General features: G+C 63.0%; 49 protein-coding genes and 1 tRNA gene (2 of these 50 only partly in view). 16 read left to right on the forward strand and 34 right to left on the reverse strand.

The genetic code is table 11. The features are described 5' to 3' along the window. From QO034_RS00770 to QO034_RS00800, 7 genes are all read right to left on the reverse strand, one after another. On the reverse strand, positions 1 to 1,287 hold the 5' portion of the coding sequence (locus tag QO034_RS00770) for a lytic murein transglycosylase (RefSeq protein ID WP_284483584.1). It extends 48 nt beyond the left edge of the window; the window shows 1,287 of its 1,335 coding nt (coding positions 1–1,287); it begins with the start codon at positions 1,285 to 1,287; its stop codon lies off the left edge, out of view. A 149-nt stretch (positions 1,288 to 1,436) separates the two neighbouring features. Next, positions 1,437 to 3,701 carry a ribonuclease R gene (rnr, locus tag QO034_RS00775; RefSeq protein WP_284483585.1) on the reverse strand — a complete coding sequence of 755 codons (2,265 nt, stop codon included), beginning with the start codon at positions 3,699 to 3,701 and terminating at the stop codon, positions 1,437 to 1,439. After that, the gene (locus tag QO034_RS00780; protein WP_284483586.1) at positions 3,698 to 4,333 is read right to left on the reverse strand and encodes a TIGR04282 family arsenosugar biosynthesis glycosyltransferase; all 636 of its coding nucleotides are present in this window, start codon (positions 4,331 to 4,333) and stop codon (positions 3,698 to 3,700) included. Before QO034_RS00780 ends, rnr begins: the two co-directional genes overlap by 4 nt. A gap of 8 nt (positions 4,334 to 4,341) precedes the next feature. After that, positions 4,342 to 5,487 carry a succinyl-diaminopimelate desuccinylase gene (gene dapE, locus QO034_RS00785; protein WP_284483587.1) on the reverse strand — a complete coding sequence of 382 codons (1,146 nt, stop codon included), beginning with the start codon at positions 5,485 to 5,487 and terminating at the stop codon, positions 4,342 to 4,344. 89 nt (positions 5,488 to 5,576) lie between these two features. Continuing rightward, the gene (locus tag QO034_RS00790; RefSeq protein WP_284483588.1) at positions 5,577 to 5,921 is read right to left on the reverse strand and encodes a hypothetical protein; all 345 of its coding nucleotides are present in this window, start codon (positions 5,919 to 5,921) and stop codon (positions 5,577 to 5,579) included. Between the two features lie 174 nt (positions 5,922 to 6,095). After that, positions 6,096 to 6,923, reverse strand: a complete 828-nt coding sequence (gene dapD / locus QO034_RS00795) for a 2,3,4,5-tetrahydropyridine-2,6-dicarboxylate N-succinyltransferase (protein WP_284483589.1) — start codon at positions 6,921 to 6,923, stop codon at positions 6,096 to 6,098. 136 nt (positions 6,924 to 7,059) lie between these two features. After that, on the reverse strand, positions 7,060 to 7,986 hold the full coding sequence (locus tag QO034_RS00800) for a threonine/serine dehydratase (protein ID WP_284483590.1): 927 nt from the start codon (positions 7,984 to 7,986) through the stop codon (positions 7,060 to 7,062). An 80-nt stretch (positions 7,987 to 8,066) separates the two neighbouring features. On the opposite strand from QO034_RS00800, the gene QO034_RS00805 reads away from it, so the two are divergent. Further along, a complete protein-coding gene (locus QO034_RS00805) occupies positions 8,067 to 8,909 on the forward strand; it encodes an LOG family protein (protein ID WP_284483591.1) in 843 nt (280 codons plus the stop codon). A gap of 19 nt (positions 8,910 to 8,928) precedes the next feature. Here QO034_RS00805 and QO034_RS00810 read toward each other — a convergent pair whose 3' ends face one another. Then, positions 8,929 to 9,681: a DsbA family protein gene (locus tag QO034_RS00810; protein WP_284483592.1), complete on the reverse strand. Its 753-nt coding sequence runs from the start codon at positions 9,679 to 9,681 to the stop codon at positions 8,929 to 8,931. Between the two features lie 329 nt (positions 9,682 to 10,010). Here QO034_RS00810 and QO034_RS00815 point away from each other — a divergent pair, with 329 nt between their 5' ends. Continuing rightward, positions 10,011 to 11,420, forward strand: a complete 1,410-nt coding sequence (locus tag QO034_RS00815; RefSeq protein WP_284483593.1) for a M10 family metallopeptidase C-terminal domain-containing protein — start codon at positions 10,011 to 10,013, stop codon at positions 11,418 to 11,420. A gap of 12 nt (positions 11,421 to 11,432) precedes the next feature. On the opposite strand, the gene rlmN is transcribed toward QO034_RS00815, so the two are convergent. Continuing rightward, positions 11,433 to 12,608: a 23S rRNA (adenine(2503)-C(2))-methyltransferase RlmN gene (gene rlmN, locus QO034_RS00820; RefSeq protein ID WP_284483594.1), complete on the reverse strand. Its 1,176-nt coding sequence runs from the start codon at positions 12,606 to 12,608 to the stop codon at positions 11,433 to 11,435. Positions 12,609 to 12,712: 104 nt separating this feature from the next. After that, positions 12,713 to 13,243 carry an invasion associated locus B family protein gene (locus QO034_RS00825; protein WP_284483595.1) on the reverse strand — a complete coding sequence of 177 codons (531 nt, stop codon included), beginning with the start codon at positions 13,241 to 13,243 and terminating at the stop codon, positions 12,713 to 12,715. Positions 13,244 to 13,430: 187 nt separating this feature from the next. Here QO034_RS00825 and QO034_RS00830 point away from each other — a divergent pair, with 187 nt between their 5' ends. After that, on the forward strand, positions 13,431 to 14,414 hold the full coding sequence (locus QO034_RS00830; protein WP_407696708.1) for an asparaginase: 984 nt from the start codon (positions 13,431 to 13,433) through the stop codon (positions 14,412 to 14,414). Here the strand turns inward: QO034_RS00830 and serB are convergent, their stop codons facing one another. Then, a complete protein-coding gene (serB, locus tag QO034_RS00835) occupies positions 14,415 to 15,290 on the reverse strand; it encodes a phosphoserine phosphatase SerB (RefSeq protein ID WP_284483597.1) in 876 nt (291 codons plus the stop codon). Positions 15,291 to 15,446: 156 nt separating this feature from the next. On the opposite strand from serB, the gene QO034_RS00840 reads away from it, so the two are divergent. The 3 genes from QO034_RS00840 (at position 15,447) to QO034_RS00850 (ending at position 19,079) form a co-directional block, all read left to right on the forward strand. Next, positions 15,447 to 16,601: a phosphoserine transaminase gene (locus QO034_RS00840; RefSeq protein WP_284483598.1), complete on the forward strand. Its 1,155-nt coding sequence runs from the start codon at positions 15,447 to 15,449 to the stop codon at positions 16,599 to 16,601. A gap of 68 nt (positions 16,602 to 16,669) precedes the next feature. Continuing rightward, the gene (gene serA / locus QO034_RS00845; RefSeq protein ID WP_284483599.1) at positions 16,670 to 18,265 is read left to right on the forward strand and encodes a phosphoglycerate dehydrogenase; all 1,596 of its coding nucleotides are present in this window, start codon (positions 16,670 to 16,672) and stop codon (positions 18,263 to 18,265) included. A gap of 85 nt (positions 18,266 to 18,350) precedes the next feature. Next, positions 18,351 to 19,079, forward strand: coding sequence for a metallophosphoesterase (locus tag QO034_RS00850; RefSeq protein WP_284483600.1), 729 nt, complete (start codon positions 18,351 to 18,353; stop codon positions 19,077 to 19,079). On the opposite strand, the gene QO034_RS00855 is transcribed toward QO034_RS00850, so the two are convergent. The 4 genes from QO034_RS00855 to QO034_RS00870 form a co-directional block, all read right to left on the reverse strand. Next, complete coding sequence (locus QO034_RS00855; RefSeq protein ID WP_284483601.1) at positions 19,076 to 20,032, reverse strand: PLP-dependent cysteine synthase family protein; 957 nt, start codon at positions 20,030 to 20,032, stop codon at positions 19,076 to 19,078. The two genes, QO034_RS00850 and QO034_RS00855, sit on opposite strands and share 4 nt — an antisense overlap. An 86-nt stretch (positions 20,033 to 20,118) precedes the next feature. Next, entirely contained in the window at positions 20,119 to 21,156 is a 1,038-nt protein-coding gene (tdh, locus tag QO034_RS00860; protein ID WP_284483602.1) for an L-threonine 3-dehydrogenase, read from the reverse strand. Then, positions 21,153 to 22,340 (reverse strand): glycine C-acetyltransferase, encoded by a 1,188-nt coding sequence (locus QO034_RS00865; protein WP_284483603.1) that lies wholly within the window; start codon positions 22,338 to 22,340, stop codon positions 21,153 to 21,155. The genes tdh and QO034_RS00865 overlap by 4 nt, the downstream gene beginning before the upstream one ends. Positions 22,341 to 22,434: 94 nt before the next feature. Further along, a complete protein-coding gene (locus QO034_RS00870; protein WP_284483796.1) occupies positions 22,435 to 23,007 on the reverse strand; it encodes a helix-turn-helix domain-containing protein in 573 nt (190 codons plus the stop codon). Positions 23,008 to 23,230: 223 nt separating this feature from the next. Between QO034_RS00870 and QO034_RS00875 the strand changes: the two genes are divergently transcribed. Then, positions 23,231 to 24,406, forward strand: coding sequence for an acetyl-CoA C-acyltransferase family protein (locus QO034_RS00875; protein WP_284483604.1), 1,176 nt, complete (start codon positions 23,231 to 23,233; stop codon positions 24,404 to 24,406). A gap of 99 nt (positions 24,407 to 24,505) precedes the next feature. Here QO034_RS00875 and ubiB read toward each other — a convergent pair whose 3' ends face one another. Both ubiB and ubiE read right to left on the reverse strand, forming a co-directional pair. Continuing rightward, complete coding sequence (gene ubiB, locus QO034_RS00880) at positions 24,506 to 26,038, reverse strand: 2-polyprenylphenol 6-hydroxylase (RefSeq protein WP_284483605.1); 1,533 nt, start codon at positions 26,036 to 26,038, stop codon at positions 24,506 to 24,508. Between the two features lies 1 nt (position 26,039). After that, positions 26,040 to 26,792, reverse strand: a complete 753-nt coding sequence (ubiE, locus tag QO034_RS00885; protein WP_284483606.1) for a bifunctional demethylmenaquinone methyltransferase/2-methoxy-6-polyprenyl-1,4-benzoquinol methylase UbiE — start codon at positions 26,790 to 26,792, stop codon at positions 26,040 to 26,042. 85 nt (positions 26,793 to 26,877) lie between these two features. Between ubiE and mutM the strand changes: the two genes are divergently transcribed. The 7 genes from mutM (at position 26,878) to gyrB (ending at position 35,993) form a co-directional block, all read left to right on the forward strand. Next, the gene (gene mutM, locus QO034_RS00890; RefSeq protein ID WP_284483607.1) at positions 26,878 to 27,729 is read left to right on the forward strand and encodes a bifunctional DNA-formamidopyrimidine glycosylase/DNA-(apurinic or apyrimidinic site) lyase; all 852 of its coding nucleotides are present in this window, start codon (positions 26,878 to 26,880) and stop codon (positions 27,727 to 27,729) included. A gap of 65 nt (positions 27,730 to 27,794) precedes the next feature. After that, positions 27,795 to 28,571 carry an enoyl-CoA hydratase gene (locus QO034_RS00895; protein ID WP_284483608.1) on the forward strand — a complete coding sequence of 259 codons (777 nt, stop codon included), beginning with the start codon at positions 27,795 to 27,797 and terminating at the stop codon, positions 28,569 to 28,571. Between the two features lie 179 nt (positions 28,572 to 28,750). After that, positions 28,751 to 29,014, forward strand: a complete 264-nt coding sequence (gene rpsT, locus QO034_RS00900) for a 30S ribosomal protein S20 (RefSeq protein WP_284483609.1) — start codon at positions 28,751 to 28,753, stop codon at positions 29,012 to 29,014. Between the two features lie 548 nt (positions 29,015 to 29,562). Next, a complete protein-coding gene (gene dnaA, locus QO034_RS00905; RefSeq protein WP_284483610.1) occupies positions 29,563 to 30,921 on the forward strand; it encodes a chromosomal replication initiator protein DnaA in 1,359 nt (452 codons plus the stop codon). 222 nt (positions 30,922 to 31,143) lie between these two features. Beyond that, entirely contained in the window at positions 31,144 to 32,262 is a 1,119-nt protein-coding gene (gene dnaN, locus QO034_RS00910; protein WP_284483611.1) for a DNA polymerase III subunit beta, read from the forward strand. Between the two features lie 57 nt (positions 32,263 to 32,319). Next, positions 32,320 to 33,414 carry a DNA replication/repair protein RecF gene (gene recF, locus QO034_RS00915; protein ID WP_284483612.1) on the forward strand — a complete coding sequence of 365 codons (1,095 nt, stop codon included), beginning with the start codon at positions 32,320 to 32,322 and terminating at the stop codon, positions 33,412 to 33,414. A 161-nt stretch (positions 33,415 to 33,575) separates the two neighbouring features. Then, positions 33,576 to 35,993 carry a DNA topoisomerase (ATP-hydrolyzing) subunit B gene (gene gyrB, locus QO034_RS00920; protein WP_284483613.1) on the forward strand — a complete coding sequence of 806 codons (2,418 nt, stop codon included), beginning with the start codon at positions 33,576 to 33,578 and terminating at the stop codon, positions 35,991 to 35,993. Positions 35,994 to 36,106: 113 nt separating this feature from the next. Here the strand turns inward: gyrB and QO034_RS00925 are convergent, their stop codons facing one another. The 3 genes from QO034_RS00925 to QO034_RS00935 all read right to left on the reverse strand — a co-directional run bounded on the left by QO034_RS00925 (position 36,107) and on the right by QO034_RS00935 (position 40,652). After that, a complete protein-coding gene (locus QO034_RS00925; protein WP_284483614.1) occupies positions 36,107 to 39,208 on the reverse strand; it encodes an efflux RND transporter permease subunit in 3,102 nt (1,033 codons plus the stop codon). Between the two features lie 13 nt (positions 39,209 to 39,221). Beyond that, a complete protein-coding gene (locus QO034_RS00930; protein ID WP_284483615.1) occupies positions 39,222 to 40,385 on the reverse strand; it encodes an efflux RND transporter periplasmic adaptor subunit in 1,164 nt (387 codons plus the stop codon). Positions 40,386 to 40,575: 190 nt separating this feature from the next. Beyond that, positions 40,576 to 40,652: transfer RNA gene (locus tag QO034_RS00935), tRNA-Arg, on the reverse strand. Positions 40,653 to 40,936: 284 nt separating this feature from the next. On the opposite strand from QO034_RS00935, the gene QO034_RS00940 reads away from it, so the two are divergent. Next, complete coding sequence (locus QO034_RS00940) at positions 40,937 to 41,962, forward strand: LacI family DNA-binding transcriptional regulator (RefSeq protein ID WP_284483616.1); 1,026 nt, start codon at positions 40,937 to 40,939, stop codon at positions 41,960 to 41,962. After that, a complete protein-coding gene (locus tag QO034_RS00945) occupies positions 41,959 to 43,164 on the forward strand; it encodes a winged helix-turn-helix domain-containing protein (RefSeq protein WP_284483617.1) in 1,206 nt (401 codons plus the stop codon). Before QO034_RS00940 ends, QO034_RS00945 begins: the two co-directional genes overlap by 4 nt. Here QO034_RS00945 and QO034_RS00950 read toward each other — a convergent pair. From QO034_RS00950 to QO034_RS01015, 14 genes are all read right to left on the reverse strand, one after another. After that, positions 43,161 to 43,478 carry a hypothetical protein gene (locus QO034_RS00950; protein ID WP_284483618.1) on the reverse strand — a complete coding sequence of 106 codons (318 nt, stop codon included), beginning with the start codon at positions 43,476 to 43,478 and terminating at the stop codon, positions 43,161 to 43,163. The genes QO034_RS00945 and QO034_RS00950 overlap by 4 nt on opposite strands. A 1-nt stretch (position 43,479) precedes the next feature. Continuing rightward, on the reverse strand, positions 43,480 to 44,364 hold the full coding sequence (locus tag QO034_RS00955; RefSeq protein ID WP_284483619.1) for a helix-turn-helix transcriptional regulator: 885 nt from the start codon (positions 44,362 to 44,364) through the stop codon (positions 43,480 to 43,482). Positions 44,365 to 44,509: 145 nt separating this feature from the next. After that, positions 44,510 to 45,706 carry a benzoyl-CoA 2,3-epoxidase subunit BoxA gene (gene boxA / locus QO034_RS00960; RefSeq protein WP_284483620.1) on the reverse strand — a complete coding sequence of 399 codons (1,197 nt, stop codon included), beginning with the start codon at positions 45,704 to 45,706 and terminating at the stop codon, positions 44,510 to 44,512. Further along, entirely contained in the window at positions 45,706 to 45,879 is a 174-nt protein-coding gene (locus QO034_RS00965; RefSeq protein ID WP_284483621.1) for a hypothetical protein, read from the reverse strand. The genes boxA and QO034_RS00965 overlap by 1 nt, the downstream gene beginning before the upstream one ends. A 176-nt stretch (positions 45,880 to 46,055) precedes the next feature. Beyond that, positions 46,056 to 47,507: a benzoyl-CoA 2,3-epoxidase subunit BoxB gene (gene boxB / locus QO034_RS00970; RefSeq protein ID WP_284483622.1), complete on the reverse strand. Its 1,452-nt coding sequence runs from the start codon at positions 47,505 to 47,507 to the stop codon at positions 46,056 to 46,058. Between the two features lie 36 nt (positions 47,508 to 47,543). Further along, the gene (gene boxC / locus QO034_RS00975) at positions 47,544 to 49,205 is read right to left on the reverse strand and encodes a 2,3-epoxybenzoyl-CoA dihydrolase (RefSeq protein ID WP_284483623.1); all 1,662 of its coding nucleotides are present in this window, start codon (positions 49,203 to 49,205) and stop codon (positions 47,544 to 47,546) included. A 121-nt stretch (positions 49,206 to 49,326) separates the two neighbouring features. Beyond that, on the reverse strand, positions 49,327 to 49,752 hold the full coding sequence (locus QO034_RS00980) for a DUF309 domain-containing protein (protein WP_284483624.1): 426 nt from the start codon (positions 49,750 to 49,752) through the stop codon (positions 49,327 to 49,329). Then, positions 49,749 to 50,579: an alpha/beta fold hydrolase gene (locus tag QO034_RS00985; RefSeq protein ID WP_284483625.1), complete on the reverse strand. Its 831-nt coding sequence runs from the start codon at positions 50,577 to 50,579 to the stop codon at positions 49,749 to 49,751. Before QO034_RS00985 ends, QO034_RS00980 begins: the two co-directional genes overlap by 4 nt. A gap of 2 nt (positions 50,580 to 50,581) precedes the next feature. Further along, positions 50,582 to 52,123: a benzoate-CoA ligase family protein gene (locus QO034_RS00990; protein WP_284483626.1), complete on the reverse strand. Its 1,542-nt coding sequence runs from the start codon at positions 52,121 to 52,123 to the stop codon at positions 50,582 to 50,584. Positions 52,124 to 52,262: 139 nt separating this feature from the next. Next, a complete protein-coding gene (locus QO034_RS00995) occupies positions 52,263 to 54,071 on the reverse strand; it encodes a feruloyl-CoA synthase (protein WP_284483627.1) in 1,809 nt (602 codons plus the stop codon). A gap of 18 nt (positions 54,072 to 54,089) precedes the next feature. Further along, positions 54,090 to 55,406: a TRAP transporter large permease gene (locus QO034_RS01000; protein ID WP_284483628.1), complete on the reverse strand. Its 1,317-nt coding sequence runs from the start codon at positions 55,404 to 55,406 to the stop codon at positions 54,090 to 54,092. Then, entirely contained in the window at positions 55,403 to 55,987 is a 585-nt protein-coding gene (locus tag QO034_RS01005) for a TRAP transporter small permease (protein ID WP_284483629.1), read from the reverse strand. The genes QO034_RS01000 and QO034_RS01005 overlap by 4 nt, the downstream gene beginning before the upstream one ends. Before the next feature lie 78 nt (positions 55,988 to 56,065). Beyond that, a complete protein-coding gene (locus QO034_RS01010; protein WP_284483630.1) occupies positions 56,066 to 57,112 on the reverse strand; it encodes a TRAP transporter substrate-binding protein in 1,047 nt (348 codons plus the stop codon). 342 nt (positions 57,113 to 57,454) lie between these two features. Then, on the reverse strand, positions 57,455 to 57,671 hold the final stretch of the coding sequence (locus QO034_RS01015; RefSeq protein ID WP_284483631.1) for a fumarylacetoacetate hydrolase family protein. Its footprint extends 482 nt past the window's final position; 217 of the gene's 699 nt are visible here — the last part of the coding sequence; the start codon falls outside the window, past its right edge; its stop codon occupies positions 57,455 to 57,457.

A 57,671-nucleotide genomic window follows, 5' to 3' on the forward strand; every position in this document is an offset into this window, starting at 1 on the left:
CAGCCCCGAAGCCACCTGGAACGCCCGAACAGCCGAAATCGTCAGCGGACCGATCCGGCCATCGACCCCCTGCGTATCAAACCCCCTGGCGGTCAGCCGTTCCTGCATCTCCTTGCGTTCCTTCAGTGTCAGCGCCCGGTCGTCCCGTGGCCATGCCGCCTGGATCGCCGGCCCGCCCTTGATCCGGTCGGACAGATGACCGACCCCGATCACATAGGCATCCGCCGCATTGTAGCGCTCGATGACACTGAAATTCCTGAAGATCAGAAAGGCCGCGCCCTTGCCGCCCGCGGGCAGCAGGACCGAGGCGGCGCCATGGTCCGCGACCGGCTGCCCGGCCATGGAAACGACCCCGAGCCGCGCCCAGTCCGACGGAAGTCTTTCGATCTTGCGGTCCGCGAGCCGGTAGTCAAATCCCTTCGGCAGCCGCACTTCGACTCCCCAGGGCTTTCCCGTCTCCCAGCCGAACCTGGCCAGGTAGGCGGCAGTCGATGCAAGCGCGTCGGTCGGATCGTCGGACCAGATGTCGCGTTTCCCGTCGCCGGTGAAATCGACCGCATAGTCGAGGTAGGAGGTCGGGATGAACTGCGTGTGGCCCATGGCCCCGGCCCAGCTTCCGGTCATTTTGCGCGGGGTGGTGTCGCCATTCTGAAGGATCTTCAGCGCCGCAATCAGTTGCTGCTCGAAAAACTGGCTGCGGCGGGCGTCAAAGGACAGGGTCGCCAGCGCCCGGATGATATCGGTCTTGCCGCGGTAGGTTCCGTACGCGCTTTCAAGTCCCCAGACCGCAACCACGACTTCCTTCTCGACACCATAGCGTTGCTCGATAGCGTCCAGCGTCCGCCCATGTTGCGCGAGCGACGCCTTTCCGTTCGCGATCCGCGTCTCCGACGCGGCGCTGTCCAGATAGTCCCAGATCGTCTTGGTGAATTCGGACTGGTTCCTGTCCCGCTTGATGATATCGGCGTCGTAGGTCACGCCATCGAAGGCCTGCTCCAGCACCGTCTCGCTGATCCCTTGCGACCGGGCGCGATCCTTGAATGCGCCGATCCAGTTCTGGAACCTCTGGTTGGAGTCTCCCGATTGCACGGCTGGCTCTCCCTGTCCCGTTGCCGAAGGCCGCAGGGCCGGCCGCAAGGATTTCTCGACACCGACCGATGCCAATTGAACCGCACCCGGTTCAGATGCCGCTCGGCTGGAAGGATGGGGGGGTTCACCCAGGGGATCGGCCTGTGCCCCGCCTGAAAGGGCCACCGTCAGAACGGCTACGCTTGTCCATGCACGCATTTTTCGTGTCCTGATTTTTCTGCTCTGCCCCCAGCCTAACCCCGAACCCGCTTTTGAAAAAGAGAACAATCCGGACAGGCGCGATCTTTCGCCGCGCGCCGGTTTCGCGGGCCATCGGGCAAAGCGTCGGATCGTCCGGCGCAGACCTGTCACCGCTGGCGGCGTTTGCGCGCGACCTTGCGCTTGACCTTGTCCGCTTTCTTCTTGCCGCGGACCGCCTTTCGACGCGGGCTGCGCCCCGCCGGACCCTGACCCTGACCCTTGGGCAGGTTCCGACCCTCGACCGACAACAGTTCGAGTTCCAGCCCCCCCGTGACCGGCGTCGCCTGAGCCAGCCGCACCGTCACCCGTTGCCCGATCCCGATGGTAAAGCCGGTGTCGGCGCCCATCAGAGTGCCGGCATCGCTGTCGAAATGGAAAAACTCCCGCCCGAGCGAGCGCACCGGGACCAGCCCGTCCGCCCCGGTTTCGTCAAGCTTGACGAAGGCGCCGAACCGGGCGATCCCGCTGATCCGGCCGGTGAATTCATTTCCGACCCGTTCGCTGAGATAGGCGGCGAGATACCGGTCGGTCGTATCGCGTTCGGCCATCATGGACCGCCGTTCGGTATCCGAAATATGGACCGCCGTGTCCTCCAGCCCGTCGATATCCTGCGGCGACAGGCCGTCCTTTCCCCAGCCATGCGCCGAAATCAGCGCGCGGTGCACGATCAGGTCGGCATAGCGCCGGATCGGCGAGGTGAAATGTGCATAGTGCTGCAAGGCAAGGCCGAAATGGCCAAAATTCTGCGGCGAATAATAGGCCTGCGTCATCGAACGCAGGGTCGACATGTTGATCAGTTCGTCATTGTCGCTGCCTTCAGCGGCACGCAGAAGCTGGTTCAGGTGGCGCGTCTGAAGCACCTGCCCCTTGGCCAGGTTGAACCCGGCGGCCTGGGCGATCTCTCGCAGGCTGTCCAGTTTCTCGGGCGCGGGTTCCTCGTGCACCCGGAACAACAGAGGCGACCGTTTGGCGATCAGCGTTTCGGCTGCCGACACATTGGCGAGGATCATGAACTCCTCGATGAGGCGATGCGCGTCCAGCCGTTCCCGAAAACTGACCGACGTGACCTCGCCGTCTTCGGACAGTTCGATCTTGCGCTCGGGCAGATCCAGATCGAGCGGCTGACGCGCCTCGCGGGCGCGGGCCAGTGCGGCATAGGCGGCATAGAGCGGACGCAACACCGGTTCGAGCAGCGGCCCGGTCTTGTCATTGGGCGCCCCGTCGACCGCCGCCTGCACTTCGGCATAGTTCAGCGACGCCACGGATCGCATGAGCCCCCGGACGAAACGATGCGCGATCTTCCTGCCGTCCTTGTCTAGCTGCATTCGAACGGCGACGCAGGCGCGGGGCACGTTTTCATGCAGGCTGCACAGATCCGCCGACAGCCGGTCCGGCAGCATCGGAACCACGCGATCCGGGAAATAGCTGGAATTGCCCCGGTTGCGCGCTTCCCGGTCCAGGGCACTGCCCGGATGCACATAGCCAGCCACATCGGCGATGGCGACCCAGACCACATGGCCGTCCGGGTTCTTCGGGTCATCGTCGGGCAGGGCAAGGCAGGCATCGTCGCGGTCGCGCGCATCGACGGGATCGATGGTGATCAGCGGCAGGTCTCGCAGGTCTTCGCGCCCTTTCAGGCCCAGCGGCTTGCAGGCATCGGCTTCGGCAATGACATCGTCGGGAAACTGATCCGGTATGCCATGCTGGTGGATCGCGATCAGGGACACCGCGCGCGGGGCGCTGGGATCACCCAACCGTGAGATGATACGGGCGCGCTGCAGACCCAACCGCGTCCTGGGACCGGCCTGTTCCGCCTCGACCAGTTCGCCGTCTTTCGCGCCGAAGCGGTTGGCGTCCGGAACCGTCCATTCGGCGCCCTGCGCCTTGTCGATCGGCACGATCCGCCCGCCTTCCGAGCCCTTGCGGAACACACCGAGGATCTTCCTGGGGTTGGTCCCGATGCGCCGGATCAGGCGCGCTTCGTAGTTGTGATCTTCCGCCTTGACCACGGTCAGCCGGGCCAGGATGCGGTCGCCTTCGCCAAGCGCCGGATCGCTGGCCCTGGGCACCACGAGGACGATGGGCTCAACGCCTTCGCCATGCCATTCCAACGGGCGGGCGAACAGATCTCCATCCTTGTCCGGCGCCTTGACCTGTAGAACGCTGACCGGCGGCAGGCGGTCGGGATCGCCGTAAGACCGCTTGCGGCGTTCCAGGTGGCCTTCGGATTCCAGTTCCTTCAGCACCCGTTTCAGATCAATCCGCGCCGCCCCCTTGATGCCGAAAGCCTTCGCGATATCGCGTTTGGAACTCAGGGTCGGATTGGCGGAAATCCAGTCGAGAATTTCGGCCTTCGTGGGAATATGAGTCATGGTTTCGCCCTAACATGGCGGTGCTGACGCGTCATGGTCAAAAGCGACAGGTCGCGTATGCGTTCAAGATCGGCGGCGGTATCGACATCCTGCAATTCATCCACCAGTGCAACGGACAGGTCGGGCACCGTCGCACGGCTGTCCGCAAGGGCATGTTCGCATGACCAGCGGACGTTGTGAAACAACCTTGCGGGCATATGCCGGGGATGTTTCAGGCCGACCAGCCAGAAACCGCCGTCCCTGGCCGGGCCGAATACCGCCTGATGCCGGCCGAGGGCGGCAAAGGCCCGCGCCAGTTCCGGTTTGCCGACACCCGGAATATCCGTCCCGATCAGGCAGACCGGGCCGACGCCCACCCCGCGGATCGCCCGCGCCATCCGCTGCCCGAGATCGCCGCGCCCCTGCGGAATGCGGGCGAAACAGGAGGGCCAGATCCGGCTGACCAAACCGTCCCGGTCCGGCGACACGGCCAGGACCACGCGCCATCGCGGATCGCGGATGCGCCGCAACAGGGCCAGCGACTGGTGACGGAACCACCATGCGGCCGCAACCGGTCCGATGCCACGGGCCAGGCGGGTCTTCACCCGCCCCGGACGCGGTTCCTTCAGCATGACGATGACGGTGCGCCGCATGAGCCGGCTCAGCGAAAATAGTCCCGCAGGATCCGCGTGTAGATGTCTTTCAACTGGTGGATCTGCGCGACTTCGACCCGTTCGTCGACCTGGTGCATGGTCTTGCCGACCAACCCGAATTCGACCACCGGGCAGTGATCCCGCACGAACCGCGCATCCGACGTTCCCCCCGTCGTGGACAGGACAGGGCGCAGCCCGGTCACGGCTTCGACCGAGCCGGAGACCAGATCGGACAGCGGCCCCGGCGGCGTCAGAAAGCTTTCGCCCGAAATCTGGACCTGCATGTCGATCTGGACGCCGAACTCTGCGGCGACGGACTCTGCCTGCGACCGCAGCCAATCCGTCAGGCTGGCGCCGCTGTGACTGTCGTTGAAGCGGATATTGACGGTGCCGCGGCTCTGGGCCGGGATGACATTGGTCGCGGGATTCCCGGTGTCCATGGTGACGACCGCCAGCGTCGAGGCGTCGAAATGTTCGGTGCCCGTGTCCAGCGTATGCGACGCCAACCGGTCCATCAGCCGCGCCATCGCGGGAAGCGGGTTCCTGGCACGATGCGGATAGGCGGAATGGCCCTGTTGCCCCGTGACCGTGAACCAGGCGGTCATCGACCCGCGCCGCCCGATCTTGATCATCTCGCCCATGCGGTCCGGGCAGGTCGGCTCTCCCACCAGGCACACCGACATCGCTTCGCCCCGCTTGCGCATGTAGTCCAGCAATGCCGTGGTTCCGTCCACGGCGTCGCCTTCCTCGTCCCCGGTGATGGTCAGGACGATGGCCCCGTCAGGCGGCGTGTCGCGCACGAAATCGATCGCCGCGGCGACAAAGGCCGCAACGCCGGATTTCATGTCCGTGGCGCCGCGCCCGTAAAGGAACCCGTCCTTTTCCTCGGCTCCGAACGGCGGCATCGTCCAGGCGGTTTCATCGCCCAGAGGCACCACATCGGTATGGCCGTTGAAGCCGAATGTGCGGGCGTGCCCCTTGTCGCCCCAGCGGGCGAAGAGGTTGCTGACCGCGCCGCGGTCCACGCGGACGCAATCAAATCCCGCGGCGCTCAATTCCCGTTCCAGAAGGCGGAGCGCGCCGCCCTCTTCCGGCGTAATCGAAGGACAACGGATCAACCGGGCGGTCAGAGCGGCGGCATCGGTAGGCGGCATTCTGGATTTCCTTGCGTTCCGGGATCGGCCTTCCGGTCCCTGTCAGCGGCAACTTGGGCCGATCAGGGGGAAAATCCAAGCCGATCCGATCAGAATTCGGCGTCCTCATCCCCAAAGAGCGGAGTCATCTGGGCGACGATCACGGCATTTTCATCCAGCGCCCGCTGCATCAGGGCGCGTTCCTCTGTATCGATCTCGTGCCCACCGGCCTCGCGTTCCTGCAAGGTTCCGTATCCGGTCACGTCCAGCGGGGCGGTGTCGGCCTGTTTCAGGATGGCGACGGTTTCGCGCACGGCTTCCGCCTCGTCCACGCCACTGGCAAAACAGATCAGCGCCGCGCCGGTGGCCTTTGCAGGTAAACCGTCACCGGCCTTGCGGCCGATCTGGACAACCAGGGTATAGACCTGCTGGCGGGCGCGTTTCTTGTCTGTCATGCAACGTCCTCTACGCCATCGATCCCGAAGTGCAAACACATTCCAGACGATCCACGGCCTTTCGGTGTCACCGGGAAACCTGGTCGGAGGCGTTTTCCGCTTCACCCCGGCAGGCAGTCCCTGAACCGCGCCCGTTCAGGGACCGATGCCGATCTCGTCGCGCGGCGCGCCCGATCAGTCGCGCAGCAATTCGTTGATGCCGGTCTTTGACCGTGTCTTGGCATCCACGCGCTTCACGATCACCGCGCAGTAGAGGCTGATATTGTTCTTGGTCGGCATCGAGCCGGCGACGACGACGGAATAGGGCGGCACTTCGCCATACATCACTTCGCCGGTTTCGCGGTCGACGATCTTGGTGGACTGGCCAATGAACACGCCCATTCCCAGCACCGAGCCTTCGCGCACGATGCAGCCTTCGACAACTTCCGACCGCGCCCCGATAAAGCAGTTGTCTTCGATGATGGTGGGACCGGCCTGCATCGGTTCGAGCACGCCGCCGATGCCGACACCGCCGGACAGGTGGACGTTCTTGCCGATCTGCGCGCAGCTTCCGACGGTCGCCCAGGTATCGACCATGGTGCCTTCATCGACATAGGCGCCAAGGTTGACGAAGGACGGCATCAGCACCACGCCGGGCGCGATGAAGGCCGATTTGCGCACCACGCAGTTGGGCACCGCGCGAAAACCGGCCTGTTTCCAGTCCTTTTTCTTCCAGCCGGCGAACTTGCTGTCCACCTTGTCCCACCAGCCGCCATCCTGCGGGCCGCCGGGCTGCTTTTCCATGTCCTTGATCCGGAAACCCAGCAGCACCGCCTTCTTGGCCCACTGGTTCACGTGCCAGCTGTTGTCCGCCTGCTTTTCCGCAACCCGCAGCTTGCCGCTGTCCAGCGCCTCCAGCGTCGCTTCGATGGCGTCGCGGGTTTCGCCCTTGGTCTTGGGCGTGATCTTGTCGCGCGCCTCCCAGGCGGCTTCGATGGCGGCTTCCAGCTGGGTATTCGACATGGGGGGCGTCCTTTGGATCAGGGTTCCGAGAATTGGCGGCAGCTATAGAGCGGAACATCCGGTTCGGCAATCCGTACCGTGATCGCAGGCATGCGACTCGAAACGGGACTGAATCGGACGGCGCACCGCCGGACTCTCAATCTTCGGGAAACGGATCGGGCGCGATATTGCCGCCGCAGACGAGAACCGCGACCTTTTCGTCCGGTTCGGGACGGTAGGCGCCCGACAACAGCGCCGCCAGGGCTGTCGCTCCTGCCGGTTCCACCAGCTGGCGCAGTTCGCGCCACAATGACTTCTGCGCCGCAGAGATCGCTTCGTCGGTGACCAGCACCGAACGGAGCCCCTGGGCCTGTGCCAGATCGAAACAGATCCGGCCGATCCGGCGCGCGCCCAGCGCATTCGCGGCGACGCCGGACACGTCCACGTCCACCGGTTCACCTGCCTTCAGCGCGGCATGTAGGGCGCAGGACGTTTCCGGTTCCACCGCCACCACTTTGCGCGCGCCGTCCAGCCAGGCCAGCGCCCCGGCAATGAGCCCGCCGCCGCCCACGGCAATCAGCACCGTGTCGGCCTTCAGCCCCTGGCTTTCCCATTCGCGCAGGCACGTCCCCTGCCCGGCGACCGTGGGCACCGCATCATAGGCGTGGATCTGCATCGCCCCGGTGCCGGCTTCGTAATCCTGCGCCATCTGCATCGCATTGGCATATTCGCCGGGCACGACGGTCAACTCCGCCCCGATACCGCGGATCAGGGCGATCTTCGACGGGCCGGCGATTTCCGGAACGAAGATATGTGCCTTGTGACCCAGCTTCCGCGCGGCGAATGCCACCGCCGCGCCATGGTTGCCGCCGCTGGCGGCCACGAGACCCGCCGGGGGCACCGGTTGACCAAGCAGGGTGTTGAAGGCGCCGCGCGCCTTGAAGCTGCCGGTGTGCTGCATCTGTTCCAGCTTGATCTCGATCGGGAAGCCCAGACCGAACCCTGTGACATTCAGCACCGGCGTTTCGAACACCTGGCCGGATATGCGGTCCGCTGCGGCATCTATCGCGGATTTCCAATCCATCCCTGTGCTCCCGTTGCTGGTCTTGTCGGCGCGAACCCTATAGGTCTGAAGCAGACACGCAAGCAGGGGAACACCCAGCGATGAAAGAAGACCGCCAGAGTCCGTTTCGGGACGCCCATTCGGATCGGGACACCGCCCGCCATGTGCCGGACACGCCGCAGTCGCGATCGCCCGCCTACCGGCTGGCCTTCGCGGACAACGATTTCCTGTGCCGCGACGAACTGCGGCCGGTTCGCCTCCAACTCGAACTGCTGAAACCGGAACTGTTTCTCAACGAACGCGGGATCGAAAGCACGGTCGTTCTGTTCGGCGGCGCGCGCATTCCGGACCCCGCAAACAAGGAATCCGCCAGGACGAGGACCCTGGCCGAGCTGTCGCGCTACTATGACGTAGCGCGGGAGTTCGCGCGGCTGATGACGATCAAGTCCATTGAAACCGGATGCCGCGAACATGTCATCGTGACCGGCGGCGGTCCCGGCGTGATGGAGGCGGGCAGCCGGGGCGCGCACGAGGCGGGCGGGATATCAATCGGCCTCAACATCGTGCTGCCGCATGAACAGGCGCCCAATCACTATGTAACGCCGGAACTGAGCTTCAATTTCCACTATTTCGCCATTCGCAAGATGCATTTCCTGATGCGGGCGCAGGCGATCTGCATTTTTCCCGGCGGGTTCGGGACGCTCGACGAACTGTTTGAATCTCTGACGCTGATCCAGACCGGACGGATGGAACGGGTGCCGTTCCTGCTTTTCGGGCGCGCCTTTTGGGAAAAGATCATCAACTGGGACGCCCTGGCCGATGCCGGAACGATCTCCGAGAGCGATCTGGACCTGTTCCGTTTTGTCGATTCCGCGGAAGAGGCCGTCAGGCTGATCGACAACTGGAAACCCGCGCCGCCGCGCGACATCATTCCCGATCGCTGACCGCCCGATCGTGGCGAAGCTACGCCGGGTGGCATCCCGCGAAGGGAGTGCTTCTTTCCAGGTCGATCAGCCGTTCCAGGTCGCTCCTGTCGATCTCTCCGATCGCCAGGGTGCGGCCGACCAGAACGGCCGGGGTTCCGACGATTCCCAGAACCGCGGCGATGGCCTTGGTTTCGGCCAACTGCCGCTCCACGGACTCGCCTTGCGCGTCGCGCAAGAGCCGCGCCGCATCCATGCCGAACCGCGCGGCGAGCGCCGCGACCGGTTCCGGACCAGGACGCAGAACCGTGCGCATCAGGTACGCGTGCACCGGCAGGTATTGGCCCTGCCGCGCCGCCGCAACTGCGACGCGCGCCGCCGCCTCCGAGCGTTGACCGAGAACCGGGAGATCGTGCCAGACGGGCCGGATCGGCAGCCCTGCATCCGCAAGCGAGATCACCATGTCGCTGAGCCTGGGACAAAACGGACAGTTGTAGTCAGTGAACACGGCGACGGGCAGTTTGTCTTCGGTCCAGCCTTCCGGGCCAAAGGCCGCGATACAGGGGTTCCGCGCCGCCCAGTCGCGCAAGTCCTGCTGTTGCGGCGCCGCGGGAACCAGACCGGCGAAGACGTCCGACGTCCGCGAAAAGCCGCCGCCGTCGATCCGGCGAAACCCCTCAAGGCCCGGTATCGGCTGAAAGGAGAACCCCGGATCCCGGAGCGCGGCCAGCCGCGGCAACGCGATCACCGCCGCGACGGCACAGGTTGCTATGATCAGGTCCCGCCGTCGCATTGCCCGAGAATTTCCTTGTTCTTTGGACCCGCGGCCCCGGTTGACATACGAGATCTCCGGCTTCGCCACCATCCAGCAAACGCCACATTTCCGCCACTGTCGTGGCAAGCGTCGATCTGTTGCACGAGATGCGCCGCCACGAGTTCAACGAAATTCCTTACAGGTTTCAATGGCCGCCATGAAAATAGCTAAAATGTAGTTCAGACTCGCTGCGTCACATCCGCCCGCGCGGACAGGTCTGCCGGCTGAGAAATCGCCGCCGAGCGGCCAAAACCTGACCATATTGAGACGTCAGTGTGCCTCCGATCGAAAGATAAGGAGCACACAACGTGGCCAACGCCGTCCAAGACTACACCAGCCTTCTTGCCTATCTCGGACAGGACGCGCTGCGGTGGAACGCGACGACCAGCGTCGGAACCCAGGTCGTCGTCACCTACAGTTTCACCGCGACGGCGAACCTGCCGTCCTATAAGCAATACAACACCTCGACCTACTGGTCCTATTCCGACGAACAACGCGCGCTGTTCAGACAGGCTCTGGACAAGTTCGAAGCCGTCGGCGGCATCAGGTTCATCGAAGTCAGCGGAACCGCGATGATCAACGTCTTCGGGTCAACGGGCGCGACAGCAGGCGGATGGGCCAACTATTCCTATGTGGACGGATACAACGGCCGGGTGGGCCAGGGCATCCTGGTCAACAACTACGAGGCAATGGATCAGAGCGAATACGGCTTTCAGGTCAATCTGCACGAGCTGGGTCACGCGATGGGATTGAAGCATCCCCACGAAGGTGAGACCACCCTGGAACGCAGCCACGACACCCAGAGCAACAGTGTGATGACCTACAATATCCGCTCGCCCTATACCTCGGACCTCGGGGATTTCGACGTGGAGGCCCTGCAGCATCTTTATGGCACCGTGGACGGTTTCGACGGCTGGACCGTCCGTCTCAATGCCAACGACAAGGTCGTGATCAGGGCGACCGAAGCTGTCGATACGCTCCTTGCCCCCGACGCCGACACGCGCCTGTTCGGATTTGGTGGCGACGACACGATGTTCGGCATGCAGGGCGACGACATGCTGAACGGCGGCTCCGGAAATGACACGATCAAGGCCGGGCGCGGCAACGACAGGCTGCTCGGCGGCGCCGGCGACGACGAGCTGTCTGGCATGGAGGGCGCGGATACTCTCAGGGGAGACGAAGGAGCCGACATACTGATCGGCGGCGATGGCGACGATTCGCTCTGGGGCGGCGACGATGACGACATCCTGATGGGCGACCGGGACGCGACGGATCAATCCTATGGCGGCTTCACGAGCCACGACCGGTTGTTCGGCCAGGGCGGCGACGACATGCTGTATGGCGGTTCCGGAAACGATCTTCTGGCCGGCGGACCCGGCCACGATCTCTTGCGCGGCGGCGACGGCAACGACACCCTGTTCGGACGGTCCGGGTCGGACCGCCTGCATGGCGGCAAGGGGGCGGACACCCTGAACGGCGGTGGCGGAGCCGATGTCTTCGTCTTTGACGACAGCGACGCCTATGAGATTGATTCGATCACAGATTTCACTTCCGACGTGGACAAGATCGACCTGACCGCCTTTGGCTACATGACCATGGACACGATCGACATTCAGGCGACCGGTCCGGACACGTTCATATCCTACAGCGACTGGCTCGACATCCGGCTGGCGGATTTCACCGGCACCTTGACCGAAACGGATTTCCTGTTCGCCTGAACTGCCGGAACGTCAAAGCCCGGCATCCGCCTCGATCTGGCGGCGCGACTTGCGGGCCCGTTCCGTCGCCGACTTGAGCTGGCCGCAGGCGGCCATGATATCCTCGCCGCGCGGCGTGCGGATCGGGGTGGCGTAACCCGCCTTGTAGATGATGTCCGCAAAGGCCCGGATGCGGTTGTTCGAGGATCGCGTATAGGGCGCGCCCGGCCATTCGTTGAACGGGATCAGGTTGATCTTTGCGGGAATGCCTTCGATCAGACGGATCAGTCGGCGGGCGTCCTCGTCGGTGTCGTTCACACCGTTCAGCATGACATATTCCAACGTGATCCGTTCCGAATTGCTGGCCTTGGGATAGCTGCGCAAGGCGTCCAGCAGTTCGGAAATGTTCCAGCGCTTGTTGATCGGCACCAGTTTGTCGCGCACCTCGTCCGTGGTGGCATGAAAGGACACGGCCAGCTGGCATCCGATCTCCTGTGCGGTGCGGGCGATTTCCGGAACGACGCCGGAAGTCGAAAGGGTGATCCGCCGGCGGCTCAGCTGGATGCCTTCCGGATCCATCGCGATCTTCATCGCATCGCGCACGTTCTCGAAATTGTAAAGCGGTTCGCCCATCCCCATCAGCACGATGTTGGACAGGAGCCGCGTTTCGTCCTTGGGTTCGCCCGGCGTCGGCCATTCGTCCAGATCGTCCCGCGCCATCATCACCTGCCCGACGATTTCACCCGCGGTCAGGTTGCGCACCAGTTTCTGCGTGCCGGTATGGCAAAAGGAACAGGTCAGGGTGCAGCCGACCTGGCTCGATATGCAAAGAGTGCCGCGGTCTTCTTCGGGGATATAGACCACCTCGACCTCGTGCCCGCCCGCGATCCGCACAAGATACTTGCGGGTGCCGTCGGTGCTGACCTGCTTGCTGACCACTTCCGGAATCTCGATCACGAAGCGTTCCGCCAGGTCCGCGCGATAGGCCTTGGCCAGGTTGGTCATCGCGGAAAAATCGCGCACGCCCCATTGGTAGATCCATTGCCAGATCTGCCCGACGCGCATCTTCGCCTGCTTTTCCGGCGTTCCGTTGGCGATCAGAACCTCGCGCATGGCATCGCGCGTCAGACCGACCAGGTTGATCGGACCGTCCGGCAGTTTACGCGGTATGGTCATCACGTCCTGGGTGATGGGCGCGTTGGTGGGCATGGTTTTTCCCTCGGGCTACGGGCGGCAGACCGTTCCTATATAGGGTTTTCTCACGGTTTCAAAAGAAACTTGGCGTCATTCCCGCCGGAATCGACCCGTCCACGTCAGCCTTCGCAGCGCTTTTCCGCATCCTCGATGGCGGCCGTGAAGCCCAGCAGCGAAAACGTGTCCTTGGTCTGGGTTCCGCGCGCGGATCGGGCGGTGATCGTCGCTTGGGCGCCGCGTTTCATCGCGGTGATGATCTTGGCGTCATCCGCAGCCGTCGCCGGCCAGGCCCATTCGCCCTCTGCGAAAAGTTCGAACTCCGTCCCCGAGATGTCCAGGTTGACCGTCGAGCCGGGTGCGAAGGGATAGCCTCCGGTGAAGGTCACCTGGCCTTTGACCCCGGCATTCGGGCGGAAAAACACGAACAGCAGAATATCGCTGCGGCGCACAGCGACCACCCGCCCGTCGCGCGTGTTGACGGACTCCTTGGGCGCGGACACGCTCCAGCATTCTTTCGGGTCGGCCTCGACGAAAACACTCCAGTCCGTCTTTGCCGCCACCCGGTTGGAACTTTGTTCCTGAGCGACTGTCGTGGTGGCCATTCCGGCCAGACACAGGCCCGCGATTGCGCGGGCGATCTTCAATCCCATTTGTCCAGCCTCCAGACTGATCTTGACCTCAATAACACTCGGCGCACGCGCGGCCTTCCCGGCCGTCTGGATGCGCTGCCAATTGCTTGCCGACACAATCACACTTACGTAAGTTGCGCCACGAACGAAAGAGAGATTGGCAGGATTTCGCCAAGTTGTGAGGCCCGAATTGACCCACCCGATTCCCATGACCGAAGTCCGGCGCGGATCGTTACTGGAAAGCCTGCATCTTGGGCATGCGGTGGTCTGCGACGACACCGGCCAGATCGTCCGGTCCTGGGGCGATCCTGAAACGGTGATCTATCCGCGCAGTTCCTGCAAGATGGTTCAGGCGCTGCCGCTCGTCACCTCCGGGGCCGCTGGCAAATACGGGCTGACCAGCGAACATCTGGCGCTTGCCTGCGCATCCCACAATGGCGCCGCCATTCACACGGACAGGGTCGGGGCCTGGCTGGATCAACTTGGGAAGACCGACGGTGATTTTCGCTGCGGCCCGCAAATGCCGGCGGACGAGGAAGCCTGCCATGGGCTGATCCGCGCCTATGAGACCCCCTGCCAGGTGCACAACAACTGTTCCGGCAAGCACGCCGGATTCCTGACATTGAGCGCCCACATGGGGGCTGGGCCGGAATATGTGGACATCGACCATCCGGTTCAGCAGGCGGCGCTGAATGCGTTCGAGGAAACCACCGGCCTGTCCAGCCCGGGCTATGGTATCGATGGCTGTTCGGCCCCGAACTTTGCGACGACACTACATGGTCTGGCCCGCGCGATGGCGTTTTTCGCCTCGGCCCGGGATCGGTCCGACCGGCAGAGCCGGGCGGCGGCACGGCTCGTCGAAGCGATGGTCAGGCATCCGGAGCTGGTCGCCGGCGAAGGCCGCGCCTGCACGGAACTGATGCGGGCCATGAATGGCCGCGTGGCGATCAAGACCGGCGCGGAAGGCGTGTTCGCCGCCATCGTTCCGGAAATGAAACTGGGCGTCGCGCTGAAGATCCGCGATGGCGCCACCCGCGCGTCGGAATGCAGCATCGCGGCGATACTGGTGCGCCTGGGCGTGCTGGATGCCGATCACCCGGCAACCCGAAAATACATGAATGCGCCGATCCTGAACCGGCGCGGGATCGAGACCGGAATCATCAAGCCAACGTCGGACCTGATAGCCGGCTGATCACCCGGCAAATTCCGTCGCGGCATAGCCCTGCAGGAACAAGAGCGCCGTCAGATCGCCGAAGTTCACGCGCACCTCGCATTGTGCGGCGACCGACGGCTTGGCGTGCAGCGCCACGCCGGTGCCCGCGCGCTGCAACATGCCAAGGTCGTTTGCACCGTCGCCGACCGCGATGACGTCCCGTTCCGCCAACCCGAGTCGGGCCGCGATGCTTTCCAACGCGTCCACCTTGGCCGCGCGCCCGAGGATCGGTTGCGCAACTTTTCCGGTCAGCTTTCCATCCTGTGCCAGCAGGGTATTCGCCCGGTTCTCATCAAAGCCGAGCCACGCGGCGACCGATGCGGTAAAGGCCGTGAACCCGCCCGACACCAGCGCGGCATGGGCGCCGTTGGCCTTCATCGTGGCGACCAGCGTTTGCCCGCCCGGCATCAGGGTGATGCGATCCGCGAGAACCTGTCCGATCACGGATTCCGGCAGCCCCGCCAAAAGTCCGACCCGTTCCGTCAGCGCGCCTTCGAAATCGAGTTCGCCGTTCATGGCGCGGGCGGTGATCTCCTTGACCCGGTCGCCGACGCCGGCCACGTCGGCCAGTTCGTCGATGCATTCCTGCTGAATCATGGTGCTGTCCATATCCGCCAGAAGCATCTTCTTGCGCCGCCCCTCGGCGGGCTGCACGATCAGATCGACGCCCAGACGCTGCACATCGTCCCACACCTGCCACTGATTGCCGGGACGGCTTTCCATCGCGAATTCCGCCGCCTGGTCCGGAGCCAGCCACTGGATCTCGCGACCGCCCCAGGCATTGCGCAACGATTCAACGAGACTCGGATCGAGCTGCGGCGTCTTTGGATCGGTCAGCAGGGTTGCCACATACATGAACGAGTTTCCTATAGGCGACAGGCATGTCGCAATTGCAGGCCCAAGCGGCGCTATAGCGACGTTTTCCGTCTTGTGAAAGCCCGGGACTGGCCGTATTCCCGCCAGTGGGACACCCCTCCCCAACGAGGGGCGCTTATCTGGAAGGGTAGCTACATGGCTATTGCACAACCGGCAACGCGGCCGGCGAATCCGCGTTTTTCTTCTGGCCCCTGCGCCAAACCCCCCGTTTTCGATCTGACAAAGCTGGCTGACGCGCCTTTGGGCCGCTCGCACCGCGCCGCTGTCGGCAAGGACAGGTTGAAATCCGCGATCGAGGAAACCCGCGAGTTGCTGGGCATCCCGGCGGAGTACCGGATCGGCATCGTGCCGGCCTCGGATACCGGGGCGTTCGAGATGGCGATGTGGAACCTCTTGGGCGCGCGCCCGGTAGAGATGCTGGCCTGGGAAAGCTTCGGTTCCGGCTGGGTCACGGACGTGGTCAAGCAGCTGAAGCTGGATGCCACGGTCAAGACCGCGGACTATGGCGAGATCGTCGATCTCGCGGGCGTCGATTACAACAGGGATGTCTGCTTCACCTGGAACGGCACGACGTCGGGCGTGCGGGTGCCGAATGGCGACATGATCCCCGCCGACCGCGCCGGGCTGACCCTGTGCGATGCGACCTCGGCGGCCTTCGCGATGGACCTGCCCTGGGACAAGCTGGATGTGACGACCTTCTCCTGGCAGAAGGTGCTGGGCGGGGAGGCGGCGCATGGCATGCTGATCCTGAGCCCGCGCGCGGTGGAGCGGCTGGAAAGCTATACCCCGGCCTGGCCGCTGCCGAAGATCTTCCGCCTGACCAAGGGCGGCAAGCTGATCGAGGGTGTTTTCAAGGGCGAGACCATCAACACGCCGTCGATGCTTTGTGTCGAGGATTACCTGCTGGCGCTGGACTGGGCCCGGTCGGAAGGCGGGCTGACGGGCATGATCGCCCGCGCCGATGCCAATACCGCCGCCGTGACCGCGTTTGTGCAGGCGCATGACTGGATCGACTTCCTCGCCACCGACCCGGCGACGCGGTCGAACACATCGGTCTGCCTCAAGTTCACCGATGCAAGGATCGCGGATGGCGCCGGGTTTGCCAAGGCCGTGGCCAAGCGTTTGGAAGTCGAGAATATCGCGCTGGATATCGGCGCCTATCGCGACGCCCCCGCGGGCCTTCGCATCTGGTGCGGCAGCACGGTGGAGACCGCCGATATCGAGGCGATGCTGCCTTGGCTCGAATGGGCCTTCGAGGCCGAGATCGCGGCGCAGTCGCAAGCTGCCTGACCCACAAACCACAGGGCGGGGGTGTCCCCGCCGCTTCCCCTCTCTATTTCTCACGAAGGACCACGAAAATGGCTCCCAAAGTACTCGTTTCCGACAAGCTCTCTCCGACCGCCGTGCAGATCTTCCGCGACCGCGGCATCGAGGTGGATTTCCAGCCCGACCTCGGAAAGGACAAGGACCGGCTCGCGGAAGTGATCGGCCAGTATGACGGCCTTGCCATCCGCAGCGCCACCAAGGTGACGGAAACCATCCTGCGCAATGCCGACCGGCTCAAGGTCGTGGGCCGCGCCGGGATCGGCACCGACAATGTCGACAAGGACGCCGCCAGCAAGAAAGGCGTGATCGTGATGAACACGCCGTTCGGCAACATGATCACTACCGCCGAACATGCGATCGCGCTGATGTTCGCGGTGGCGCGTCAGATCCCCGAGGCCAGCGCCAGCACCCATGCCGGCAAATGGGAGAAATCCAGGTTCATGGGGGTCGAACTGACCGGCAAGACCCTGGGCGTGATCGGCGCCGGCAATATCGGCGGCATCGTCTGCGACCGGGCGCGCGGACTCAAGATGAAGGTCATCGCCTTTGACCCGTTCCTGAGCGAGGAGAAGGCGCAAAAGATGGGGGTCGAGAAGGTCGAACTCGATACGCTGCTGGCGCGGGCCGATTTCATCACCCTGCACGTGCCGCTGACCGACAGCACCCGCAACATCCTGTCGGCGGAGAACCTCGCCAAGACCAAGAAGGGCGTGCGCATCATCAACTGCGCGCGCGGCGGGCTGGTCGACGAGGCGGCGCTGGCGGATCTGCTGAAATCCGGCCATGTCACCGGGGCCGCGTTCGATGTGTTCGCGGTGGAACCCGCCACGGAAAACCCGCTTTTCGGCCTGCCCAACGTGGTCTGCACCCCGCATCTGGGCGCGGCGACCACCGAGGCGCAGGAAAACGTGGCGCTGCAGGTGGCCGAGCAGATGTCGGATTACCTGCTGACCGGGGCCGTCACCAACGCGCTGAACATGCCGTCGGTGACCGCCGAAGAAGCGCAGATCATGGGCCCCTGGGTCAAGCTGGCCGGGCATCTGGGCGCGTTCATCGGCCAGATGACCGACGAGCCGATGGAGGCGATCAACATCCTTTATGACGGCGTCGTCGCCGGGATGAACCTCGAGGCGCTGAACTGTGCCGTGGTGGCGGGTATCATGAAACGGGCCAATCCCGAGGTGAACATGGTCAGCGCGCCGGTCGTCGCCAAGGAACGTGGCGTCAAGATCAGCACCACCAACCAGGACAAGTCGGGCGCGTTCGACGGCTATATCAAGGTCACGGTCAAAACCGCCAAGCGGGAACGTTCCATTGCGGGCACCGTGTTCTCGGACGGCAAGCCGCGCTTCATCCAGATCAAGGGCATCAACATCGACGCCGAAGTCGGGGCGCACATGCTTTACACCACGAACGAGGACGTGCCGGGCATCATCGGCGCGCTTGGACAGACCATGGGCGAGAATGGCGTCAACATCGCCAATTTCACCCTTGGCCGGGCGGACAAGGGCGGCGAAGCGATTGCACTTCTCTATGTCGATGACGAGGTGCCCGCCCCGGTGCGCGAGAAACTGGCGGCGACCGGACTGTTCCGCCAGATCAAGCCCCTGACCTTCGACGTGGCCTGAACCTGACGCGCCGGCCCGCCCGCAGGACCGGGCAGGTCGGCAAAGGCCGCTTTCCTTTGCCGTCCGGCTGCGCTAGCCCACGCCCATGACAGACCCGATTTACGCCATTGGCGACATTCACGGCCAGATCGGCTTTCTCGAGGCGGCGCTCGACCTGATCGCCGCCGATGGCGGGACCGAGGCCGAAACTGTTTTCCTGGGCGACCTGGTGGATCGCGGCCCGGACAGCCAGGGCGTGATCGAGCGCCTGATGCAGGCACAGGCCGCCGGGCGCGACTGGCATGTTCTCAAGGGCAATCACGACCGCATGTTCCATCGCTTCGTTACCGAAGGGACGGAACATGACGCCCGTATCCTGTCTGGACTGGGCTGGCTCAATCCCCGGCTGGGCGGGCTGGGGACTCTGGCCTCCTACGGGGTCGATGTCGAGGCGATCGGTTCGGCCGAACTGCTGTCCGAGGCGGCCCGCAAGGCGGTTCCACAGGCGCATCTGGACTATGTGAACACCCTGCCGGTCTATCGGGAGCGTGGCGATCTTCTCTTCGTACATGCGGGGATCGCGCCGGGCGTGCCGCTGGCCGAGCAGACCGAGGACGACCTGATCTGGATCCGCGATCCCTTCCTGAAACATACCCGGCGCCATCCCTGGCTGGTGGTGCATGGCCACACCGCGCTCGACATGCCGTTTCACTTCGGCAACCGTATCGATCTCGACGGCGGCGCGGGATACGGGCGGCCGATCTACCCGGCGGTGTTCGAGGGGACAGATTGCTGGCTCCTGACCGAGGGCGGACGGATTCCGCTGGTGCCTTAACGCCACAGGTCGGTCGAAAGGTATTTCAAACCGCTGTCGCAGATCACCACGGCGATGCGCCCACCGGCTTCGGGGCCGGCCAGAAGCGCCAGCGCGGCGGCGACATTGGCGCCGGCGGAAAACCCTGCGAAAATGCCTTCCTCCCGTGCCAGCGCCCGCGCGGTGTCCCGCGCCAGCACGCCGCTGACCGTTCGGTAGCCCTGCACCAGATCCGCGTCGAGCAGCGACAGGTCGCTCATGGCATAGCCGCCGCCCTGGATCGGATGACCCGGTCGCGTCACCGGCTGCCCGGCCAGCGCCGCGGCACCTTCGGGTTCCACCACGTAGCCGCGCAAGGAAGGGTTGCGTTTTCTCAGCGCCCGCATGGTGCCGCCGAACGTACCGCCGGAACCCGCGAAATCGGCAAAGGCGGTCAGGCTGCACTCGCTGTCGGCCCAGAGCTCCGGGCCGGTGGTGTCGAAATGCGCCTGCGCGTTGCCGGGATGGTTGAACTGATCGGCCCGGAATGCCCCGCACGCCGCCGTGATGCGCCGCGCCTCCTCTTCGACCAGGGCGAGATCGGCACCGGAGACCTCTCCGGGGACGCTCTCGGGGGCCTGGTCGACCAGCACCACCTCGGCCCCGAGCGCAGCCATCATCCGCGCGCGTTCGGGCGAATTGCCCCGGCTCATCACCGCCACGAACGGGTGGCCCAGCACACCGCAGACGATGGCGAGCCCGGTGCCCATGTTGCCGCTCGTCAGTTCGACGACGCTCTGCCCCGGTTGCAGCGTTCCATCGGCGCGCGCCGCCTCGATGATCCCGCGGGCCGTGCGATCCTTCTTGGAAAAGCCTGGGTTCAGGTAATCCAGCTTGGCGAGGATCCGCCCCTCCAGTCCGCGCGCTTCAACCATCCGGTCGAGCCAGACGGACGGTGTCCGCCCGATCACCTCCACGATCGACGCGCCAGCCATCTCCTGCTCCCTTCATCTTTGGGAAAATACTCCGGGGGAGTCGCCCGGAACGGGCGACGGGGGCAGCGCCCCCCTTGCCCCCCAATTCAGGTCCAGTCCAGAACCACCTTGCCGCTTTGCCCGGATTTCATCGCCGCGAACCCGTCCGCGAATTGCGCGGCCGGAAAGCGGTGGGTGATCACCCCGCTCACGTCCAGCCCGTTCTGCAGCATGGCGATCATCTTGTACCAGGTCTCGAATATCTCGCGGCCATAGACACCCTTGATGGTGATCGCCTTGAACACGATGCGCGACCAGTCGACCGGGGATTTGCCCGGCGGGATGCCCAGCATCGCGATGCGCCCGCCCATGGTCATGGCTTCGACCATCTGGTCGAGCGCCTGCTGGTTGCCCGACATCTCCATGCCCACGTCGAATCCCTGTTTCATGCCGAGCCGCGCGATCACCGCATCGAGATCCTCCTCGGCCACGTTCACCGGCACCACGTCCGCGACGCGGGCGGCGAGGTCGAGTCGCGCGGGGTTCACGTCGGTGATCGCCACGTGGCGCGCGCCGACATGCCGCGCGACGGCGGCCGCCATGATGCCGATGGGGCCGGCGCCGGTGATCAGCACGTCCTCGCCCACGAGATCGAAGCTCAGCGCGGTGTGCACGGCATTGCCCAGCGGGTCGAGAATGGCGCCGATATCGTCGCTGATCTCGCCCGGCAGCGGCACCACGTTGAAGGCGGGCAGCCGCAGGTATTGCGCGAACGCGCCCTGTTCGTTCACGCCGATACCGCGGGTTTCCGGATCGAGGTGGAACTTTCCGGCGCGCACCTGCCGCGAGTGATGGCCGATCAGGTGGCCCTCGCCGCTACAGCGCTGGCCGATCTGAAGATCCTCGACGTCGCGGCCGATCTCGACGATCTCGCCCGCGAATTCGTGGCCCGTGATCAGCGGCACCGGCACGGTCTTCTGCGCCCAGTCGTCCCAGTTCCAGATATGCACGTCGGTGCCGCAGATGCCGGTCCTGTTGATCCGGATCAGCACATCGTCGGGGCCGATTTCGGGCACCGGCGCGTCGATCATCCACAGCCCTTCGGCGGATTGCGATTTTTCCAGCGCTTTCATCGTGTTCCTCATGAGATCACTCCCAATGCCCTGCCGGCGGTCGCAAAGGCGGCCAGCGCGCGGTCGAGTTCGTCCCGCGTCAGCGCCGCGTTCATCTGGGTGCGAATCCGGGCCTGCCCGCGCGGCACGACCGGAAAGAAGAAACCCGAGACATGGACGCCTTCCTGAAACAGCCGCGCCGCCATGTCCTGCGCCAGTCGCGCATCGCCCAGCATCACCGGCACGATCGGATGTTCACCGGCCAGCAACCGGAACCCGAGGTCCTCGAGTCCGCGCCGCCAGTAGGCAGCGTTTTCAAACAACTGCTTGCGCAGGGTGTCGCCGTCCTCCACCAGCCGGATCGCCTCCAGACCGGCAGCCACGATCGACGGCGGCAGGGAATTCGAGAACAGGTAGGGGCGCGCCCGCTGGCGCAACAGATCGATCACCACCTGCGGTCCCGCGACATACCCGCCGATCGCCCCGCCCAGGGCCTTGCCAAGCGTGCCGGTCAGGATATCGGCCTTGACCCCGAAATGCGCCGGGGTGCCCGCGCCCTTCGGCCCCATGAAACCGGTCGCATGGCAATCGTCCACCATCAGAACCGCGTCGAAACGGTCGGCCAGCACGCGGATTTCCGGCAGTCTCGCCAGGTAGCCATCCATGCTGAACACCCCGTCGGTGGCGATCATCACGTGGCGTGCACCGTCGGCGCGGGCCTTGCGCAGCTGGGTTTCGAGATCGGCCATGTCCGAGTTGGCGTAACGGTAGCGTTTTGCCTTGCAGAGCCGGATTCCATCGATGATCGACGCGTGGTTGAGCGCATCCGAGACGATCGCATCCTCGGGACCGAGCAAGGGTTCGAACAGCCCGCCGTTGGCGTCGAAACAGGCGGCAAAGAGGATCGAATCGTCCATGCCGAGGAACCCGGCGAGACGCTGTTCGAGGTCGCGGTGCAGATCCTGCGTGCCGCAGATGAAGCGGACGCTCGCCATTCCGAACCCGCGGGTCTGCATCGCGGCGCCTGCGGCGGCGATCAATGCCGGGTGATCGGCGAGCCCGAGGTAGTTGTTTGCACAGAGATTGATGACGTGGCGGCCTTCGACATCAATCTCGGCCCCTTGCGGAGACGAGATCGGCCTCTCGTTCTTGGTCAGCCCCTCGGCGTCGATCTGCGCCAGGGTTTCGCCGATGTGGGACAGAAACGCGGTAGACATGAACGGAACTCCCTATGGCGGCGTTCTATCACGACGGACAGGGGTCTGAAAACAAGAAAGTTCGGAAAAACGGAAAAAAATCCGCTACAACGGATTACCCCGCATCCTTGACCACCAGGAAGGCCCGCGCCGGACCGTCCGCCGCCGCGACGATACGGTGCGCGACATCGGCCGCGTAACGGGCCGTGTCCCCGGCTGCGAGCTCTTCGCGCGCCTGGCCAGAGGTGACGGTCAGCGCGCCCTCGATCACCGTCAGCTGTTCGCGGGCGCCCTGCCTGTGCGGCTGGCTCGTCAAATGGCCGCCGGGGCCGAACCGCAGGTCGTATATCTCGTGGCGTCCGGCTTCCTCCGGCGGCGACAAGATCCGGATCCGGCAATCCCGGCCCATGTTGTCGATGCTCGGGACCGCGCCGGCGCGCAGGACTTCGATCCGGTCGGGCTGGTCGACGCCGTCCAGCAGTCCGGCAAAGTCAACCTGCAAGGCCCGCGTCAGGTTCCACAGCGTCGCGATGGTCGGACTGCTTTCACCGCGCTCGATCTGGCTCACCATCGAACGCGATACGCCGGACAGGTTGGCAACCGCCTCCAGAGACAGCCCCTGAGACCGCCGCGCCTCTTTCAGGCGCGCGGGCAGAAGCGATAATATATCGACAGAGGTTTCCACCATGACGGACAGAAGGAGTGCGGAAGCACGGTTTGTCAATCCTCCGGCCCCCTCGCGAGTTGCGGTAACGCGGCGACACGCCGCTTTCCGCGGCGGGCGCGGCAGTGTAGAGGAGGGCCATTGGGGGCGGAAGACAAACACGCCCGCTTGTTGAAAAGCCCGACGCCTGTCCGGACAGCCCTTGCCGCGCGGCCATGTTTCGGGATCAGAGGAGAAGATCACCATCATGACCGACATCGTCATTCTGGATGGCGCCCGCACCGCCATCGGCACATTCGGCGGAGCCCTTGCCAGCACCGCACCGATCGATCTGGCCACGGTCGCCAGCGAAGCCGCCCTGGAACGTTCCGGCGTGGAAGGCGGGCAGATCGGAAATGTCGTGTTCGGCCACGTGATCAACACCGAACCCCGCGATATGTATCTGAGCCGTGTTGCCGCCATGCAGGCCGGTATCCCGGAAGCGACCCCGGCGATGAACGTGAACCGCCTCTGCGGTTCCGGCGCGCAAGCCATCGTGTCCGCAGTCCAGTCGCTGATGCTGGGGGATGCGGAATTCGCCCTGGCGGGCGGCGCGGAAAGCATGTCGCGCAGCCCTTTCATCATTCCGCAGCAGCGTTGGGGAGCAAAAATGGGCGACGTGATGACGCTCGACATGATGCTGGGCGCCCTGAACTGCCCCTTCGGAACCGGCCATATGGGCGTGACAGCGGAAAACGTCGCCAGCGAACACCAGATCACCCGCGAAGAACAGGACGCCTTTGCGCTGAGCAGCCAGACGCGGGCGGCGGCGGCCATCGAAGCCGGTCTGTTCGAGAGCCAGATCGCCCCCGTCCAGGTCAAGGTCCGCCGCGACATGGTCGATTTCAAGGTGGACGAACATCCCAAGGCGACGACCGCCGAAGCCCTGGCCGGGCTGCGCACCGTATTCAAGAAGGACGGCACGGTCACGGCCGGGAACGCCAGCGGCATCAACGACGGGGCGGCGGCCATCGTCATGGCGACGGCGGAGGCCGCCAACCGGGCCGGTCTGAAACCGAAGGCGCGCATCCTTGGCTATGCCCATGCCGGCGTGCGCCCGGAAGTGATGGGGATCGGCCCGATTCCCGCGGTGCAGAACCTGCTGAAGCGCACCGGCCTTTCGATCGGCGATTTCGACGTGATCGAAAGCAACGAGGCCTTCGCGGCGCAGGCGCTCGCGGTGAACAAGGAACTCGGCCTCGACCCGGCCAAGGTCAATCCCAACGGCGGAGCCATCGCCCTTGGTCATCCGGTGGGCGCGACCGGGGCCATCATCACGGTCAAGACGCTTTACGAACTGGAGCGGACCGGTGGCAGGAAGGGTCTGATCACCATGTGCATCGGCGGCGGCCAAGGCATCGCCCTGGCCATCGAGATGCTCTGACGGAAACGGCCGGAGGGGGCTTTCCGCCCCCTCTTGGTCTTCGACCAATTCACCCCCGAGAGTTTTTTTCGCAAGAGGAAGTTCGCGGGGATACCGATCCTAGAGCAGCGTTCCGAGCGAGAACAAGATCGCCGCGCCAAAGATCGCTCCGCCGACCGCCGCCGCCAGAAGCTTACCCCAGCCAGGCCCGCGCGGCTTTTCCGGCGGCATTGCCTGCCGGATCAGCGCCCGCTCCACCAGAGTGGGAAGGCGCGGCCCGAAGCGGGCCAGAACGCGCGCGGTGCGGGCCAGATCGCCGGCGACCGCCTTCGGGCCGATGGACTGCTTGATGTAATCCTCGACGACGGGGCGGGCGACCTGCCAGATGTTCATGTGCGGGTCCAGAGACCGCGCCACGCCTTCGACGACGACCATGGTCCGCTGCAACAGGATCAGTTCGGTCCGGGTTTCCATACCGAACCGCTCCGTGACCTCGAACAGGTAGCTGAGCAGCCGCCCCATCGAAATCTGGGTGGCGTCCATGCCGAAGATGGGTTCCCCCACCGCGCGCAGGGCGCGGGCGAATTCGTCCACGTCCTTGTCTGCCGGAACATAGCCGGCTTCGAAATGCACCTCGGCGACACGTTTGTAGTCCTTCCGGATGAACCCGAACAGGATCTCCGCATAGACCCTGCGGGTGTATTCGTCGATATGGCCCATGATCCCGAAATCATAGGCGACAATATCGCCGTTCGGGGCGACCTTGAGATTGCCCTGATGCATGTCGGCATGGAAGTAGCCGTCGCGCAGGGCATGCAGAAGGAACAGTTTCAGCACCCTTTCGCTGAGCGCCCGGCGATCGTGCCCGGCCGCATCGATGGCGGCGTTGTCCCCGAGCGGGACGCCGTCGGCCCACCCAAGCGTCATGACGCGCCGGGCGGACAGGCTCCAGACGATCGGCGGCAGCTGGAAACCTTCGTCATCCTTGGTATTGGCGGCGTATTCGGACGCGGCGGAGCTTTCCAGCCGCAGGTCCAGTTCTCCTCGCACGACCCCGTCGAAGTGTTCGATCACGTCCATCGGACGCAGGCGCCGGGCGCCGGGCGCGAAAAGCTCCACGATGCGCGCCGCGAAATAGAACGCATCCACATCCTTGCGAAACGCCCGTTCGATGCCCGGCCGCAGAACCTTGACCGCCACCATGTCGCCGGAGTCCGCAAGCCGCGCCTTGTGCACCTGAGCGATGGATGCGGCCGCGATCGATTCGCTGAATTCCGAGAACATCCGGTCCACCGGTTGGCCCAGTTCCCTGGCCACTTCGGCCTTGGCCACATCGACCGGAAACGGCGGCAGCTTGTCCTGCAGAACGCGCAACTGGTCCGCCAGATCCTGCCCGACCACGTCGGGCCGGGTGGACAGAACCTGCCCGAACTTGATGTAGGCAGGCCCCAGCGCGGTCAAGGCGCGGGTCGCCGGCGGCATCGACGGATCGCCCTTGTAGCCGAGCCATCTGAACGGCTTGCCCAGCGCGTGCGCGACGAACCGCAGCGGCCTGGGCGCTTCGAAAGCGTCCAGCACCACGTTCATGGCCCCGGTCCGTTCGAGTGTTGCGCCTGTCCGGACCAGGCGGATGATATTGTGGGGTCCGCGCATTTCAGAGTTTCCAGCCGGAGTGCAGCGCGGCGATGCCCATGCTCAGGTTCCGGTATTTCGCGTTTTCGAATCCGGCAGCGCGGACCATGGCGAGAAACGTCTCCTGGTCGGGAAAATTGCGGATCGATTCCACCAGATATTGATAGCTGTCGCGATCACCGGCAATCATCTGGCCCATGCGCGGAATGACGTTGAAACTGTAGAGATCGTAAAGTTTCTGCAACCCGTCGTTTGGCAACTGGCTGAACTCCAGCACCATCAGGCGACCGCCGGGCCGCAGGACGCGATAGGCTTCGTTCAGCGCCACCTGCGGGCGGGTGACATTGCGAATTCCGAAACTGATCGTATAGACATCGAACGTGTTGTCCGGAAACGGCAGCGCCATGGCGTCGCCGACGATCCAGTCGAGATTTTCGGCCATCCGTTCCGCATCGGCGCGCTTGCGGCCTTCGATCAGCATGGGTTCCGTCAGGTCGAGCACCGTCGCATGGCCGGCCCCCGCCCGTTTCAGGAACCGAAACGATATGTCGCCGGTGCCGCCCGCCACGTCCAGCAGCCTCTGCCCCGGGCGCGGCGCCAGCCAATCCATCATCGCGTCTTTCCAGAGGCGATGGATACCCGCGCTCATCACGTCGTTCATGATGTCATAGCGCGAGGCGACCGAATTGAACACGCCCTGCACACGCCCGGCCTTTTCATCCTCCGGAATGGTTTCAGAGCCGAAATGGGTGGTCTTGTCGGTATCGTTCGTCATTGGAACTTGTCGCCTTGCAGTTTCGACTTTGTTATAGGGCGTCAGGGACAGGCACAATGCGTCCCCTTGGACATGAAGAGACAGAATGCCGGAATTGCCAGAGGTTGAAACCGTCCGGCGGGGATTGGCCCCGGCAATGGAAGGTCAGGCGATCCTGCTTGCAGAGGTCAACCGCCCGGACCTGCGCTGGCCGTTTCCTCCGAACATGGCGGCCCGCCTGATGTCGCGGACGGTTCTGCGTCTCAGGCGGCGGTCCAAATACATCCTGGCCGATCTGGACAATGGGGAAACCCTGTTGATCCACCTTGGCATGTCCGGCCGCATGACGGTATCCGGCGATCCCCTGGGTCGGTTCGAGCATGACCATCCCGCCGCACAGAAACATGATCACGTCGTTCTGCACATGGCCAACGGCGCGCGGATCACCTTCAACGATCCGCGCCGTTTCGGGGCCATGGACCTGTTGCAGACGGCGACGGCGGACCGGCACAAGCTGCTTTCGGTCCTCGGGCCGGAACCGCTGGGCAACGGGTTCCACGAACAGCACCTGACAGAGGCGTTCCGGGGTCGGCGGAGTCCGGTCAAATCGGTGCTTCTGGACCAGAAGGTCGTGTCGGGGCTTGGCAATATCTATGTTTGCGAAGCCCTGTTCCGCGCCGGTATCTCGCCGCGCCGCCGGGCTGACGGCATTTCCCGGATCCGCGTGGCCGCGCTTGTCCCGACGATCCGGCAGGTCCTGAACGAAGCCATCGAAGCCGGGGGATCGTCCCTGCGCGATTTCCGCCAGGCCGATGGGGAGCTCGGGTATTTTCAGCACTCATTCGACGTCTATGGCCGCGCGGGCGAACCCTGCCACACCCCCGGTTGCGGCGCGCCCATCAGGCGAATCATCCAGTCCGGACGATCCACTTTCTATTGCGCGCAATGCCAAAGATAACTTGAACCCTTGCGATTGCATGTTAAGGAGTCGGGCCTGAACGGGAACAATCGAAAGCGGATTCCATGGCCTTTGAGACGATCAGCGTTGAAACCGAAGATCACGTTGCCCTGATCAGATTGAACCGACCCGATGCGTTGAACGCATTGAACACTCAACTTCTACGGGAACTCTGCCAGGCTCTTGAAGAGGCCGATGCCAACGACAAGGCGCGCTGCATCGTCGTTACAGGGTCGGAAAAAGCCTTTGCCGCCGGCGCCGACATCAAGGAAATGTCGACGATGAGTTTCGGAGATGTCTTTACGATCAATCTGTTCGCCGATGCAAGCGACCGCATCGCAAAGATTCGGAAGCCGATCATTGCCGCGGTCTCCGGCTATGCCCTGGGCGGCGGTTGCGAACTGGCAATGGCGTGCGACTTCATCATCGCAGCGGATACCGCCAAGTTCGGGCAACCTGAAATCAACCTTGGGGTGATTGCCGGAATGGGCGGAACGCAACGGCTGACGCGTTTCGTCGGCAAGTCGAAATCGATGGACATGAACCTGACCGGCCGTTTCATGACCGCGGAAGAGGCGGAACGCAGCGGGCTGGTCAGCCGGGTCGTTCCGGCCAAGAAGCTGATGGAAGAAGCCATGAGCGCCGCCCAGAAGATCGCGGAAAAGTCCCGCATGACCGTGATGGCCGCCAAGGAGGCGGTGAACCGCAGCTACGAACTGACCCTGTCAGAGGGCATTCTGTTCGAACGCCGGGTGTTTCATTCGATGTTCGCGACCGAGGATCAGAAGGAAGGCATGGCCGCGTTTCTTGAGAAACGAACGGCGCAATTCCGCGACAAGTGACCCGGCCAAGCGTTGGCGGACAAGTTTCGGCTTGGCAAGACCGCAAATCTTGGATACGAGCCACGCCATACATGCGCGTGCGGCCCGCTCAGGCTAGAATCACACCGTCGGATCATCCTTCGGATCGTGTTGCCCATTGCGCAGATGAAATGAAGCAACTCGAATGAAGGTTTGATAGAATGGCCAATTCGCCGCAATCCAAGAAAAGAGCCCGTCAGAACGAAACCCGCTTTGCCGTCAACAAGGCACGTCGGTCGCGGATTCGCACGTTCCTGCGCAAGGTCGAGGAGGCAATCGCCTCCGGTGACAAAAATGCCGCAACCGAAGCGCTTCGCGCCGCCCAGCCCGAGCTGATGCGCGGTGTTTCCAAGGGCGTTTTCCACAAGAACACCGCCTCTCGCAAAATGTCGCGTCTGGCGTCGCGGGTCAAAGCCCTGGGTTGATCCCGGACCAGACCGTTAAAAAGCGAGTAATCAAAAGGCGTTGCAGGTGCAGCGCCTTTTTTGTTGACCACCGAGGGTTGACCGGCGTTTTTCCGCCGACAGATTCTTTGTGTGCAAAACCCGAGTCAACAACAGAGTTTGATTGCCGCTTGTGCTCCTAAATTGCTACCACTGTTGCAGCGATTCACTTGCTTGGGGGGACAGGCGGTTAGGGTTCGAAACCGACGGGCATCGGTTTCAAACGTTAACTTTTGTTGAACGGTTCGGCTGCCATACCAACCGCTTCAGCCTGCTGCATCTATCGGTATCTACCGAAACGCGGCCCTGTCATAACATGAGTGTGTAACGGTAGTTTGTCGGTCGACATGTCATTTCAGACATGATCATCGGCGGCTATCAACACAACTGCAGCGCGAACTGACAGCGCATGCGGTGCCATCCTTACGGTTGGCGCAGTGCTTCCGTGCGGCGTGAATCCTACCGGATCTGCTCCGGTCAATCAAAGGGACAGGCCGCAAGGCCGCTATTGGGGATGCGTGAGGCGCTGAATGACACAAGAAAAATGGGGCCAACTCAGACAACGGCTGCTGAAGACAGTCGGCCAGAACAACTATACCACTTGGATCGAACCACTTGTCTTTTCCGAAGTGCAGGACGGAGTCGCGACATTCAATGTGCCGACGAACTTCATGGGCAACTACGTGAGCCAGAATTTCGCGGACCTGATCCTGTATGAACTGAACACGGCAGGCGCCAAGGTTCAGCGGGTGTCTTTCCAGGTTGCCGCCAATGTGGCGGCGCGCCCCTCTACGCGGGTCGCCGCGCCCGAGACTCCGCAGGACACTTCGCCGGCGCCGTTGGATGAACTGCAGGCCGCCCCGCTCGATCCCCGTTTTACCTTTGACAGTTTCGTCGTCGGAAAACCCAATGAACTGGCCCATGCGGCGGCCCGTCGGGTCAGCGAAGGCGGACCCGTCACCTTCAACCCCCTGGTCCTTTATGGCGGCGTCGGGCTCGGCAAGACCCACCTGATGCATGCGATCGCCTGGGAATTGCGCGCCCGGAAACCGGAACTGAACGTACTGTACCTGTCCGCGGAACAGTTCATGTACCGATTTGTCCAGGCTCTGCGCGAACGCAAGATGATGGATTTCAAGGTCCTGTTCCGGTCCGTCGACGTGCTGATGGTCGATGACGTTCAGTTCATCGCCGGCAAGGACAGCACTCAAGAAGAATTTTTCCACACTTTCAACGCGCTGGTCGACCAGAACAAGCAGATCATCATTTCGGCGGACAGGGCTCCGGGTGAAATCAAGGACCTGGAGGACCGGGTAAGATCCCGCCTTCAATGCGGTCTCGTGGTGGACCTGCATCCCACCGACTACGAACTCCGCCTCGGCATTCTGCAAACCAAGGTGCAGCAGTATCGCGGGTCCTATCCGGGCCTTGAGATCGCCGACGGCGTTCTGGAATTCCTGGCGCACCGGATTTCGACCAACGTCCGCGTTCTCGAAGGCGCGCTGACTCGCCTGTTCGCCTTTGCGTCGCTCGTCGGACGCGAGATCGACATGGAGCTGACGCAGGATTGTCTTGCCGACGTTCTGCGCGCCTCCGAACGCAAGATCACGGTCGAAGAGATTCAGCGCCGGGTGTCGGATTACTACAACATCCGCCTGAGCGACATGATCGGCCCCAAACGCCTGCGATCCTACGCACGTCCCCGGCAGGTCGCGATGTATCTGTCAAAGCAGCTGACCAGCCGGAGCCTGCCCGAAATCGGGCGTCGTTTCGGCGGTCGCGATCACACCACGGTCATGCATGGCTGCAAGCGGATAGAGGAACTGAAACTCACCGACGGTCAGATTGCCGAGGACGTGGAAATGCTGCGGCGCGCGCTGGAAGCCTGAATTCCCGAACCCGCGGACCAAAGGGGGCGCCAGGACCAGCGCCTCCTTTTTCGTTTCGGGCCTCTGTCCTGCGCCGGAATTGCCGCAAAGCCATAGATGGCAAATGCCTTTGGTCAGCCCCTTGACGCCCGAATCATTCCATCGGACAAATTGACAAAAACCTTGTGCTGACGAGGCAAACCGCTACGTTGCCCTTCCCGGCCCAACAGAGGATCGAACGAAATGAAGATCAGCATCGAACGCGGCGCGCTTCTGAAGGCCGTGTCACAGGCGCAGTCGGTTGTGGAACGCCGCAACACGATACCGATCCTCGCCAACGTGCTGATCGAAGCCGAAGGCGATCAGGTTCAGTTCCGCGCAACCGACCTGGATATCGAGGTCGTCGACAAGGCCGCCGCCATGGTCGAACGGCCCGGTGCCACTACGGTCGCCGCCACGACCCTGCACGAGATCGTCCGGAAACTTCCTGACGGGGCGCTGGTGACGCTGACCGCCGACAGCGCAGCCGGCCGTCTGACCGTGGAGGCGGGCCGGTCGAATTTCTCGCTCGCGACGCTGCCGAAGGAGGACTTCCCCGTGATGGCCTCGTCGGAATACGAATGCAATTTCTCCGCGCCCGCAGCGGTCTTGCGCCGACTGTTCGACAAATCGAAATTCGCGATTTCTACGGAAGAGACCCGCTATTATCTCAACGGCGTCTACATGCACGTGGCGGACGCCGATGGCGGCAAGGTATTGCGCTGTGTCGCGACGGACGGCCACAGGTTGGCCCGGATCGATGCGGACCTGCCCCAGGGGGCGGCGGACATGCCCGGCGTCATCGTTCCGCGCAAGACAGTCGGGGAGTTGCGCAAACTTCTGGATGACGATGACATGTCCATCGCGGTGTCCGTCAGCGAAACCAAGATCCGCTTTGCCACGCCGGACATCATCCTGACGTCCAAGGTCATCGACGGAACCTTCCCCGACTACACGCGGGTCATTCCGCAGGGAAATACCCGACGGCTCGAAGTCGATGCCAGCGAGTTCGCGCAGGCCGTGGACCGGGTCGCGACGGTTTCGTCGGAACGGTCCCGTGCGGTCAAGCTGCAACTTGACGAGGATCGGCTGATCCTGTCAGTCAACGCCCCCGACAGCGGCGCGGCAGAGGAAGAACTGGCCGTGGCCTATGGCGATGAACGGTTGGAAATCGGGTTCAATGCCAAGTATCTGCTCGAAATCGCCAGCCAGGTCGATCGGGAGAACGCGGTGTTCATGTTCAACTCCGCGGGCGACCCGACGCTGATGCGCGAAGGCAACGATCAAAGCGCGATCTATGTCGTCATGCCGATGCGCGTATAGGGATCTCCCGGCTCCGGCGGAACCATCCCCGCACAGAAGGCACGGGGCAGAGTCGGCGTGCACCTGACGGCATTGACCCTTTCGCATCTTCGGTCCCACAAGTCCGCCCGGATCGCGGTCGATGAACGCCCCGTGGCCATTGTCGGCCCGAACGGAGCCGGCAAGACCAACATTCTCGAAGCCATATCGATCCTGTCTCCGGGACGCGGTTTTCGCCGGGCCAGCGCCGAGGACATGACGCGCCGCCCCGAAGCGCTCGGCTGGAAGCTGACCGGGCTTGTCCAGTCCTTTGGGCGCATCCACGAGATCGAAACCTGGTCCGAGGCTGGCGCCGCGCGTCAGGTCCGGATCGATGAGAAGATGGCAAGTCAGGTCGCACTCGGTTCCGTGGCCCGAATCCTGTGGCTGATCCCGGCGATGGACCGGCTCTGGATCGAAGGAGCGGATGGGCGCAGGCGGTTTCTCGACCGCCTCACACTGAGTTTCGAACCCGCCCATGCGGATGCGGCACTCGATTACGAAAAGGCGATGCGGGAACGCAACCGCCTGCTCAAGGATCAGGTTCGGGACATGGCGTGGTATGGCGCCCTGGAAGCGAGAATGGCCAAGGCAGGCCATATGATCCACCGGAACAGGGTTGCCGCCCTGGACCTGCTGCGACAAGCGCAGGATCAGGCCGAAACCTCGTTTCCGGTTGCGGAACTGGAACTGGTCCAGACCGAAGGGTCGATGCCGGAAACCGAAGGCGACTTGCGCGACGCATTTGCGGAAAGCCGGTTTCGCGATCTGGCTGCGGGCCGGACCCTTGTCGGACCGCACCGGGCGGATCTGTATGGCGTATATGCGGCCAAGGGCGTGCCCGCGCGGGATTGTTCGACGGGCGAGCAGAAAGCCCTGCTGGTATCGCTCATCCTGGCGAATGCGCGGGCGCTGGCTGCGCGGATCGGCGAACCGCCGATCCTGCTGCTGGATGAGGTGGCCGCGCATCTGGACGTGAACCGCCGTGCCGCGCTTTATGACGAGATCTGCGCGCTTGGCGCGCAGGCGTGGATGACCGGAACCGAGGCGGACCTGTTCGCGGACCTGGGAACAAGAGCGCAGTTTCTCCGCGTGACCGATCAGGCCGGCGAGTCCACGGTCGCACCTTTCTGAATCCCGCCGGCAACCCCGCCAGCCCCTTGCCGGACACCATTCGGAGTCCCGTTCCGTGCGGCCTCGGCCTGTCGTGTCCCGGACCACAAAATATGGGGCACATGCGTGACATCCCCATCAATAAGCCGTATTAAAACGTCAGAATAACAAGGAAATGGCGGATGTCCGAAGTCACCAAGAAGCCGGAAGAATATGGCGCGGATTCGATCAAGGTTCTCAAAGGGTTAGAAGCCGTCCGCAAGCGTCCCGGCATGTACATCGGAGACACCGATGACGGGTCCGGCCTGCACCACATGGTCTATGAGGTCGTGGACAACGGCATCGACGAGGCGCTGGCCGGTCATGCGGATGCCGTGACCGTGACGATCCATGCGGATTCCAGCGTTTCGGTGAGCGACAACGGCCGCGGAATCCCGGTTGGCATCCACGAGGAAGAAGGCGTTTCCGCCGCCGAGGTCATCATGACCCAGTTGCACGCGGGCGGGAAATTCGACAGCAACTCCTACAAGGTTTCGGGCGGCCTGCATGGCGTCGGCGTGTCGGTGGTGAACGCGCTTTCCATCTGGCTCGAACTGCGCATCTGGCGCGATGGCAAGGAACATTACGCGCGTTTCGAGAACGGCGAAACCGCCGAACACCTGCGGGTTGTCGGGGAGTCCGGCGGGCGCACCGGCACAGAGGTGCGTTTTCTCGCATCGACAGAGACGTTCTCCAACCTCGACTATTCGTTCGAAGTTCTGGAACGCCGCCTTCGCGAACTGGCCTTCCTGAATTCCGGCGTGCGGATCATCCTGACCGACGAACGCCCGGTGGAACCCCTGCGCAGCGAATTGTTCTACGAAGGCGGTGTGCGCGAGTTCGTCAAATACCTCGACCGGTCCAAGAGTTCCGTGATGGACGAACCGATCTTCATCACCGGCGAAAAGGACGACATCGGCGTCGAGGTCGCCATGTGGTGGAACGACAGCTATCACGAAACGGTGCTGCCCTTTACCAACAACATCCCGCAGCGGGACGGCGGCACGCATATGGCCGGTTTTCGGGGTGCGCTGACGCGGACGATAAACGCCTATGCCCAGACCAGCGGCATTGCGAAGAAGGAGAAGGTCAATTTCACCGGCGACGATGCGCGCGAAGGCCTGACCTGTGTGCTGTCGGTGAAAGTTCCGGACCCCAAGTTCTCGAGCCAGACCAAGGACAAGCTTGTCAGTTCCGAAGTGCGGCCCGCGGTGGAAGGCCTGGTCTACGAAAAACTGTCGGAATGGTTCGAGGAACACCCGAACCAGGCCAAGGTCATCGTCGGCAAGATCATCGAAGCGGCCCTGGCGCGCGAAGCCGCCCGGAAAGCACGGGAACTGACACGCCGCAAGACGGCGATGGACGTGAACTTCCTGGCCGGCAAGCTCAAGGATTGTTCGGAAAAGGACCCGGCCAAGACCGAACTCTTCCTGGTCGAGGGCGACAGCGCCGGCGGCTCGGCCCAGACCGGGCGCGACCGCCAGACCCAGGCGATCCTGCCGCTCAAGGGCAAGATCCTGAATGTGGAACGCGCCCGTTTCGACCGGATGCTGGGCAGCCAGGAGATCGGCAACCTGGTGATGGCGCTCGGCACCGGCATCGGGCGGGACGAATTCGATATCAAGAAGCTGCGTTACCACAAGATCGTCATCATGACCGATGCGGACGTGGACGGCGCGCATATCCGGACGCTGCTTTTGACCTTCTTCTATCGCCAGATGCCCGAACTGATCGAGAACGGATACCTCTATATTGCCCAGCCGCCGCTCTACAAGGTCAGCCGCGGCAAGTCCGAGACCTATCTCAAGGACCAGGCCGAGATGGACAACTACCTGATCCATCAAGGCGTCGACGGCGCGCTGCTGCGGCTCGGCTCGGGCGAGGAAATCGCGGGCCAGGACCTGCTGCGCGTGGTCGAGGAGGCGCGGCAGTTGAAACGGGTGCTCGACGCATTCCCCACCCATTACCCGCGCCACATCCTCGAACAGGCGGCGATCGCCGGCGGTTTCGTGCCCGGCGCGGTCGATGCCGACCTGCAGGGTGCGGCCGACAAGGTCGCGGCGCGTCTCGACCTGATCGCGCTGGAATACGAACGCGGCTGGCAAGGGCGGATCACCCAGGATCACGGCATCCGGCTCGCCCGGATCCTGCGCGGCGTCGAAGAGGTGCGCACGCTCGACGGCCCGATGCTGCGCTCGGGCGAAGCGCGCAAGACCGGCAGTTTCACGCAGAGCTTGCAGGATACTTACGCGACCCCGGCGACCCTCGTCCGCAAGGACCGCAGCCAGACGATCTATGGCCCGCTCGGCCTTCTGGCCGCGATCCTCGAGGAAGGCGAGAAAGGCCTCTCGCTGCAGCGCTACAAGGGCCTCGGCGAGATGAACCCCGGCCAGTTGTGGGAAACGACGCTGGATCCCGACGCGCGCACGCTGCTTCAGGTCAAGATCGACGATATGGTCGAAGCCGACGATCTCTTCACCAAGCTCATGGGCGATGTGGTGGAACCGCGCCGCGAATTCATCCAGAAGAACGCGTTGAGCGTGGAAAATCTGGACTTCTGAGGCACGGCGCTGATCGCATTGCACGGTCGGCGTCCCGGTCCAGGGGCGAGTCGCGCCTTTCTGGCAAGTCCGGATCGTCCGGGGAAAACGCGCCGACCGGTGCGATCACCGAACTAACTTGCCGCATCCAGTTCCCGGACCAGGCGCTGTTCTTCGGCGACCCTGGGTTTGGACAGCCCGGCCAGAAGCAGGTAAGCGACGGGGGTCAGGTATAGCGTCGACAGGGTTGCCAGACCAAGACCGCCGACGATAACCCATCCCAGCGCCTCCCGCGCTTCGGCCCCGGCCCCGGACGACAGGATCAACGGCACCCCGCCAAGGACGGTCGATGTCATCGTCATCATCACCGGACGCAACCGGACCGTCGAGGATTCGAAGATGGCTTCGCCGACATCCCGTCCGGCGTCACGAAGCTGGTTGGCGAATTCGACGATCAGGATACCGTTCTTGGCCATGATGCCGATCAGCATCACAAGGCCGATCTGGCTGTAGACGTTCAGGCTGAGTCCGGTGAACAACAGGGCAATGATCGCACAGGCCAGCCCGATCGGCACGGTCGCCATGACCACCACAGCCGACACGAAACTTTCGAACTGCGCCGACAGCACCAGAAAAACGACAAGGATGGCGAAACCGAAGGTCAGGAAAAGACCGGCATTCGTCTGATCGAGCGTCGCCGCTTCGGCCAGCGGGACCAGGCGGTTCTGTTCAGCGAGAATATCCTCGGCCACGTCACGCACTTCGTTCATCGCATCGCCCAGCGACATCTGCGGCGTCAGCCCCGCAGAGATTTCGACGGACCGGTTCTGACCTTCCCGATCCAGTTCCGGGGCCACGGGCCTTTCGATCAGGTGAACGAAACTGGACATCGGAACCATCTGGCCGCTGCCGGCCTGCACGAAAATGTTCTCGAGATCGCCCGGATCGTCCACCGGGTTGGCGGTCGACAGCAGCTGGATGTCAAAGCTGGTGTCGTTCACGAAAACCGACCCGATGCTGTTGCCGTCCAGAACCGCCCGCAGCGCCTGCCCCAGGCCGGAAATGTCGATACCGAGGTCTGATGCGCGCTCCCTGTCGATTTCGATGAACAGCTGCGGTTGAGTCGTTTCATATTCCAGTCTGACCTGCCCCATCGCCGGATTCTGCTGGAGCCTCGCGACCAGCCGGTCCGACACGTCCGCCAGCTGCGCATAGTTGTCGCCCGTTACGGCGAAACTGAGCCCGCGGCCGGCTCCACGAATGCCCAGGCTGTTGGGCTGGATCGCGAAAGCGCGGATTCCGATGATCCGGGACAGCCGTGCATTGATGTCGGAAACGATCTGTTGCTGAGACCTTTCGCGGTCCGCCCATTTCGACAGGGTGAAAACCATGAAGCCGCGGTTCTTTGCCCCAAACCCCGTTATCGAAAAGACATTGGTGATCTCTCCGGACTCACGAAGGGGCTGAACCGCGTCCTCGATCTGCCGCATCTTGTCGATCGTGTAGTCGAGCGAAACGCCCTGGGGCGCTGTCACCCGCAGCAACACGACCGCGCGATCCTCGGGCGGGGTCAGTTCCTGCTTGATCCCGCCGGCCAGAAACCCGGCCGTCACTGCGAACAGGACGGCCACCAGAACCACCACCAAGGGCACCGCCAGCGCCGCGCGCAGTGTCAGGGCATAGAATGCCGCCAGCCTGTTTCCCAGCCACACCATCGGTCCGCGCTGCTCCGTTTCGATCGGGCTGCTCAGAAGACGGCTGGCCAGGACAGGGCACAGGGTCAGCGCCACGACCGAGGACAGCATTACCGCCATCGCCAGGGTGAATCCGAATTCCCGGAACAGCCCGCCAGCTTGTCCCGGCAGGAAAGACAAGGGCACGAAAACCGCCGCCAGGGTGGCGGTCGTCGTGACGACGGCAAAGAACACCTGCTGCGTTCCCAGAACCGCGGCGGCGCGGGGGCCTATGCCTTCCGCACGGCGGCGGACGATGTTTTCCAGCACAACGATGGCGTCATCGACCACCATCCCGGTGGCGAGAACCAGTGCCAGAAGGGTCAGGATATTGATCGAGAAACCGACCAGGTAGATCGCGGCGAGAGTGCCCACCAGAGCCACAGGTAAGGTCAGGGCGGGTATCATCGTGGCCCGGACGTCTCTCAGGAACAGGTAGATCACGGCGACGACGATCAGAACCGCCAGCCCCAGCGTCTTGAGCACCTCGTCGATCGACCCCTGAATGAACAGCGCGTCATCCGACGTCACGAAAATGTCGATATCGTCGGGCAGCGTCCGGTTGAGCTCGGCGATCTCGGCCCGGACGGCCGCCGAAATCTCCAGCGTGTTGGACGTCGCCTGCCGGATCACGCCCATGCCCAGCCCGGATCGTCCGTTCGCGCGCAGCACGGTTTCATTGGGCGCCGGGCCCAGCGTAACGTTCGCGACATCGCCAAGCAGGACATCGTCGGCAATCCTCAGGGCTTCGAAACCCGCGGGAGACGCGACCGTCGCGGTGGTGCGAACATTGATCGACTGGCGTGTGCCGGCAAGATCGCCGGCCGGCGCGTCAAAGGCGGCGTCCGACAATGCGCCGCGCAGGTCGGCAAGGGTCAGCCCGCGGCTCGCCAGTTCCAGAAGATCGATATCGACGCGAAAGATCGGTTCCCTGTCGCCGTAGATCTGAAGATCCGCGACCCCGTTGATCGATATGATCTGATCCTCGATGCGGTCCTGAACGATCTGCGTCAGTTCCTGCGGCGAACGCCCCGAGGACGTCACGGCGATGCGCATGATCGGGTCGGCATTGGCGTCCGCCTTGACGATCTGCGGGTTCTCGGCGTCTTCGGGCAGATCGTTCACGATCCGCGATACCGCATCGCGGACATCGGTCGCCGCCACATCGATATCGACGTTCTCCTGGAACTCGACCGTTACGCGGCTGCGGGCATATCGGGAATTCGATGAAATTGTCCGCACGCCGGACACCCGCCCGACGGCGCCTTCGATCCGCCCTGTCAGTTCCTGATCGACGGTTTCGGGCGACGCGCCCGGAAATGGCGTGGTGATCGTCACAACCGGGCGGTCCACGTTCGGCAATTCGCGGATTTCGGCCCCGAACAGGCCGGCGACGCCGGCCAGAACGATCAGCGCGTTCAGCACGAAGGCGAGAATGGGGCGCCGCACGAAAAGGGCGGTTTTTGAGTTCGACGCGTCGCCGGCTGGACCTCTGCGTGTCATGAGGGACTCGGCCTCACAATTTCGCCGAAGGCAGCAGAACCTGCTGCGCCGTGGCTTCGTCCGCGACGATCACCTCGGTGCCGGGGCGCAGGTTCTGGACACCCTCCGTCACCACCAGATCACCCGGTTCGAGCGCGCCTTCGACCAGCACGGTTGCGCTGTCGCGTTTTCGGATGCGGACCGGAACGGATTCCACCCGGCCATCCGTCACCCGCCAGACGAAAGACCCGTCGCCCGACCATTGCAGCGCCAGGGGATCGACCGCAAGAAGGGTTTCACCGGGAAAGGACAGGCTGACGGAAAAGGCCATGCCGACGCGCAACTGGTCTTCGCTGTTGTCGACCCGCCCCTGCACGCGAAGCGTGCGGCTGGTCCGGTCGACGATCGTGTCGATGGCACTGATTTCACCGTCGAGAACCAGATCACGCAAGCCCAGCGGCATGATCTTGATCGGCATTCCGACGAACATCTTTCCGATCACCCTTTCCGGCACCCGAAAGTCGATCAGGATCTGCGACCGGTCGGTGATGATGAACAGCGTTTCCTGTGCCGATACCCGGTCGCCGACTTCATTGTCGATGATCCCGACCCAGCCCGAAATCGGAGCAACCACGTTTCTCTGGCTCAGGTCGAACCGCGCCTGGCGCAAGGCGAGTTCGGCCGTGCGCAGTTCCAGCTCGGTTTCGCGCAGGCGGACTTCGGTCACCGCCCCGGACGTGCCGAGCCGGGCGACCCTGCGTTCCTCGTCCTGCGCATTTTCAAGTAGGATGCGCGCCTTTTCCAGCGCGATGGTTTCCGCTTCGTCGTCGAGCCGCACAAGCACGGCGCCTTCTTCCACACGGCTGCCGGATTCCGGCGCGATCATGGTTATGCGGCCCACCGCTTCGGATCGGACCGTCACCGACTTGTTCGCCCGCCCGTCGCCGATGGCGGTCACATGATCGGTCAGGGCGCGGTCTTCTACGGACGAAACGACGACCAGCTCCCGCTGTGGGCTTTGCTGTTCTTGCCCGGACGCGTTCTGGGTTCCGGATTGTTCCGCTTCAATACCCAGCAAGGCGAGAACTCCCAACCGGTCGAGAAACGCCCCGGCGGCAGGCACGTAAGTGACCCAGACATAGAACGCCACGGCAAACACGGCCATGCCGATCAGTATCTGTCGCAAAATAGCTATCAAGTCATACTCTCCCTGCGGGGGTCACTGGTCCGAAACAGATGATAGCACGTTTGCGGAAAAGTCATCCGGGCCAATCGACAGCAAGGATCTTATTGCATCGCCAGACAAGAGTGCAATCCGATCAAGGCCCAACGAACAGACGCCACACTGGCCGCAAAGTCGCGAAATTCCCGGCGGTCCGCAGGTGGATTGGTGACCCTGGCAGGGTTCGAACCTGCAACCTGTCCCTTAGGAGGGGACTGCTCTATCCAGTTGAGCCACAGGGCCATGCCATGCGGCGCGCAAATCGCGCCGCACGTCTCAGTAATCTGTTTCAGCCTTCGATTCAAAGCCCAATTTCCGAAAAATCGCCCCCAAGGGCGGCGGATCTTCCTGGCCGCCAGAACATCCCGGACCGGTCTTCGGCGCCACATTTGAACCGGCGGGCGCGCCTTGCGGGGATCCGGCGCCAAAAGCGGACATCGGGCATGCTGCGGATTGCTTGACCGCTGTTGATCACAAAGGTTTGTTCGCGATAACATCGTGCCCAAACAATATCGAAAGCCCTGACCGTGTCGCTTGATTCCAAACGCCCCCTGACCCTTCGCGACGTATCGGAAGCATCGGGGGTGTCCGAGATGACGGTGAGCCGCGTCCTGCGCAATCGGGGCGATGTCTCCGACACGACGAGGACCAAGGTCCTGGCGGCGGCCAAGGCGCTGGGCTACGTTCCCAACAAGATTGCCGGGGCGCTGGCGTCAAACCGCGTCAATCTCGTTGCGGTCATCATCCCGTCCCTGTCCAACATGGTGTTCCCGGAGGTCCTGACCGGCATCAATCAGGTTCTGGAAGATACAGAGTTGCAACCGGTCGTCGGCGTGACGGATTACATGCCCGAAAAAGAGGAAAAGGTTCTCTATGAGATGCTGTCCTGGCGCCCTTCGGGCGTGATCATCGCCGGGCTGGAACATTCCGAAGCGAGCCGGGCCATGCTGAAGGCCGCCGGAATCCCGGTGGTGGAGATCATGGATACCGACGGGATCCCCATCGATGCGATGGTCGGCATTTCGCACCGGCGCGCGGGACGGGAAATGGCGTCGGCGATCCTGAAGGCCGGCTATCGTCACATCGGTTTCATGGGCACCAAGATGCCGCTGGACCACCGTGCCCGCAAGCGGTTCGAAGGTTTCACCGAAGTTCTGGCCAAGAACGGCGTCGAGATCGAAGACCGCGCATTTTATTCCGGTGGTTCCGCGCTCGCCAAGGGGCGCGAAATGACCCAGGACATGCTGTCCCGGTCCCCGGAACTCGATTTCCTGTATTATTCCAACGACATGATTGGCGCGGGCGGGTTGCTCTACCTGCTGGATCAGGGGATCGACATTCCCGGACAGATCGGTCTGGCCGGCTTCAACGGTGTCGAGTTGTTGCAGGGCCTGCCACGGCAATTGGCGACGATGGACGCCTGCAGGCTCGAGATCGGGCGTCGCGCCGCGGAGATCATCGCCGCGCAGCTGTCGGATCCGCCGGACCCGGTGGAAACCAAAGTGGTTCTTGCGCCGACCATCGCCTATGGCGACACGCTGAAAAGACGGTGACAGCGGCCCGGCTTGAAAACCGCGCCGCACGCCGGCTGTTCATGGACCGGCATGCGCTGGCCGAGCCGCCCGCCGGGAGGGCGAAAGGCGACGATCTTCACGGGTTGATCCACCGGTTGGGGTTCGTCCAGCTCGACAGCATCAACACGGTCGCGCGCGCGCATGACATGATCCTGTATTCGCGCCGCCCGACCTATCGCACACCTAATCTCAAGCGGCTCTATGAGCGGGATCGGGCGTTGTTCGAACATTGGACGCACGACGCCGCGATGATCCCGATGGACTTCTACCCGCATTGGCGGTTGCGGTTCCGGCGGGATGCGGAAGCCTTAAAGGCGCGCTGGCGAAACTGGCGGCGCGACGGTTTCGAAGACCGGTTCCACACCGTTCTGCAACATGTCCGCGACCATGGCCCGGTGTGTTCCGCGGATGTCGGAACCGACGAGAAAAAGGGAAACGGCGGTTGGTGGGACTGGCATCCGTCCAAGACCGCGCTGGAATACCTGTGGCGCAGCGGTGCGTTGACGGTCGTTGGCCGGGACGGGTTTCAGAAACGCTATGACCTGACGGAACGTGTGATCGACACCGGCATGCAGAACGATCCCGATCCGGACGAGACGATCGACTGGCTGTGCAACGCGGCGCTGGATCGCCTCGGGTTCGCGACATCCGGCCAACTGGCGGCGTTCTGGGCGACCGTGACCCCAGCAGAGGCAAAGGCATGGTGCGACCGCAAATTGCGCAGCGGAGAAATCATGCCGCTGGATGTGATCAATGCCGACGGCACCAGCCGCCGCTGCATCACGCGGCCGGACGCTGCGGAAATCGCCGCAGAAATCGCTCCGCCACCGGGCCGTGTGCGCGTGCTCAGCCCGTTCGACCCGGTCTTGCGGGACCGGAACCGCGCCCAGCGCCTGTTCGGTTTTCACTATCGCATCGAGGTCTTCGTGCCCGCGCCCAAACGCACCTATGGCTATTATGTGTTTCCGGTCCTGGAAGGTGACAGCCTGGTCGGACGGATCGACATGAAAGCGCGACGCGACTCCGGCCGGCTGACTGTCACCGCCTTCTGGCCGGAACGCAGTGTCCGATGGTCCGATGGCCGCAACCGGCGCTTGGCGTCGGAACTCGACCGGATCGCCCGTTTTACCGGGCTGGCAGAGGTGGATTTCGCGGCCAACTGGTTACGGGAACCGATCTAGGCCTTGCCCCAGTCCGCGAACCTTCTCCCCGTCCTTCCGCAGTCCGCGATCAGCGGGCTGTCGGACCAGGCGATCAGATCCCGGCCCGACAGAACGTCAAGCCGTTCGGTGATCCAGCTCATGCCTCTTGCGTCGCCATAGGCCATCACCCCGACCCGGTCTGAGGGAAAGCCCAGTCCGGCGACCGATACGAGGTCGATATCGGCGGCGGTCCGCGCCGTCCCATCCGCCAGCATCAGCGCGCCTTCGTGGATCATCGCGATGTCCACGCCCGTCGGGCCACCGCCGAGAACCAGCGCGGAGCGGATAGGCATGTCAGGCCAGAAAGCCGTTTTCCTCGACCAGCGCCAGCAACTGCGCCAGAGAGGTTTCGACCGTGACACCGGATGTATCCAGCTGCCCGCCGGCCCTTTCATAGAGCGCTTCGCGACTGGTCAGGATCGTTTTCAGCTGTTCCATGGCCTCCGGATTGCCCGCCATCGGGCGTTCATCGCCCTGCGCCCTGACCCGCGCCATGTGTTCGCTGGGCGATGTCTTCAGCCAGACCGTGTGAAAACGATTCAGCAACGTCGCATAGGTTTCGGGTTGCTCTACGATGCCACCGGCAACGGCCAGCACCACGGCCTGATGGCCAGACGCCACGAGAGTCACGGCCTGGGCTTCGAGACTGCGATATCCTTCCTGGCCATAGAGCGCGATGACCTCTTCGACGGCCATGCCGCTCTGCCGTTCTATTTCCTGGTTCAGCTCGACGAAAGGCAGGCCCAGTGCCTGTCCCAGCAAGGCTCCCAATGTCGATTTCCCGGCGCCGCGCAATCCGACGAGGCAGATGCGATGCGCTTTGGTTTCCATTCCGCTGTCCGGCGCGAGAAGGCGCAATACCGCCTGGCGGGTGTCGGGACTCGCCGCGCGAAACAGGTCCGCGACCCGCGCGGAATCGCGGACCGACGCGTCATTCGTTGCGATCAGGCCCTCCACGCTCTGTCCCAGCGCCTCGGCCACGCGATGCAGCAGGCCGATCGAGATGTTGCCTTCGCCCGCTTCGATCTGCGCCAGATACCGCGGAGAGACGCCGGATCTTTCGGACAGCACCCGCCGCGGAATGCCGTTGTTCTCGCGCGCCTGTCGCACGCGGTCCCCCAGACGACGGATCATCGCGGTTGCGGTTTCGCCATCTGCCAGCGTGGATTCGTTTTGCATGCTGTTCCCGATATCGGTCATCTGTCTACCGCATGTGAATGATATTGCATCATCCTAGTGCGGCCAGCACGCGATCTCAATGCGGCCCGTAGAAACATGCAATATGATGCGCAAGAATGACCTTCCGGCGGAAGCCTGCCGTCCGTCAGTAGGTTTCGACGTGATAGCGCCCGTCTTCGCGCATGGCGTCGCGCATCTGCGACCAGACAAGCCCGACACCGCGCGCTATATCGGACAACGCCTCTTCGACGCCTTGTTCCATCGCTTTCAGTCCGCAGATATAGATATGCCCCTTCGGATCACGTATCAGGGCCGCGACGTTTTCGGCCTCGGTCCGCAACTTGTCCTGAACATACTGCTTCGGGTGATCCGGTTCGCGGCTGAAGGCAAACACCTTCTTCATGAACCCGTCCGGCACTTTCTTGAGCGGTCCGAAATAGGGCAGTTCCGCCGGACGGCGCGCGCCGAAGACCAGGACAAGGGATTCTCGCGTCGCCGGCGCCACCCTCTGCCGACGCATGGTGAATCCGCGAAACGGGGCCGACCCCGTCCCGGTGCATATCATCAGCAGGCGGGTTTCCGGATCGGACGGCAACAGGAAAGTCGCGCCGAACGGGCCGGTCAGCCTGACGCTGTCGCCCGGTTTCAGATCGCAGACATAGTTTGAACACAGCCCGTGCTCTTCGCGTTTCACGGTCAGGGACAGGTTGTTGAAGTTCGGCCGCTCGCCATCGCGCGGGCTGGAGACCGAATAGAGCCGGGGAAGATGCGGCTTTCCCTCGGCATCGGCCCCCGGTGGGATGATACCGACGCTCTGGCCTTCGAGAACCGGAAACGGCAGGCCGCCGAGATCCAGAATGATATGACGGACATCGCTGTCGCTGCCGGCATCCGTCAGCCTGTAGTTTCCCTGCACCGTCGCAACCGCAGGCTTTCCGGGATTGTACATGTTGATCGTCGGCCTGGACGCCGTGGCGGGCGCTTTCGCCTTGCCGCCCGCGCCCCTGTGCGCCTCGGCCAGCAGGGCCGCCATCGCATCGTCCAGCGCTTCCAGCCCCGTTTCGGCCTCCCCGCCCGCGGAATCGAGATCCTCCTGATCGGGCAGTTCGTCCCACCCGTATTGATCTTCCAGCGAATAGGGATCGATCACGACCCGCCATTCATCGATGGACCCTGTCGGGCAGACCGGTATGCAATCCATGCAGAAATCGCATTTGGAGACATCGACGACCACGTTGTTGTCGTCGTGTTCGATGGCCTGCAGCGGGCAGGTCATTTCGCATGTGTAACAGCGGATACAGATTTCGGGGTCGATAAGGTGCTGTTTCAGCGGTGCGGACATCAGGTTCCGTGTTTCCTGGACAGAATCACATCAGGCACGATCAAGGCTTCGATCAGTTCCTTGCACAATCCGTTGCAATCGGTGCACCCGACGCAGGGTCCGTTCAGCTTCGACAGTTCCAGGGACAGGGCGGCGGTGCGGGGCGCTGCAGCGACGAGACGGCTGATGTTCATGAAAAGGCTCCGATACAATATGACAGTGACAAAAAATGAAAAAATGAAGCACGACGCATGTCGTCCGACTCAAAGGGTATCATGTGCCCCCCAATTCCGGCAAATATTTGTTGACTTCGCGGATCATCTTCGGTCTCGCGCTGTTGTTTCGGCGGTGAAAGCGGGATCATTCCGGGTCAGGCCATGTGCAGTTTCACATACTCGAAATCGCCCGGCTTGTTGTCGATCCCGACCTTGGGGGGCGCGATCCAGCTGGCATATTCCCCCGGTTCCGTCACCGGTTTCATCAGGGACTTGATGAAATCGCCATCGGCATGGGTCGGCAGCCAGCCGGGCAGCCCCTTGTCATAATCCGCCCCGGACAGGAGATTTCCGTCGGGATCGAAGTTGTGGCCCGCGAACACACCGATCTTGCGGTGGAAGGATTCGTGCGGCAGCTTCATCTCGAAGTCCACCCCCGCTTTCTGGATCAGCTTGTTCCAGCGCCCGACGCCGCCCGCCGCGTCACGGGTGTAGTCGTCGCGCAGGCGCATGTTGATCGCGGTCAGGGCCGGAACCTCGTGATACACCATCTTGCCGTCGACCATGTCCCACACCTTGTAGGTGTCGTTCTTGAGCTGGTGATCGTCGTCGATCCTCATTTCCATATAACGGCCCTTGATCCCGGAATTGAACGCATTGGCGGCATTGGTCGATACCTCCTGACCGAACAGGTCCAGCGACAGGGTGTAGTGCAGGTTCAGTTTTTTCTGGATGGTGGGCAGGTCGATGACGCCCAGGTCGCGGACCTTGTCGATATCGTAAGGATCGCTGATCCCGGCCTTGTTCATCGCCTCGACCGTGGCCTGAATGGTGCGTCCGACGCCGGTTTCGCCGACGAACATGTGATGCGCCTCTTCGGTCAGCATGAACCGGCAGGTCCGGGACAGGGGGTCGAACCCCGACTGCGCCAGGCTTTCCAACTGCATCTTCCCGTCCCGGTCGGTGAAATAGGTGAACATGAAGAACGACAGCCAGTCCGGCGTTTCCTCGTTGAACGCACCCAGCATCCTCGGGGCTTCTTCCGAACCTGACGACCGGATCAGCAATTCGTTCGCCTCTTCCCGCCCGTCGCGGCCAAAATACTTCTGAAGCAGGTAGACCATCGCCCACAGATGGCGGCCTTCCTCGACATTGACCTGAAAGAGGTTGCGCAAGTCATAAAGCGATGGCGCCGTCAGCCCGAGGAATCGCTGCTGTTCCACCGATCCCGGTTCCGTATCCCCCTGAATCACGATCAGGCGCTTGAGCATGTTGCGGTATTCGCCCGGAACCTCCTGCCAGGCCGGTTCGCCCACATGTTCGCCGCAGGGAATGCGCCGGTCATCGACCTGCGGCGCCAGGAGCACGCCCCACCGGTATTCCGGCATCTTCACGTAGTCGAACTTGGCCCATCCTTTCGGGTCGACCGAAACGGCGGTACGCAGGTAGACCATGCTTTCCTGGAAATTCTGCGGGATCAGGTCATTCCACCAGTTGATGTAGCCCGGATGCCATTTTTCCAGCGCCTTCAGAACCTTCCGGTCCGAACTCAGCCCGACGTTGTTGGGGATCTGGGTGTCGTAGCTGACATTGATGAGGTCAAGCATGTCTGTCTCCTGTTGGATGCGGCGGGGGCCGGCCGATCACACGCGTTCCATGTTGTAGGATCCCCGGACGCCGGTGCCATATCGCTGCAGTGCGCCTTCGGCTCCGACCGCGTTCGGGCGCTGGAATATCCAGTTCTGCCAGGCGGTCAGCCGTCCGAAAATGCGGGTTTCCATCGTTTCCGGACCTGCAAAACGCAGGTTTGCTTCCATCCCGGTCAGGGCGTCCGGCGAAAAACTGGCGCGTTCCTCCAGGAAAATGCGCACCTCGTCCTCCCAGTCGATGTCGTCGAACGCTTCGGTGATCAGGCCCAGTTCCTCGGCGGTTTCTGCATCCAGAGATTCGCCGATGCGGCCCTTGAGCGCGGTTTCCTGTTCCGGCGCCCCCAGGAACCGGGTCTGAAGGCGTGTCAGGTCGTTCGCCATCGGATAGACGCCGAAGTTTGCCGGCGACAGGGTGATCGACGCCAGCGGACGATTGTTGCCTTCGAACTCCTCCAGCATCATGTAGCTGCGGTCTGCGGCCCAGATGAGTTCGGCCAGCATTCCGGCGTAACAGGATCCGTGTTCCACCAGCGTGACCAGGCTGCGCGAGGTCATGTCGATACGTTTGAGAAGCCGCTTCCAGTATTGCAGGATCTCGTTCGCCAGCCAGTGTCCCGCGTTGGCGAGCAGGAAAGCCTCATGCGCCAGAACGCGCTCTGCATCGCCCTGGGTCGTGAACACGATCAGGCCGGCTTCGCGTTCGTTCAGGCGCAGATGCAGGATCGCGTCGTCCAGTTCCCGCGCCAGCCGCAGCATGTAGGTGTCCGAACCTTCCGCCAGCAGGGCGCCGGTGTCGCCGGGCGCCGCGCCATCCGGTCCCTTGATCAAGATCGTCGCGCGATTGGCATCCCGATCCAGGTCCACCTCCAGCAGGGAATAGACTACCGTTCCGTCCGGATCGATTTTCCGGTCCAATGGCTTCAGCCGGATACCCTGCAAACCCTCGGGCTTGGACGACCGGTTCGCGAATTCCCGGGCGCGCTCCTGCACCACGTCGTCAAAGGTGGAATTGGCGACGACCTCGTCCACCAGCCCCCAATCCTTGGCGCGCTGCCCGCGGATGCCTTCTTCGATCGAACAGAATACATCCGCCCGATCCCGGCGCAGTTTGCGCTTGTCCGTCACCCGCGTCAGCCCGCCGGTGCCGGGCAGGACCGCCAGCAGGGGCACTTCGGGCAGCGCCACCGAAGACGTGCTGTCGTTGGTCAGCATGATGTAATTGCACGCCACGGCCAGCTCATAGCCCCCGCCGGCGCAAGCGCCTTTTACCGCGGCGATGTATTTCTGGCCCGAATCCCGTTCCGCCGCCTCGTAGGTATTGCGGGTTTCGTTGGTGAACTTGCAGAAATTCACCTTGTGCGCATGACTTGCACCGCCCAGCATCCGAATATTCGCTCCGGCGCAGAACACCTTGTCCTTTCCCGATTGCATCACGACGACGCTGACCTCGGGATGTTCGAACCTCATCCGCTGCACGATATCGGCCAGTTCGATATCGACGCCCAGATCGTAGGAATTCAGCTTCAGTTCATACCCGTCGAACAGGCCGCCGGCCTCGTCCACATCCATGAACAGGTTGGCGACCGCACCGTCATATTCCACGCGCCAGTGGCGGTATCGCGACGGGTCCGTCTGGAAATCGATGACTTTGCTCATGCGAACCGCCTTTGGGAAAGCCTGCATACGTTTTGCATCTTATCTTTCGGAATCGGTTCGGTAAACCCGATATGTGCAAAATATTGCGCTACTTGCAGGCTGATTTGATGGATTGTCTGCACTATATTGCATTTTTTCGTAGCGTTTCGATACGACTTTCCAGATCGTCCAGGGGCAAGCCCATCACATCCCGCACGCCGGAACCGCAGGCATGCAGGTGGGTTTCGGCCATGCCGCAAAGTCTGCGGACGGCATTGGGGCGATTCATCCGCGCCTTGAGCGCCGCGTTGGCCGTCTGAATCAGTGCCTGCACGGCATGGCGTTCGACGGAATTGGGGGCCGTGGCCATCCAGACCGGTTCCAATGCCTCGTGCGCTTCCCAATAGAAACCGTGTTCGAAGAACGCCCGGCCTGCCCGCCACGCCGCGCTGTTCGCGATCTCGGCGCCGGTCATGCCCACGCGGACGGAGTCATGCAGATCGTCGAACAGGGATGGATCGTGTCGCGGCGTCTGGCCGGGGACATAGGCATGGGGCGGCAGGTTCACCCCACCAGACCCGGCTGAACATCGACGGCTTCGATACGTTGCAGACGTCTGGCAAAGTCTTCGACTGCCGCGAGAACCCGGTCCGGCTGTTCCTGATGCGGCGCGTGCTTGCAGCCGTCCAGGATCAGCGTATCGACGGGGGAATAGGCGCGGTCTTCGATCTCGGAAATCTGCGCCAGCGTTCCATACTGGTCGTCGCGCCCCTGAATCGCCAGAACCGGTATGCGGAAATAGTCGATGGTGTCGGCCACATTCCAGTCCACGAAAGACGGGTCGAGCCAGGTTTCGGCCCAACCTCGAAATGCGCCATCCACATCCTTGTGATAGCGCGCCAACCGACGCCTCAGCACACCGGACTCATAGGCCTGCGCCGCCTTTGCGATCTGGGCAAGTCCGGACGGTTCGGTAAAGAAATGCGGCGCCATGAGGATCAATCCACGGATACGGTGGTCCGCGACACCACCCGCGTAAAGCGCCGCGATCGTCGCCCCGTCGCTGTGACCGAACAGGATACCCTTAGAAAAACCTATCTGATCCAGAATGCCCGGCAGAACGTCGCGGGCTTCTCGCGTCATGAAATCAAGCGGTCGTGGCAGCGGAACCGGATCGGAAGCGCCATACCCCTGACGCGAATAGGCGAAGACGCCCATACCGGTCCGTGCCGCGACCTGTTCGGGAAAATCCCGCCACAATTCGACGCTGCCCAGACCTTCGTGCAGCATGACGATGGTGGGCGAGCTGTCCGGCGAAGGCCCGTGGCAGGCATATTCCAGCGTCACGCCATTCACGACCAAAGCAGACCGTGGCGTCGATGACCAGTCCAGCATCGTCAGGACTCCTCACGCAGCTTGAATCGCTGAATCTTGCCTGTCGCGGTTTTCGGCAGGTCGCTCACGAATTCGATCCAGCGCGGATATTTCCATTTTCCGACCTTCTTCTTGACGAAGTCTTTCAGTTCGTCAGCCAGACCTTCCGCACCCTGATCCTGTTTCAAGACAATGAACGCCTTGGGCTTTTCCAGGCCGTCACGGTCGCGCCGCGCAACCACAGCCGCTTCCAGCACCGCCGGATGCCCGACCAGGGCCTGTTCCACTTCAAAGGGCGACACCCAGATACCCGATACCTTGAACATGTCATCCGTGCGCCCGCAATAGATGTATCGCCCTTCCGGGGTGCGTTCGTATTTGTCGCCGGTCCGGGTCCATTCGCCTTCGAAGGTCGCGCGGGACTTGGTTCGCTTGTTCCAGTAGCCATCCGCGGCCGAGGCGCCCCGAACCAGGAGTTCTCCGATCTGGCCCGGACCCACATCATCGCCACGCTCGTCCACGAGACGGACATCATAGCCGGGAACCGCGCGCCCGGACGTGCCGTAGACCACGTCGTCCGGTGCATTCGACAGGAAAATGTGCAGCATCTCGGTGGACCCGACGCCATCCAGGATATCGACCCCCCATATGTCGCGCCATTTGCGGCCGATGTCTTCCGGCAGGGCCTCGCCGGCGGAAATGCAGCGCCGCAGCGGAACATCCGGCCGTCCCGCGCGTTCAAGATGGGCCACGGTCGCGGCATAAAGTGTCGGAACGCCACAGAAGATCGTTGGCTGTTCGGCGGCGAGAATGTCTACCGTCCTGTCTGGTGTCGGACGACCGTCAAACAGGATCGCCGTCGCCCCGACGGACATCGGAAAAGTCATCGCATTGCCGAGCCCGTAGGCGAAAAACAGTTTGGCCGCCGAATAGACCACATCGGCCTCTTCGATCCCCAGGACCTGCCTGCCATAGGTGTCAGATGTCGCCTTCAGGCTGCCATGAACGTGGCGGACGCCTTTAGGCTGCCCGGTCGATCCCGAGGAATAGAGCCAGAAGGCGGTATCGTCGAGCGACGTTTCAACCGCCGCCACAGGCCCGCAACCCTGCATGAAATCGCCAAGGGTCTGCGTTCCATCCGGCGCGGTGTCGCCGATAACGATGATCCTGTCGAGGTAGGCGGACGATTCCGCCGCGGCCCGGATTTCGGGCCAGAGACTTTCGGACACGAACAGGCAGGATGCCCGGCTGTCCTTCAGAATGGCGTCATATACGGACCCGGTCAGCAAGGTATTGACCGGAACCGGGATGACGCCGGCCTTGATGCAGCCCCAGAAGACCGCGGGGAATTCGAGCTGGTCGAGCATCAGCATCAAGGCACGCGCCTCGCGCGGGACACCGGCGCGTTGCAGCGCCGCGGCGACGCAACCGGACTGCTCGGCCAGTTCTCCATAGGTAATCGCGCGTCGCTGACCGGCGGCCTCTCGAAATGCCGGTTTTGCGCCGCGCCCCTCGGCAACATGCCGATCCACGAAGAACTGCGCTGCGTTGCCCGTTGCTGTCATGTCACCCCCCCGATCCCAGTGGAAACACCCCCAGGAAGCCCGAACAGAGCCGATGCGGCCGCGATCACCCGGACATGGGTTCATAATGCATCCATTCCGGGATCATGCAACATACTGCCGCCATGTTGCGATATAATGCCTAGCCGATCCTGATAACGCCCCGATCATCGGATGTGTAAAGCCGGTCGACCAGGGATTTGCGCAGGTTCAGCACCTTGGCGAAATTCAGGTTTCCCTTGGCGGTGATTTCACCATCCGCCATGGACGGCGGGTCGGACAGAATCAGCGCCCGACAGATCCGGTCGGACGACCCCCTTGCCGGATCGGACAGAACCGCGAGCCGTCTGGCAATTTCGGACTGAACCGGCGGGCAAAGGCAGGCGCCGTCTTTCACCGTCAGCGCGGCGTCCGACAGGACGGCTTGGGACGGCAGGATCAGCAACCCGATCTCATCCCGCCCTTCGCCTGTCACCACGACATCCGACGCCAGGGGAGCAAGCATGGCTAGAACTTCGAGCCTCAAGCCCGCCGCGCGCACCCAGATACCGGTCGCGAGCTTGAAATCCTCGGACATTCTCCCGTCAAATCGCAGGCCGCGAGAGGGAACGCCCGTATCCACGAAAGTCATCGCATCGCCGGTCTTGAAGAACCCTTCGTCGTCAAAGGACTCCGCCGTGCGTTCGGGATCTCCAAAATATCCCGGCGTCACGTTGGGGCCTTTGATCCGCACCTCGTAGCGCGGCAAATCCTCGGGCACGAGCTTTGCGACGACGCCGGGCAAAGGCACGCCAAGAATGCCGGGGCTCGGCGCAGGTTCATGTTGAAAGATGCAGGCCGGGGCGGTTTCGGTCAGGCCCCAGCAGGTCGTGACCAAGGGCGGCTGACCCCGGACATCCGTAGCCATCGCGATCAGGTCGTCCCAGACATCGCGGGGCAGCGACGCCCCGGCGTAGAACAGCATGTCGAGATCCTTGAAATAGGTCCGGCGCAGGGCATCGTTGCCCCGCATCTCGTCCCGAAGCAGGGCGAACCCGGCGGGGACATTGTAGGCGATCGTACCATTCATCAGGAGATTGTTTTCGAAGGTTTTAGCAATCAGCGCTTTCACCGGCTTGCCGCCGTCGATGTAGAGGCTGCCGCCGTTGGCCAGCATCTGGTTGAAATTGTTCGACCCGCCAAACACGTGGTTCCACGGCAGCCAGTCCACCAGCCTCGGCGGGCGGTCGCGCAGGAACGGCAGGGCCCGCTCGTATTGCGCCTGGTTGGCGCACATCATCCGGTGCGTCGTCAGAACGCCCTTGGGCCTGGCGGTCGATCCGGAGGTCATCAGGATCTTGACCACAGATTCCGGCCCCACGGACAGGGCCGCCGCATCCACGTCGGACACGCCGCCGCGCAGCAGATCCTGAAACGCCGTCTGGCCCGGACCGGCTTTGCCGCTGACCACGGCGTCGATGCCCGCCAGGCTGTCGATTGCGAGTCCCTCCGCAAATCGCGCGCCGTCCTCGGCATAGACGAGCTGCGGCCCGATCAGGTCAACGATATGCGCCAGCTGTTTCTGCGCTCCGGGGATCAGCGAATATTGCTCGGCCACCGGAACCGTCGGGATACCGACCCAATGCGCCGCCAGCGAAAGGACGCCATGATCGATCCCGTTGCCGGACAGGATCAGGATCGGAGTGTCGGACGAAAGACCCCGGTCCAGCAGGGCCGCGGCGACGGCACGCACCTGCTGCAAGGCCGCGCGATAACGCAGTTCGCGCCACCCCGGCCCGCTGCGTTCCGCCAGAAAGACCGTGTCAGGCCGTTCGGCCGCCCACCTGCGCAGCCAATCGGCAGATGTCCGGACCGGTTCCGGCAGAGGAAAGGGCGAGTGCAGCAGGATCGTTCCGTCCGGTCTGTCTTCGCGCTCCACCCGGTTGGTGCTGTATCTGGCGTGCGTCGACATCCCTATCGCTTTTTCGGTCTATGTCGGAATCAGGAACAACGTGATCGTCGGGAACAGGACCAGGATCACCACCCGGACGATATCGGAGCCGACGAAGAACAGAACCGCCTTGTAGGTTTCCACCATCGGAGTCTGCCGGTCCATCGCGTTGATGATGAACAGGTTCATCCCCACGGGCGGCGTGATCAGACCGACTTCGACCACGATCAAAACGAGGATGCCGAACCAGATCGCCACCTGTTCCGGGGTCATCCCGAAGTCGAGCACGCTGATCACCGGGAAAAAGATCGGGATCGTCAGCAGGATCATCGACAGGCTGTCCATGAGACAGCCGAACAGAAGATAGAAAACTAGGATCAGCGTCAGAACCGTCCACGGGCTGAACCCCTGGCTGACCACGAAGTTGGACAGTTCCTGCGGAACCTGCGTCAGGGCGAGGAACCCGTTGTAGAACCCCGCGCCGAGGACGATGAAAAAGATCATCGCCGTGGACCGCGCCGTGACCATGAAGCTTTCCATCAGGGTCGACCAGTTCAGCCCCCCGTTCAAGAGCGCGATGATCCCGGTGCCGGCAGCGCCCACGGCGGCGCCCTCGGTCGGGGTGAACCAGCCGAGATAGATGCCGCCGACCACCAGCCCAAAGACCATCAGGACAGGCCATACCTGAAACAGGGCGGAAAACCGCTCGCGCATCGGTACGGGCGGGCGCGTCCCCGCGGACCCCGGATGGAGACGCACGTAGATCGAAATCGCGATCACGTAGCCCAGCGCCGCCAGAAGGCCCGGAATGAAAGCGGCCAGGAACAGTTTCGCGATGTTCTGCTCGGTCAGGATCGCATAGATCACCAGCACGACCGACGGCGGGATGAGAATGCCCAACGTCCCTCCTGCCGCCAGTGTCGCGGTGGAAAAGCCGCCCGCATAGCCGTATTGCCTGAGTTCGGGCAGAGCCACGCGGCCCATCGTGGCCGCCGTCGCCAGCGAGCTGCCACAAATCGCGCCGAAGCCCGCGCAGGCTCCGATGGCGGCCATGGCCACACCGCCCTTGCGATGCCCGAGGAAGCCTTCGGCGGCCTTGAACAGGGCCGAGGACATGCCGCCAAGCGTCGCGAAATGCCCCATCAGCAGGAACATCGGGACGATCGTCAGCGAATAGCTGGAAAAGGTCGTGTAGGTTTCATTCTTGAGGCGCGAGAAGGCGACATTCGTTCCGTCCGTCACGATCACGAGCCCGACGAGGCCGACCAGGAACATCGACAACCCGATCGGCACCCGAAGAAAGATCAGCGCCATCAGCGCCGGAAAAGACGCGATGCCAATTTCCAGCGCGGTCATGGATGGACCTCCACGCCGTCCCAGATCACGATGCGTCCGGTGGCGAATTCATAGATACGCACAAGCGCCATGTAGATGCCGACGATGGCTGAAATCACCGCTCCGAACAGGCTGGCGGCATAGGCCCACCAGATCGGGAACTGCAACAGGAACGTCGTCTCCCCATAGCGCATCTTGCTGACCATCCCGTCGAAAAGCTTCCAGGCGATCAGCACCAGCACGGCCGCGAACACGACTTCCGTCACCATCCGGAGGAACCGGTTGACACCGGCCGAAAAGGAGTTGGTCAGAATGTCCACCGACGCATGTCCGGATGTGATCTGGCACAGGGGAATGAACGCGAAAATCGCGAAGGCCACCCCGGATTCCACGAGTTCGAAGTCGCCGTTCACCGGGCCGACACCCAGGTCGATCATCCAGGCGGCGAACCCCGGCGCCACAGACTGCATGAACCCGCCATGGAAGAACCCGTTCAAGAGCCGGCCGGCGATGGACAGGCACGTGAGCAAGATGAGCAGTGTCAGAACGATTCCGCCCAGAACCGCCATGATCCGGGCCAGTCCCGACATGAATTTATGCATTTGCACGCCTCGCCCGTTCCCGGATACAGCACGACCGTGGCGATCTGGCCGCCACGGTCCGGTTTCCACGGTTTTCGCTTATTCCGTGTATTTGTCGATCAGCATCCGGGCTTCGTCGATCAGCGCCTGACCGTCGATTCCCTTGCTGTTCATGTCCGCGACCCATTCGTCGTAGATGGGTTGCGACGCATCGATCCAGACCTTTGTCTGCGCTTCATCCAGCGTGATGATGTTGTTGCCCCGGTCCACCGCCAATTGGCGGGCGGGTCCATCCGCATCTTCCTGGGTTCCGCCGGCAAAAACCGAAAACTCCAGGCCGGAGTTGTCGTCGATCACCTTCTTCAGGTCATCCGGCAGGCTGTCGTATTTCTGCTTGTTCATCGCCAGTACGAAAGTCAGGACATAAAGCGCATTGCCCGAAAATTCCGTGTGGTTGCTGACCAATTCCGGCACTTTCAGGGCGGCGGTGACTTCCCACGGGATCGTGGTTCCATCGATCACGCCCTTGGACAGACCTTCGGGAATCGCCGGGACCGGCATACCGACAGGTGTTGCGCCAAGCCGGTCCAGAAGCGAGTTGACCGAACGCGATCCGCCGCGGATCTTCAGGCCCTGCATGTCCTCGGGCGCCGTAACCGGCTTGTTCGAGTGAATCAGCCCCGGCCCATGCACCCAGGTGCCGAGGATGTGCACATCCTTGAACTCCGTATCCTTCATGTGTTCTTCGAACATTTCCCAATAGGCCCGGCTGGCGGCGCGGGCATTGGTCATCATGAACGGCAATTCGAACACTTCGGTGCTCGGAAACCGGCCGGGCGTGTAGCCGACGACGGTCCAGACGATATCGGCCACGCCGTCGATCGCCTGGTCCATCAGTTCCGGCGGCCTGCCGCCCAACTGCATGGACGGATAGCGATCGATCTTGATCCTGCCGCCCGAATCCTCTTCGACATTGTCCGCCCAGACGTCCAGAACCAGCTTGGGCACGTTCGCCTGCGCCGGCAGGAACTGATGCAGTTTCAACGTGACTTCCTGGGCCAGCGCCGATGTGGTCGCGAACCCTGCCGCGAGCGCAGCGACTGCCGCGCCGCCAATAAAGCCCAAAAGGCTTCTCCGGTAATTCATGTTTGTCCTCCCTGATTTGATGGTTTGTTACGACCTTAGGATAACTTTCGCACAATCGGCAACGTCCACCAGTATTGCGCGTCCAATCTTTCTCTTGTTCCCCTGTGGAGCGAGAGCGCCCTTCCGCTCCGACCGACGGTTTCAACCTTCCCGCGCCCGCCCGGCATCCGGCAACGGCGCCGGAAAAGCCGCGGATCCGCTTCCGGTTTTCCGAGATTGCAACCGAACCCGTGCCTTGCGCAAGCAGCGTTTGTTGTCACCATGCATCAGCAGGCCGGAAATCCGGGAGGCGCAACTGGCGCGCTGGCCTGGAATCGTCGCGAAGACATTCCGTTTCAGCAGTCACTCTGCCGGGGTCAGGGTTAGTTCGATCGGGTCCAACCCGTCGATGCCGCCGGTGAGGACATCACCGGCCTGCACCGGACCGACTCCGGCAGGCGTGCCGGTCATGATCAGATCGCCGGGGCGCAGGTGATAGAATCCGGACAGATGCGCTATGATTTCATCGATCTTCCAGATCAACTCGTCCAGCGTCGCATCCTGCCGGGTCTCTCCATTG

The organism is Sedimentitalea xiamensis (assembly GCF_030164465.1).
GTDB lineage: Bacteria > Pseudomonadota > Alphaproteobacteria > Rhodobacterales > Rhodobacteraceae > Sedimentitalea > Sedimentitalea xiamensis.

What these genes read in the sequence shown, in the direction of transcription:
- rnr (WP_284483585.1), bottom strand. Translation starts at nt 3,701, where the DNA reads ATGACTCATATTCCCACGAAGGCCGAAATTCTCGACTGGATTTCCGCC.
- QO034_RS00780 (WP_284483586.1), bottom strand. Translation starts at nt 4,333, where the DNA reads ATGCGGCGCACCGTCATCGTCATGCTGAAGGAACCGCGTCCGGGGCGG.
- dapE (WP_284483587.1), bottom strand. Translation starts at nt 5,487, where the DNA reads ATGCCGCCTACCGATGCCGCCGCTCTGACCGCCCGGTTGATCCGTTGT.
- QO034_RS00790 (WP_284483588.1), bottom strand. Translation starts at nt 5,921, where the DNA reads ATGACAGACAAGAAACGCGCCCGCCAGCAGGTCTATACCCTGGTTGTC.
- dapD (WP_284483589.1), bottom strand. Translation starts at nt 6,923, where the DNA reads ATGTCGAATACCCAGCTGGAAGCCGCCATCGAAGCCGCCTGGGAGGCG.
- QO034_RS00800 (WP_284483590.1), bottom strand. Translation starts at nt 7,986, where the DNA reads ATGGATTGGAAATCCGCGATAGATGCCGCAGCGGACCGCATATCCGGC.
- QO034_RS00805 (WP_284483591.1), top strand. Translation starts at nt 8,067, where the DNA reads ATGAAAGAAGACCGCCAGAGTCCGTTTCGGGACGCCCATTCGGATCGG.
- QO034_RS00810 (WP_284483592.1), bottom strand. Translation starts at nt 9,681, where the DNA reads ATGCGACGGCGGGACCTGATCATAGCAACCTGTGCCGTCGCGGCGGTG.
- rlmN (WP_284483594.1), bottom strand. Translation starts at nt 12,608, where the DNA reads ATGCCCACCAACGCGCCCATCACCCAGGACGTGATGACCATACCGCGT.
- QO034_RS00825 (WP_284483595.1), bottom strand. Translation starts at nt 13,243, where the DNA reads ATGGGATTGAAGATCGCCCGCGCAATCGCGGGCCTGTGTCTGGCCGGA.
- QO034_RS00830 (WP_407696708.1), top strand. Translation starts at nt 13,431, where the DNA reads ATGACCGAAGTCCGGCGCGGATCGTTACTGGAAAGCCTGCATCTTGGG.
- serB (WP_284483597.1), bottom strand. Translation starts at nt 15,290, where the DNA reads ATGTATGTGGCAACCCTGCTGACCGATCCAAAGACGCCGCAGCTCGAT.
- QO034_RS00840 (WP_284483598.1), top strand. Translation starts at nt 15,447, where the DNA reads ATGGCTATTGCACAACCGGCAACGCGGCCGGCGAATCCGCGTTTTTCT.
- serA (WP_284483599.1), top strand. Translation starts at nt 16,670, where the DNA reads ATGGCTCCCAAAGTACTCGTTTCCGACAAGCTCTCTCCGACCGCCGTG.
- QO034_RS00850 (WP_284483600.1), top strand. Translation starts at nt 18,351, where the DNA reads ATGACAGACCCGATTTACGCCATTGGCGACATTCACGGCCAGATCGGC.
- QO034_RS00855 (WP_284483601.1), bottom strand. Translation starts at nt 20,032, where the DNA reads ATGGCTGGCGCGTCGATCGTGGAGGTGATCGGGCGGACACCGTCCGTC.
- tdh (WP_284483602.1), bottom strand. Translation starts at nt 21,156, where the DNA reads ATGAGGAACACGATGAAAGCGCTGGAAAAATCGCAATCCGCCGAAGGG.
- QO034_RS00865 (WP_284483603.1), bottom strand. Translation starts at nt 22,340, where the DNA reads ATGTCTACCGCGTTTCTGTCCCACATCGGCGAAACCCTGGCGCAGATC.
- QO034_RS00870 (WP_284483796.1), bottom strand. Translation starts at nt 23,007, where the DNA reads ATGGTGGAAACCTCTGTCGATATATTATCGCTTCTGCCCGCGCGCCTG.
- QO034_RS00875 (WP_284483604.1), top strand. Translation starts at nt 23,231, where the DNA reads ATGACCGACATCGTCATTCTGGATGGCGCCCGCACCGCCATCGGCACA.
- ubiB (WP_284483605.1), bottom strand. Translation starts at nt 26,038, where the DNA reads ATGCGCGGACCCCACAATATCATCCGCCTGGTCCGGACAGGCGCAACA.
- ubiE (WP_284483606.1), bottom strand. Translation starts at nt 26,792, where the DNA reads ATGACGAACGATACCGACAAGACCACCCATTTCGGCTCTGAAACCATT.
- mutM (WP_284483607.1), top strand. Translation starts at nt 26,878, where the DNA reads ATGCCGGAATTGCCAGAGGTTGAAACCGTCCGGCGGGGATTGGCCCCG.
- QO034_RS00895 (WP_284483608.1), top strand. Translation starts at nt 27,795, where the DNA reads ATGGCCTTTGAGACGATCAGCGTTGAAACCGAAGATCACGTTGCCCTG.
- rpsT (WP_284483609.1), top strand. Translation starts at nt 28,751, where the DNA reads ATGGCCAATTCGCCGCAATCCAAGAAAAGAGCCCGTCAGAACGAAACC.
- dnaA (WP_284483610.1), top strand. Translation starts at nt 29,563, where the DNA reads ATGACACAAGAAAAATGGGGCCAACTCAGACAACGGCTGCTGAAGACA.
- dnaN (WP_284483611.1), top strand. Translation starts at nt 31,144, where the DNA reads ATGAAGATCAGCATCGAACGCGGCGCGCTTCTGAAGGCCGTGTCACAG.
- gyrB (WP_284483613.1), top strand. Translation starts at nt 33,576, where the DNA reads ATGTCCGAAGTCACCAAGAAGCCGGAAGAATATGGCGCGGATTCGATC.
- QO034_RS00925 (WP_284483614.1), bottom strand. Translation starts at nt 39,208, where the DNA reads ATGACACGCAGAGGTCCAGCCGGCGACGCGTCGAACTCAAAAACCGCC.
- QO034_RS00950 (WP_284483618.1), bottom strand. Translation starts at nt 43,478, where the DNA reads ATGCCTATCCGCTCCGCGCTGGTTCTCGGCGGTGGCCCGACGGGCGTG.
- QO034_RS00955 (WP_284483619.1), bottom strand. Translation starts at nt 44,364, where the DNA reads ATGCAAAACGAATCCACGCTGGCAGATGGCGAAACCGCAACCGCGATG.
- boxA (WP_284483620.1), bottom strand. Translation starts at nt 45,706, where the DNA reads ATGTCCGCACCGCTGAAACAGCACCTTATCGACCCCGAAATCTGTATC.
- QO034_RS00965 (WP_284483621.1), bottom strand. Translation starts at nt 45,879, where the DNA reads ATGAACATCAGCCGTCTCGTCGCTGCAGCGCCCCGCACCGCCGCCCTG.
- boxB (WP_284483622.1), bottom strand. Translation starts at nt 47,507, where the DNA reads ATGCTTGACCTCATCAATGTCAGCTACGACACCCAGATCCCCAACAAC.
- boxC (WP_284483623.1), bottom strand. Translation starts at nt 49,205, where the DNA reads ATGAGCAAAGTCATCGATTTCCAGACGGACCCGTCGCGATACCGCCAC.
- QO034_RS00985 (WP_284483625.1), bottom strand. Translation starts at nt 50,579, where the DNA reads ATGCTGGACTGGTCATCGACGCCACGGTCTGCTTTGGTCGTGAATGGC.
- QO034_RS00990 (WP_284483626.1), bottom strand. Translation starts at nt 52,123, where the DNA reads ATGACAGCAACGGGCAACGCAGCGCAGTTCTTCGTGGATCGGCATGTT.
- QO034_RS00995 (WP_284483627.1), bottom strand. Translation starts at nt 54,071, where the DNA reads ATGTCGACGCACGCCAGATACAGCACCAACCGGGTGGAGCGCGAAGAC.
- QO034_RS01000 (WP_284483628.1), bottom strand. Translation starts at nt 55,406, where the DNA reads ATGACCGCGCTGGAAATTGGCATCGCGTCTTTTCCGGCGCTGATGGCG.
- QO034_RS01005 (WP_284483629.1), bottom strand. Translation starts at nt 55,987, where the DNA reads ATGCATAAATTCATGTCGGGACTGGCCCGGATCATGGCGGTTCTGGGC.
- QO034_RS01010 (WP_284483630.1), bottom strand. Translation starts at nt 57,112, where the DNA reads ATGAATTACCGGAGAAGCCTTTTGGGCTTTATTGGCGGCGCGGCAGTC.